The organism is Streptomyces sp. NPDC059788 (assembly GCF_042732265.1).
In the GTDB taxonomy this organism is placed as follows: domain Bacteria; phylum Actinomycetota; class Actinomycetes; order Streptomycetales; family Streptomycetaceae; genus Streptomyces.
Window position 1 is genome coordinate 1 of sequence record NZ_JBHWHY010000040.1, and the last position, 56,592, is coordinate 56,592.

General features: G+C 70.7%; 50 protein-coding genes (1 of these 50 only partly in view). 28 read left to right on the forward strand and 22 right to left on the reverse strand.

The window, feature by feature from the left end; genetic code table 11:
* Positions 1-183 precede the first annotated feature (183 nt).
* The 4 genes from ACFV57_RS30240 to ACFV57_RS30255 all read right to left on the reverse strand — a co-directional run bounded on the left by ACFV57_RS30240 (position 184) and on the right by ACFV57_RS30255 (position 3,927).
* The gene (locus ACFV57_RS30240; protein WP_385238712.1) at positions 184-777 is read right to left on the reverse strand and encodes a malonic semialdehyde reductase; all 594 of its coding nucleotides are present in this window, start codon (positions 775-777) and stop codon (positions 184-186) included.
* 154 nt (positions 778-931) lie between these two features.
* Positions 932-1,207, reverse strand: a complete 276-nt coding sequence (locus ACFV57_RS30245; protein ID WP_385238714.1) for an exodeoxyribonuclease VII small subunit — start codon at positions 1,205-1,207, stop codon at positions 932-934.
* A 10-nt stretch (positions 1,208-1,217) separates the two neighbouring features.
* A complete protein-coding gene (xseA, locus tag ACFV57_RS30250) occupies positions 1,218-2,459 on the reverse strand; it encodes an exodeoxyribonuclease VII large subunit (protein WP_385238716.1) in 1,242 nt (413 codons plus the stop codon).
* Between the two features lie 46 nt (positions 2,460-2,505).
* Positions 2,506-3,927 carry an APC family permease gene (locus ACFV57_RS30255; RefSeq protein ID WP_385238718.1) on the reverse strand — a complete coding sequence of 474 codons (1,422 nt, stop codon included), beginning with the start codon at positions 3,925-3,927 and terminating at the stop codon, positions 2,506-2,508.
* A gap of 356 nt (positions 3,928-4,283) precedes the next feature.
* Here ACFV57_RS30255 and ACFV57_RS30260 point away from each other — a divergent pair, with 356 nt between their 5' ends.
* Positions 4,284-5,327, forward strand: coding sequence for a 4-hydroxy-3-methylbut-2-enyl diphosphate reductase (locus tag ACFV57_RS30260; RefSeq protein WP_385238720.1), 1,044 nt, complete (start codon positions 4,284-4,286; stop codon positions 5,325-5,327).
* A gap of 90 nt (positions 5,328-5,417) precedes the next feature.
* On the forward strand, positions 5,418-6,347 hold the full coding sequence (gene ppgK / locus ACFV57_RS30265) for a polyphosphate--glucose phosphotransferase (protein ID WP_385238722.1): 930 nt from the start codon (positions 5,418-5,420) through the stop codon (positions 6,345-6,347).
* On the opposite strand, the gene ACFV57_RS30270 is transcribed toward ppgK, so the two are convergent.
* Positions 6,313-7,269 carry a DUF6542 domain-containing protein gene (locus ACFV57_RS30270; RefSeq protein ID WP_385238724.1) on the reverse strand — a complete coding sequence of 319 codons (957 nt, stop codon included), beginning with the start codon at positions 7,267-7,269 and terminating at the stop codon, positions 6,313-6,315. The two genes, ppgK and ACFV57_RS30270, sit on opposite strands and share 35 nt — an antisense overlap.
* Positions 7,270-7,568: 299 nt before the next feature.
* Between ACFV57_RS30270 and ychF the strand changes: the two genes are divergently transcribed.
* The gene (gene ychF / locus ACFV57_RS30275) at positions 7,569-8,657 is read left to right on the forward strand and encodes a redox-regulated ATPase YchF (RefSeq protein WP_385238726.1); all 1,089 of its coding nucleotides are present in this window, start codon (positions 7,569-7,571) and stop codon (positions 8,655-8,657) included.
* Positions 8,658-8,791: 134 nt separating this feature from the next.
* Here ychF and ACFV57_RS30280 read toward each other — a convergent pair whose 3' ends face one another.
* The 3 genes from ACFV57_RS30280 to ACFV57_RS30290 form a co-directional block, all read right to left on the reverse strand.
* The gene (locus tag ACFV57_RS30280; RefSeq protein ID WP_385238728.1) at positions 8,792-9,055 is read right to left on the reverse strand and encodes a type II toxin-antitoxin system RelE/ParE family toxin; all 264 of its coding nucleotides are present in this window, start codon (positions 9,053-9,055) and stop codon (positions 8,792-8,794) included.
* The gene (locus ACFV57_RS30285; protein ID WP_385238730.1) at positions 9,048-9,317 is read right to left on the reverse strand and encodes a type II toxin-antitoxin system Phd/YefM family antitoxin; all 270 of its coding nucleotides are present in this window, start codon (positions 9,315-9,317) and stop codon (positions 9,048-9,050) included. The genes ACFV57_RS30280 and ACFV57_RS30285 overlap by 8 nt, the downstream gene beginning before the upstream one ends.
* 233 nt (positions 9,318-9,550) lie before the next feature.
* On the reverse strand, positions 9,551-10,138 hold the full coding sequence (locus ACFV57_RS30290) for a Uma2 family endonuclease (protein WP_385238732.1): 588 nt from the start codon (positions 10,136-10,138) through the stop codon (positions 9,551-9,553).
* A 424-nt stretch (positions 10,139-10,562) separates the two neighbouring features.
* On the opposite strand from ACFV57_RS30290, the gene ACFV57_RS30295 reads away from it, so the two are divergent.
* Positions 10,563-10,775, forward strand: coding sequence for a hypothetical protein (locus ACFV57_RS30295; protein WP_385238734.1), 213 nt, complete (start codon positions 10,563-10,565; stop codon positions 10,773-10,775).
* Positions 10,776-10,777: 2 nt separating this feature from the next.
* Here the strand turns inward: ACFV57_RS30295 and ACFV57_RS30300 are convergent, their stop codons facing one another.
* Positions 10,778-11,500, reverse strand: a complete 723-nt coding sequence (locus ACFV57_RS30300) for a PIG-L deacetylase family protein (protein WP_385238886.1) — start codon at positions 11,498-11,500, stop codon at positions 10,778-10,780.
* 336 nt (positions 11,501-11,836) lie between these two features.
* Here ACFV57_RS30300 and ACFV57_RS30305 point away from each other — a divergent pair, with 336 nt between their 5' ends.
* The 6 genes from ACFV57_RS30305 to ACFV57_RS30330 all read left to right on the forward strand — a co-directional run bounded on the left by ACFV57_RS30305 (position 11,837) and on the right by ACFV57_RS30330 (position 19,823).
* Entirely contained in the window at positions 11,837-12,589 is a 753-nt protein-coding gene (locus tag ACFV57_RS30305; RefSeq protein ID WP_385238736.1) for a GntR family transcriptional regulator, read from the forward strand.
* Between the two features lie 669 nt (positions 12,590-13,258).
* Entirely contained in the window at positions 13,259-14,944 is a 1,686-nt protein-coding gene (locus ACFV57_RS30310) for an APC family permease (protein WP_385238737.1), read from the forward strand.
* Between the two features lie 380 nt (positions 14,945-15,324).
* Positions 15,325-15,504, forward strand: coding sequence for an SPOR domain-containing protein (locus tag ACFV57_RS30315; protein ID WP_385238739.1), 180 nt, complete (start codon positions 15,325-15,327; stop codon positions 15,502-15,504).
* Between the two features lie 38 nt (positions 15,505-15,542).
* On the forward strand, positions 15,543-15,956 hold the full coding sequence (locus ACFV57_RS30320; protein WP_385238741.1) for a (deoxy)nucleoside triphosphate pyrophosphohydrolase: 414 nt from the start codon (positions 15,543-15,545) through the stop codon (positions 15,954-15,956).
* Positions 15,957-16,335: 379 nt separating this feature from the next.
* Positions 16,336-16,794, forward strand: a complete 459-nt coding sequence (locus ACFV57_RS30325) for an ATP-binding protein (RefSeq protein WP_385238888.1) — start codon at positions 16,336-16,338, stop codon at positions 16,792-16,794.
* A gap of 278 nt (positions 16,795-17,072) precedes the next feature.
* On the forward strand, positions 17,073-19,823 hold the full coding sequence (locus ACFV57_RS30330) for a SpoIIE family protein phosphatase (RefSeq protein ID WP_385238890.1): 2,751 nt from the start codon (positions 17,073-17,075) through the stop codon (positions 19,821-19,823).
* Between the two features lie 106 nt (positions 19,824-19,929).
* Here the strand turns inward: ACFV57_RS30330 and ACFV57_RS30335 are convergent, their stop codons facing one another.
* The 4 genes from ACFV57_RS30335 to ACFV57_RS30350 all read right to left on the reverse strand — a co-directional run bounded on the left by ACFV57_RS30335 (position 19,930) and on the right by ACFV57_RS30350 (position 23,991).
* Positions 19,930-20,712, reverse strand: coding sequence for a succinate dehydrogenase/fumarate reductase iron-sulfur subunit (locus ACFV57_RS30335; RefSeq protein WP_385238743.1), 783 nt, complete (start codon positions 20,710-20,712; stop codon positions 19,930-19,932).
* The gene (locus tag ACFV57_RS30340) at positions 20,709-22,703 is read right to left on the reverse strand and encodes a fumarate reductase/succinate dehydrogenase flavoprotein subunit (protein WP_385238745.1); all 1,995 of its coding nucleotides are present in this window, start codon (positions 22,701-22,703) and stop codon (positions 20,709-20,711) included. Before ACFV57_RS30340 ends, ACFV57_RS30335 begins: the two co-directional genes overlap by 4 nt.
* Positions 22,704-22,718: 15 nt before the next feature.
* Complete coding sequence (locus ACFV57_RS30345) at positions 22,719-23,579, reverse strand: hypothetical protein (protein ID WP_385238747.1); 861 nt, start codon at positions 23,577-23,579, stop codon at positions 22,719-22,721.
* A gap of 76 nt (positions 23,580-23,655) precedes the next feature.
* Positions 23,656-23,991, reverse strand: a complete 336-nt coding sequence (locus tag ACFV57_RS30350) for a hypothetical protein (RefSeq protein ID WP_385238749.1) — start codon at positions 23,989-23,991, stop codon at positions 23,656-23,658.
* Between the two features lie 498 nt (positions 23,992-24,489).
* Between ACFV57_RS30350 and ACFV57_RS30355 the strand changes: the two genes are divergently transcribed.
* From ACFV57_RS30355 to ACFV57_RS30385, 7 genes are all read left to right on the forward strand, one after another.
* A complete protein-coding gene (locus ACFV57_RS30355; protein WP_385238751.1) occupies positions 24,490-26,907 on the forward strand; it encodes an ABC transporter family substrate-binding protein in 2,418 nt (805 codons plus the stop codon).
* Positions 26,908-27,217: 310 nt separating this feature from the next.
* The gene (gene typA / locus ACFV57_RS30360; protein ID WP_385238753.1) at positions 27,218-29,122 is read left to right on the forward strand and encodes a translational GTPase TypA; all 1,905 of its coding nucleotides are present in this window, start codon (positions 27,218-27,220) and stop codon (positions 29,120-29,122) included.
* A gap of 491 nt (positions 29,123-29,613) precedes the next feature.
* Positions 29,614-31,239: an ABC transporter substrate-binding protein gene (locus tag ACFV57_RS30365; RefSeq protein ID WP_385238755.1), complete on the forward strand. Its 1,626-nt coding sequence runs from the start codon at positions 29,614-29,616 to the stop codon at positions 31,237-31,239.
* A gap of 96 nt (positions 31,240-31,335) precedes the next feature.
* Complete coding sequence (locus ACFV57_RS30370) at positions 31,336-32,262, forward strand: ABC transporter permease (protein ID WP_385238757.1); 927 nt, start codon at positions 31,336-31,338, stop codon at positions 32,260-32,262.
* A complete protein-coding gene (locus ACFV57_RS30375; protein ID WP_385238759.1) occupies positions 32,255-33,244 on the forward strand; it encodes an ABC transporter permease in 990 nt (329 codons plus the stop codon). The genes ACFV57_RS30370 and ACFV57_RS30375 overlap by 8 nt, the downstream gene beginning before the upstream one ends.
* A gap of 11 nt (positions 33,245-33,255) precedes the next feature.
* A complete protein-coding gene (locus ACFV57_RS30380) occupies positions 33,256-34,293 on the forward strand; it encodes an ABC transporter ATP-binding protein (protein WP_385238761.1) in 1,038 nt (345 codons plus the stop codon).
* On the forward strand, positions 34,286-35,338 hold the full coding sequence (locus tag ACFV57_RS30385; protein WP_385238763.1) for an ABC transporter ATP-binding protein: 1,053 nt from the start codon (positions 34,286-34,288) through the stop codon (positions 35,336-35,338). The genes ACFV57_RS30380 and ACFV57_RS30385 overlap by 8 nt, the downstream gene beginning before the upstream one ends.
* A gap of 76 nt (positions 35,339-35,414) precedes the next feature.
* On the opposite strand, the gene ACFV57_RS30390 is transcribed toward ACFV57_RS30385, so the two are convergent.
* Complete coding sequence (locus tag ACFV57_RS30390) at positions 35,415-35,831, reverse strand: ATP-binding protein (RefSeq protein WP_385238765.1); 417 nt, start codon at positions 35,829-35,831, stop codon at positions 35,415-35,417.
* 134 nt (positions 35,832-35,965) lie between these two features.
* On the opposite strand from ACFV57_RS30390, the gene ACFV57_RS30395 reads away from it, so the two are divergent.
* From ACFV57_RS30395 to ACFV57_RS30405, 3 genes are all read left to right on the forward strand, one after another.
* Positions 35,966-36,829: a helix-turn-helix domain-containing protein gene (locus ACFV57_RS30395; RefSeq protein WP_385238767.1), complete on the forward strand. Its 864-nt coding sequence runs from the start codon at positions 35,966-35,968 to the stop codon at positions 36,827-36,829.
* Positions 36,830-36,839: 10 nt separating this feature from the next.
* Complete coding sequence (locus tag ACFV57_RS30400) at positions 36,840-37,040, forward strand: DUF397 domain-containing protein (protein WP_385238768.1); 201 nt, start codon at positions 36,840-36,842, stop codon at positions 37,038-37,040.
* 72 nt (positions 37,041-37,112) lie between these two features.
* Positions 37,113-37,766, forward strand: a complete 654-nt coding sequence (locus ACFV57_RS30405; protein ID WP_385238770.1) for a hypothetical protein — start codon at positions 37,113-37,115, stop codon at positions 37,764-37,766.
* Positions 37,767-37,835: 69 nt separating this feature from the next.
* Here the strand turns inward: ACFV57_RS30405 and ACFV57_RS30410 are convergent, their stop codons facing one another.
* Entirely contained in the window at positions 37,836-38,531 is a 696-nt protein-coding gene (locus ACFV57_RS30410; protein WP_385238772.1) for a DNA alkylation repair protein, read from the reverse strand.
* A gap of 250 nt (positions 38,532-38,781) precedes the next feature.
* On the opposite strand from ACFV57_RS30410, the gene ACFV57_RS30415 reads away from it, so the two are divergent.
* Genes ACFV57_RS30415 through ACFV57_RS30435 form a run of 5 tightly spaced genes read left to right on the forward strand, consistent with a single transcriptional unit; the run spans position 38,782 to position 44,453 of the window.
* On the forward strand, positions 38,782-40,404 hold the full coding sequence (locus ACFV57_RS30415; protein WP_385238774.1) for an ABC transporter substrate-binding protein: 1,623 nt from the start codon (positions 38,782-38,784) through the stop codon (positions 40,402-40,404).
* A gap of 18 nt (positions 40,405-40,422) precedes the next feature.
* The gene (locus ACFV57_RS30420; protein WP_385238776.1) at positions 40,423-41,346 is read left to right on the forward strand and encodes an ABC transporter permease; all 924 of its coding nucleotides are present in this window, start codon (positions 40,423-40,425) and stop codon (positions 41,344-41,346) included.
* Positions 41,339-42,346: an ABC transporter permease gene (locus ACFV57_RS30425; protein ID WP_385238778.1), complete on the forward strand. Its 1,008-nt coding sequence runs from the start codon at positions 41,339-41,341 to the stop codon at positions 42,344-42,346. The genes ACFV57_RS30420 and ACFV57_RS30425 overlap by 8 nt, the downstream gene beginning before the upstream one ends.
* Before the next feature lie 11 nt (positions 42,347-42,357).
* A complete protein-coding gene (locus tag ACFV57_RS30430) occupies positions 42,358-43,404 on the forward strand; it encodes an ABC transporter ATP-binding protein (protein ID WP_385238780.1) in 1,047 nt (348 codons plus the stop codon).
* A complete protein-coding gene (locus ACFV57_RS30435; RefSeq protein WP_385238782.1) occupies positions 43,401-44,453 on the forward strand; it encodes an ABC transporter ATP-binding protein in 1,053 nt (350 codons plus the stop codon). Before ACFV57_RS30430 ends, ACFV57_RS30435 begins: the two co-directional genes overlap by 4 nt.
* Positions 44,454-44,480: 27 nt before the next feature.
* On the opposite strand, the gene ACFV57_RS30440 is transcribed toward ACFV57_RS30435, so the two are convergent.
* The 6 genes from ACFV57_RS30440 to ACFV57_RS30465 form a co-directional block, all read right to left on the reverse strand.
* Positions 44,481-45,473: a phospholipase gene (locus ACFV57_RS30440; protein ID WP_385238784.1), complete on the reverse strand. Its 993-nt coding sequence runs from the start codon at positions 45,471-45,473 to the stop codon at positions 44,481-44,483.
* A 204-nt stretch (positions 45,474-45,677) separates the two neighbouring features.
* Positions 45,678-46,832: an ABC transporter ATP-binding protein gene (locus ACFV57_RS30445; protein ID WP_385238786.1), complete on the reverse strand. Its 1,155-nt coding sequence runs from the start codon at positions 46,830-46,832 to the stop codon at positions 45,678-45,680.
* A 174-nt stretch (positions 46,833-47,006) separates the two neighbouring features.
* Positions 47,007-48,068: an ABC transporter ATP-binding protein gene (locus ACFV57_RS30450; RefSeq protein WP_385238788.1), complete on the reverse strand. Its 1,062-nt coding sequence runs from the start codon at positions 48,066-48,068 to the stop codon at positions 47,007-47,009.
* 10 nt (positions 48,069-48,078) lie between these two features.
* On the reverse strand, positions 48,079-49,056 hold the full coding sequence (locus ACFV57_RS30455; RefSeq protein ID WP_385238790.1) for an ABC transporter permease: 978 nt from the start codon (positions 49,054-49,056) through the stop codon (positions 48,079-48,081).
* 129 nt (positions 49,057-49,185) lie between these two features.
* The gene (locus ACFV57_RS30460; protein ID WP_385238792.1) at positions 49,186-50,988 is read right to left on the reverse strand and encodes an ABC transporter substrate-binding protein; all 1,803 of its coding nucleotides are present in this window, start codon (positions 50,986-50,988) and stop codon (positions 49,186-49,188) included.
* 89 nt (positions 50,989-51,077) lie between these two features.
* Positions 51,078-52,109: an ABC transporter permease gene (locus ACFV57_RS30465; RefSeq protein WP_385238794.1), complete on the reverse strand. Its 1,032-nt coding sequence runs from the start codon at positions 52,107-52,109 to the stop codon at positions 51,078-51,080.
* Between the two features lie 447 nt (positions 52,110-52,556).
* Between ACFV57_RS30465 and ACFV57_RS30470 the strand changes: the two genes are divergently transcribed.
* A complete protein-coding gene (locus ACFV57_RS30470) occupies positions 52,557-53,543 on the forward strand; it encodes a hypothetical protein (RefSeq protein WP_385238796.1) in 987 nt (328 codons plus the stop codon).
* A 24-nt stretch (positions 53,544-53,567) separates the two neighbouring features.
* On the opposite strand, the gene ACFV57_RS30475 is transcribed toward ACFV57_RS30470, so the two are convergent.
* Positions 53,568-55,730 (reverse strand): prolyl oligopeptidase family serine peptidase, encoded by a 2,163-nt coding sequence (locus tag ACFV57_RS30475; protein ID WP_385238798.1) that lies wholly within the window; start codon positions 55,728-55,730, stop codon positions 53,568-53,570.
* Between the two features lie 233 nt (positions 55,731-55,963).
* Here ACFV57_RS30475 and ACFV57_RS30480 point away from each other — a divergent pair, with 233 nt between their 5' ends.
* Both ACFV57_RS30480 and mshB read left to right on the forward strand, forming a co-directional pair.
* Positions 55,964-56,158 carry a hypothetical protein gene (locus tag ACFV57_RS30480; RefSeq protein WP_030020272.1) on the forward strand — a complete coding sequence of 65 codons (195 nt, stop codon included), beginning with the start codon at positions 55,964-55,966 and terminating at the stop codon, positions 56,156-56,158.
* Positions 56,159-56,293: 135 nt separating this feature from the next.
* Positions 56,294-56,592, forward strand: the 5' portion of a protein-coding gene (mshB, locus tag ACFV57_RS30485) for an N-acetyl-1-D-myo-inositol-2-amino-2-deoxy-alpha-D-glucopyranoside deacetylase (RefSeq protein WP_385238800.1). The gene runs 640 nt beyond the window's last position; 299 of the gene's 939 nt are visible here — the first part of the coding sequence; its start codon is at positions 56,294-56,296; the stop codon falls past the right edge of the window.

Below are 56,592 nucleotides of genomic sequence, written 5' to 3' on the forward strand. Positions count from 1 at the left end.
CGACCGGCTGTTTATTTTAACACGCGCTGTTATCGAGCGGGCCGGCCCCCCCCCCCGTGTGGGGGGGGCCGGCCTCGCCGTATGCGGGGCAGGCTCAGACGGTGGTGACGGCCTCGTCGAAGCCGAGCCGCGGCGAGCGCGGGCTGTGTCTGTCCGGGGGCGACCCCCGGACCCCCGGCCGAATCAGACGGTGGTGACGGCCTCGTCGAAGCCCAGCCGCGGCGAGCGCGGGAAGAACGCGTCGGCGCCCGGCTTGCCGATGTTGATGACCATGAAGGCCTTCTGCTTGCCGTCGCCGAAGAACTCCTTGTCGATGCCGGTGAAGTCGAAGCCGGTCATCGGGCCGGCGGCCAGGCCGGCCGCGCGGATGCCGAGGATGAAGTAGCCCGCCTGCAGCGTCGCGTTCTGGGCACCGGCGACCTCACGGACGGCAAGCTCGGAGAAGTAGGCGTCCTTGATGCCCGGGGCGTGCGGGAACAGCGTCGGCAGCTTCTCGTGGAAGTCCAGGTCCGTGGAGAGGATCACGGTCAGCGGCGCGCTGAGCGTCTTCGGGCCGTTGGCGCCCATGGCGTGCTGGACCAGACGCTCGCGGGCGTCCTCGGAGCGGACCAGGGTGATGCGCAGCGGCGACTGGTTGAAGGCGGTCGGCGCGTACTTCACCAGGTCGTAGATGGCCTGAACCTGCTCGTCCGTCACCGGCTCGTCCGTGAACGAGTTGGCGGTCTGGGCCTCGCGGAAGAGGAGGTCCTGGGCGGCGGCGTCGAGCGCGAGAGACATGAGGGCACCTCGGGGGTCGGTGATTTTCCGTGTTCGCCCTCAACTGTAACCAAGATAGATTAAGTTTCAACTAATACCGGAGAATCGTGACCCGATTCACAAGAGGTGGTGCGTGTCGGTGTGGGCCGGAAGGCCCGGGCCCTCGCCTCGCGGCCTACTCGGCCGCGCCCTCTCCCTCGTCCGGCTGCTCCTGCGCCAGCGCCGCGTCCAGCCGCGCCCGCGCCCCGTCCAGCCAGCGGCGGCAGACCTTTGCCAGCTCCTCCCCGCGCTCCCAGAGCGCGAGGGACTCCTCCAGTGTCGTCCCGCCGGCCTCCAGGCTGCGGACGACCTCGATCAGCTCGTCCCGGGCCTGCTCGTACCCGAGCGCGGAGCCCTGCGCCGCGTCCGCCGCGCCGTCCGCCACCGTGTCGTCCGTCTTCGCCTTCGCCATGGCTCCCACCCTAATCCGGGGGTGTGACATCGGACCGTGAGCCGTTCCCCGCCACCCGTACCCGGAACTCGCCCTCGGCGACCCGGGCCCGCAGTTCGTCGTCCGGCGCGACCTCGCCGGGCGAGCGCACGGCCGAGCCGTCCGGCTTCTGGAGCACCGCGTAGCCACGCTCCAGGGTGGCCTTGGGGGAGAGGGCGACGACCCGCGCCAGCGTGTGCGACAGCTCCGAGTCGGCGCGGTCCAGCAGATGCCCCAGCGTGCGCCGGCCGCGCTCCAGCATGGCCGTGACCTGGTCCTCGCGCTCCTCGACCATCCGGTGGGGCCGCTCCATCGAGGGCCTGCTCAGCGCCGCCGCCAGGCCGCGCTCCTCGCGGTCCAGACAGCCGCCGACCGCCCGCAGCGCCCGCTCCCGCAGCTGCTGGATACGCGCGAACTCCTCGCCGACGTCCGGTACGACCTTCTTCGCCGCGTCCGTCGGCGTCGACGCGCGCAGGTCGGCGACCAGGTCCAGCAGCGGTGAGTCCGGTTCGTGGCCGATCGCGGAGACGACCGGCGTACGGGCCGCGCCCACGGCCCGGACCAGCTGCTCGTCGGAGAACGGCAGCAGGTCCTCGACGCTGCCGCCGCCGCGCGCCACGATGATCACGTCGACCTCGGACAGCGCGTCCAGCTCCTTGACCGCCTCGATCACCTGCGGCACCGCGTGCACCCCCTGCACCGGCACGTTGCGCACCTCGAAGCGGACCGCCGGCCAGCGCAGCCGGGCGTTCTCCAGGACGTCCCGCTCGGCGGCGCTGGCCCGGCCGCACACCAGGCCGATCAGCTGCGGCAGAAACGGCAGCCCGCGCTTGCGCTCCGCCCGGAACAGGCCCTCGGCGGCCAGCGACTTCTTCAGCTGCTCCAGCCGCGCCAGCAACTCGCCGACGCCCACCGGCTTGATCTCGGCGGCCCGCAGCGAGAGCTGGCCGCGCGGCGCGTACCACTCCGGTTTGGCGTGCACGACGACGCGCGCGCCCTCGCTGACCACGTCCGCGACCTTGTCGAAGACCTGGCGGTAGCACGTCACGCTCACCGAGATGTCGTACGACGGGTCGCGCAGCGTCAGGAAGACGACACCGGCGCCCGGCCGCCGGGACAGCTGCGTGATCTGCCCCTCGACCCAGACCGCTCCCAGCCGGTCGATCCACCCCCCGATGAGCCGCGACACCTCGCCGACGGGGATCGGCGCCTCCGCAGACGTCCTCACACTCATGCCACGAGCGTATAGCCCGGCACTGACAACGCCGGGCGGCCGCCGGTCAGGCTTCCTTCCCGTCCTTCCGGCGGCGCCCGTACTGCACCGCCAGCACCACCAGCCCCACCACCAGCCACGCCAGGCCGACGGTCTGCGCGGTTCCGGACGCCTCCACGACGACCGCGACCACCACCCCCAGGCCCAGCACCGGCACCAGCACATGCTTGACGACGCTCGGCCGCCCGGCCCGCTTGCGTACCCAGAACCAGCCGATCACCGAGGCGTGCAGCAGCCCGAAGGCGGTCAGCGCGCCCACGTTGACGATCGAGGACAGGTGGTCCAGACCGTCGTCGCGCCGCGCCGCCCACACCGCCGCGACCAGCGTCACCACCGCCGCGCCCAGCAGCGCCCGCCGCGGCACCCCGCTGCCCGCGTCGACCTTCGACATCGCGCCCGGCAGCCGCCGGTCCCGCGCCATCGCGAACAGCAGCCGCCCGGCCGCCGCCTGCCCGGCGAGCGCCGCGAACGCCGCCCCGATGGCCTTGCTCGCCGCCACCAGCTTCTGCAGCCACTCGCCGACGGCCGCGTGCGCCGTCGTATAGAAGGCATCGCCCTGCGTGCCGGGGTCCGCCGCCAGCTCGGCGGCCGACATCGGCGCGAGCAGCGCCGCCAGGTAGGTCTGCACGGCGAACAGCACCCCCGCCAGTACCAGGCAGGTCAGCACGGCCCGCGACACCCGCCCGGGGCTCCCCGTGGTCTCCTCGGCGAACGACGCGATCGCGTCGAACCCTAGGTACGACAGCACCGCGACCGACACCGCCGCCAGCACCGCGCTCGTCGAGAACGCGCCCTCCCCGGTCAGCGGCACCGACCAGCCGCGCCGCGCCCCGTCGGTGACCAGCACCCACACCGCCGCCACCACGAAGACCACCAGCACCGCGAGCTCCATCGCCAGCACCACGAAGCCGACCACCGCGGCCGTCCGTACCCCCAGGAGGTTCAGCAGCGTGGTGACGACCACCGCCAGCGCCGTCCACACCCACTGGTGCACGGACGGCACCAGCGCGTGCATGGCGATGCCGGAGAAGAGGTATGCCACCGCCGGGATCAGCAGGTAGTCGAGCATCGCCATCCACCCCGCGACGAAGCCCGCGCCGTCGCCGAGCCCGACCCGCGCGTAGGTGAACACCGATCCGGCCTGCGGGGCGACCCGCACCATCTGCGCGTAGGAGTACGCGGTGAAAGCCATCGCGACCGTCGCGACCACGTAGACGATGGTGATCGCACCGTGCGACTTCGCCTGGAGTGTGCCGAAGATCCCGACGGGCGCCATCGGGGCGATGAACAGCAGCCCGTAGACGACCAGGTCCCGGAAGGACAGCGTGCGCCGGAGCCCGCCGGCACCGGGCGCGACGGACGCGCCGTCCGCGGCGGTGGGGCCGGAGGAGGGCGGAGAAGGCGGGTTCGGCTCGGACGGTGCGCTCATCACGGTCACTCCAGCAGGGGGCGTACGGCCGACGATGATCGTCGGCTGTCTCCCAGCTTCGGGCAAGGCCGCGTCCCGGACGGGGTGACGCGCCAGGAGGGGGCGGCCGCCGTTCGGGGCGGGCGGCTCGCACGGTGCACACGGTGCGTACGGCGGCGCGTATGGCGCGCGGTGCGTATGGCGGGCATGGCGCGGACGGGCACGGCGCGCGGCGCGTACGGCGCTCCGACGGCGTACGCCCGTACCCGTATCCGTACCCATGAGCCCCGGCGCCCACACGGCCCGCGCGCCCCCGCGACCACCCGCACCCCACCACGCCCCGGCGGTAGCACAGACCTCGAACTCGGGCCCGTACGATGGATCGTATGACTGCTGCTACGCCCAGCCCGTCGCCCGCCGCCGCTCCGGACGGAGCCGCCACGCCGCGCGAGGACCGCCGCCGGGTCCTGCTGGCCGCGCCCCGTGGTTATTGCGCGGGCGTGGACCGTGCCGTGATCGCCGTCGAGAAGGCCTTGGAACAGTACGGCGCGCCCGTCTACGTGCGCCACGAGATCGTCCACAACAAGTACGTCGTCAAGACCCTGGAGAAGAAGGGCGCGATCTTCGTCGAGGAGACGGCGGAGGTGCCCGAGGGCAACATCGTCATCTTCTCCGCGCACGGCGTCGCCCCGGTCGTCCACGACGAGGCCAAGCAGGGCAAGCTGGCCACCATCGACGCCACCTGCCCGCTGGTCACCAAGGTCCACAAGGAAGCCGTCCGCTACGCCAAGGAGGACTTCGACATCCTCCTGATCGGCCACGAGGGCCACGAAGAGGTCATCGGCACCAGCGGCGAGGCCCCCGACCACATCACCCTCGTCGACGGCCCCGAGGACGTCGCGAACATCGAGGTCCGCGACCCGGACAAGGTCGTCTGGCTCTCCCAGACCACGCTGTCGGTCGACGAGACGATGGAGACGGTCGACGCGATCAAGGGCCGCTACCCCAACCTCCTCTCGCCGCCCAGCGACGACATCTGCTACGCCACGCAGAACCGCCAGATCGCCGTCAAGCAGATGGGCGCCGAGGCCGATCTCGTCATCGTCGTCGGCTCCAAGAACTCCTCGAACTCCGTCCGCCTCGTCGAGGTCGCCCTCGGCGCGGGTGCCGGCGCCGCCCACCTGGTCGACGGCGCGGAGGAGATCGACGAGAGCTGGCTGGAGGGCGTGACCACCGTCGGCCTGACCTCCGGCGCCTCCGTCCCCGAGGTCCTGGTGCACGGCGTACTGGACTGGCTGGCCCAGCGCGGGTACGAGGACGTCGAGACGGTCAAGGCCGCCGAGGAGTCCATCACCTTCTCCCTGCCCAAGGAACTCCGCCGCGACCTGCGCTCCGAGGCGAAGACCGCCGCCGAGGGCTGAGCCCGGAGCCGGGCCCGGACCTGAGCCCGAACCTGAGTCCGGGGGAAAAGCCGAGGGGTGAACCGGCCCGTCCCCGCCTAGCCTCTAGGCATGAAGGTCTTTGGTGTGGACATCGGCGGGTCGGGCATCAAGGGCGCTCCGGTGGACCTGGAGCGCGGTGACCTGGCGGACGAGCGGTACAAGGTACTGACCCCGCATCCGGCGACCCCGGATGCGGTCGCGGACTGCGTCAAGCAGGTCGTGGATCATTTCGGCTGGTCGGGGCCGGTCGGCGCGACGTTCCCCGGCGTGGTGACCGACGGCATCACCCGTACGGCGGCCAATGTCGACAAAGGATGGATCGACCGGAACGCGGCAGCGCTCCTGGCCGGCCGCCTCGGCGACGAGACCAGCGGCTGCCCGGTGACGGTCCTCAACGACGCCGACGCGGCGGGCCTGGCCGAGATGCACTTCGGCGCGGGCAAGGGCCGTACGGGCACGGTCGTGGTGCTCACCTTCGGCACCGGCATCGGCAGCGCCGTCTTCACCGACGGCAAACTGGTCCCCAACACCGAGCTGGGCCACCTGGAGCTGCACGGCCACGACGCCGAGAAGCGGGCGTCCACCAAGGCCAAGGACGACGAGGGTCTGAGCTGGCAGGACTGGGCGCACCGTGTGCAGAAGTACCTCGCCCACGTGGAGATGCTCTTCACACCCGGTCTGTTCGTGATCGGCGGCGGTGTCAGCCGCAAGGCGGCGAAGTTCCTGCCGCTGATCGAGGGGATCAGGGCGGAGATCGTGCCCGCCCAGCTGCAGAACAACGCGGGCATCGTGGGCGCCGCGATGGCCGCGCGGGCCGCGGGCCGGGACGGTCCACTGGCCCCGGCCGGCGCGGGCGCGACGGCGGGCCCCCTGGCCACCGCTCCCGACACCGAAAACGCCAACCGCACCGCCAACGCCACGGACACCGGCAATACCACCGGCACCGGCGATAACGGCGGTGCCGCTACGTCGCAGGTCGGCTGGCCGGCCGATCCCTGACCTGGCCCGCCCGCGGCCCCGCGGGCTGCCCGTGGCCGCGGCCACGGCCGGGATGGTGCGCTCCCTGACCCAGCCCCGGACGCTGCCCCGGGCCCGGCCCCTGCTCCCCGCGCCGCCGCCCGCGCTCACTGCCCGACGGCACCGCGCCCGGCGCCGGTCCAGCTGCCGGGCCCGTCGCCTTTCCCGCGCTGTTCACCGCGGCAGCCTGCCCCCGTGAAGGCGCCCGCCCCTGCGCGCGCGCCGCCTGCCGCCGCGCGTGCCGCTCGGCCTGCCGCCGCGCGATGGCCGCCGCCTTCCGTACGAGGACGATGAGCGCGCAGGCCAGCGTCCCCGCGTACAGCCAGCCCGCCTGCGTCGCCATCACCGAGAAAACCCCCATCAGCAGGCCGCCGAACCCGCCCGTGTTGTGGCTGATCGGCACGGTCCCCAGGGTGTACGCGATGGGCAGCGCGATCGGGGCCGTGACCAGGTCGTACGGCCGTACCCACAGGCCTGCGCACACACCCACCAGGACGAAGACGACCCCGTACGCCGTCGGCGCGGAGTCGAACAGCAGCCGGTCGAGGAAGGCGAAGAGGGAGAGGACGAGGGTGCCGAGCAGTCCGCAGCCCAGACCGGTGAGCCGGGGCGCGGGCAGCCGCGCGGCGGCCGCCGCCAGCGGAGCCAGCGGCCCGCGCCGGCGCGCACGGACCCGGTAGACGGTCGAACTCTCCTCACCGAACCCGTCCGCACCCGGACCGCGTGGGGAACCTGGGGCCCGCGGGGCTCCTGGGGTACCTGCCGCATTCAGGGCGTCCCGGACATCCGGAGCGTTCGGCGGCACGGCCTCCGCGGGGCGGGGGAGCCGTGCGTCCTGGCCCGCTGCCGGACGGCCGGTCCGGGGCGGACGGTGCTGGGGGCTGCGCGCTCTGTATTGCTCCACTCGGCCACGGTAGGCCGCTAAGTGGGATTAATCGGTTACAGGACACGCGTTTCGACTGACCTGACCGGACCATTCGGCGTACAAATCACCCCACGGCCGTAACGCAGCGTACGCATACCCGCTCCCGCGCCCCACGAATCCCCTTAGCAGCCCACCCTCCCCTGACCCCTTCCCCCTCCCCGTAGACTGGACGACCGGTCCACTGGCCCTGCGGGGTCGCTGGGCCTGCGGGTCCCATGGCCCTCAGGGGCCGATACCGTCGCCCAGTCCACTCGCATCCTCTCCGGGAAGTCGCCACCGTGTCGCTCACGATCGGAATCGTCGGTCTGCCGAATGTCGGCAAGTCGACCATGTTCAACGCCCTGACCAAGAACGACGTGCTGGCGGCCAACTACCCGTTCGCCACCATCGAGCCCAACGTCGGCGTCGTCGGCGTCCCCGACCCCCGCCTGGCCAAGCTGGCCGAGATCTTCGACTCCCAGAAGATCCTCCCGGCCACCGTCGACTTCGTCGACATCGCGGGCATCGTCCGCGGCGCCTCCGAGGGCGAGGGCCTGGGCAACAAGTTCCTCGCGAACATCCGCGAGTCCGACGCGATCTGCCAGGTCATCCGCGCCTTCAAGGACGAGAACGTCGTCCACGTCGACGGCAAGGTCTCGCCCAAGAACGACATCGAGACCATCAACACCGAGCTGATCCTCGCCGACCTCCAGACCATCGAGAAGGTCCTGCCGCGCCTCCAGAAGGAGTCGCGCATCAAGAAGGACGTCGCGCCGAAGGTCAAGGCGGTCGAGGAGGCGAAGGCGATCCTGGAGAAGGGCGACACCCTCTTCTCCGCAGGCATCGTCCAGGGCTCCGGCAACGAGGAACTCCTGCACGACCTGCACCTCCTCACCACCAAGCCCTTCCTCTACGTCTTCAACGTCGACGAGGACGAACTGACCGACGAGGACTTCAAGGCCGAACAGCGCGCCCTGGTCGCCCCCGCCGAGGCCATCTTCCTCAACGCCAAGCTGGAGGCCGACCTCGCCGAACTGGACGAGGACGAGGCCCTCGAACTCCTCCAGTCCGTCGGCCAGGAAGAACCCGGCCTCGCCACCCTCGCCCACGTGGGCTTCAACACCCTCGGCCTCCAGACCTACCTGACGGCCGGCCCCAAGGAAACCCGCGCCTGGACCATCAAAAAGGGCGCCACGGCCCCCGAGGCCGCCGGCGTCATCCACACCGACTTCCAAAAGGGCTTCATCAAGGCCGAGGTCATCTCCTTCGAAGACCTGCTCGAAACAGGCTCGGTCGCAGAGGCCCGCGCAGCGGGCAAGGCGCGCATGGAGGGGAAGGATTATGTGATGCAGGATGGGGATGTGGTGGAGTTCCGGTTCAACGTCTGAGCCGATGAAGTAGCGCCACGTTGCTGACCCGGCAAACCTGCTGGTCATAAGGGGTCGGGCTGTTGAGGGCCCGGCCCCTTCGCCGATCCCGTGCTGGATCGGTGCTGGATATTCTGACCTGACGTCAGAAACGCTCAGGCGTCGTAGACGGTGGAGCGATGTCCGACGTGTACCGCCCACACCACCAGCTCGCCGTTGTCGATCGTGTAGGTCACGCGGTAGTCACCCACCCGCAGGCGTCGGCGGTCGGGCTGGGAGACGAGGGCGGTGGTGTTGAACCCCAGCGGGTCGGCCTCCAGCTCGGTCAGCTTGGCCAGAATGCGGAGAGCCATGTCTCGCGGGACCTTGCGGAGTTCGGCCTGAGCCTCGGGACGGAAGACGGTGCGGTGCTCACTCACTGCGTTCCAGCGTCTCCCTCATGATGTCCTCGATCGGGATGCCGGGTGCAGGGTTGGCCATGCGCTCATCGATGATCCGGTTGATCTCGCGCTCTTCCCACTCCTGGTACTTGCGCAGCGTCTCGATGGAGACGACGGCGGCGACCTGCTTGCCGCGTCGGGTGATCACGGTGGGTACGTCGTCCCGGTCGGCTCGCTCGACGACCTCGGCCAGATGTGCCCGGACATCGCGGATGGACTCTATGGGCAGTGGCTGCGTCATGCGCTCAAGGGTACCAAGTGTCTCATGTGTACACAATGGCCGGTCTCTCGTAGGTGCTGGATATGCCGCCACCGTGCCGGATCTGTGCTGGACATGATTTCGGAAAGGTGCGTTTCCACAGGTGGCAGCGTTGTGACGGACGTTCCGGTTCAACGTCTGAGCCAAAAGCGCAGCGCTCCGCTTGCTGGGAAGGGGCCGGTTCCTTTGGGAGCCGGTCCCTTTTCGCGTGCTGTTCAGTGGCTGTTTCGGGGTGGTGGTGTGAGCTTGTCGAGGTCCAGGTTGATCTCGAAGGGGACCGGGCGCTTGAGGGTGCCGCGGAAGATTCCGGTGGGTGCGTAGATGCTGGTGGGGGTGTCGAATTCGTAGACGTGGACGACGGGTGCGCCGTCTTCGTCTTCGACGCGCCAGTAGTGCGGGATGCCGGCCTCCGCGTACTTACGGAGCTTTACTGTGCGATCGCGGTGGGCGGACTCGGGTGATACCGCCTCCACTACGAGCTTCACGTTTTCCGGGGCGTACCAAGTGCGGTTGGGGTCATAGGGCTGGTTTGTCAGCAAGAGATCCGGCTCGGGGCGGTTGCGGGCATCGAGGCGGATCGTCATCTCGCGCTCAACCTCGAAGCCGGCCGGCGCCTGCGCCATGAGCGTGGTGGTCAGGGCGGTGACGAGACGGCCATGCCAGGACCGCTGCGGCGACGTCATGAAGACGAGGGCTCCGTCGATCAGCTCGGTGTGGCGGGGCGCCTCGGGTAAGCGGTCCAGATCCTCCGCGAACCAGCCTTCCGCGCGTGGTGGGCGCATCCAGTCGGGGAGTGCGGTCATGCCCCAAGCGTATTGATTCCGGATGGCCGAGGTGTGGGGCTACGGCGTCCTGGATTCGGGCGGGCTCCGGGGCAGGGGCGGGGGGAGTGGGGGCGGCGTATGGGTATGTCCGAAGGGGCTGTCTTCAGGCGGGGTGGTCTTTGAGGAAAGTGGGCGGCCTGGCTGAGGGGGAATGTTGTGGTGAATGGTGGCGGGGGTGGTTTTGGGGGCGGTGAATTTGGATGGGCATGGGGTGGGGGGCGGCCCGAGCAGTATGTGGGGTTGGAGCGGGGGTATGTGGTGCGGTGGTTGGGGGAGGTGCGGGAGATTGCCTAGGCGGGCATGGAGCGGCCGTTGTCGGAAGGTGGGTTGGAGGGGTTCTTGGCGTATCACGCTTTGTGGCTGAGGAGTTGGGGATTGGGAGTGGGGTGTTGGAGGCGGGGGTGTGGCGGGGATTGATTTGTTTGCGCTCTATCGGCGGGTGCGGCGGCCGTTGTTGATCGCGCGGGCGTTGCGTCCGAATCCGCCGGTTCCCGGCCCGCCGTCGGCGGAGGTGGCGGGTGTGGACGCGACGCACGGGATGTTGCTGGAGCGGCCGGGGGAGATTGCCGATCTGGTGGCGGACTTCGCGGCGCGCGTGGGAGAGGACGGGCGCTGAGGTCAGCGGGGGTAGAGCTGGAAGAGGGTGGCGGGGGTGCCCTGGTACTGGGTGCCTGCTGTGCGGAACATGGGTTCCAGGAAGTTGCGGGCGTACGCGGCCGGGTCCTGGCCTGCGCATTCCAGGCCCGTGATGTACGCGCGGTGCTCGGCGAGGGAGGCGACTGCGCGGTCGATTCCGGGGCCGACCTCCTTGGCGTGTGTCGGGTACGGGGAGCCGGCCACCGCCACCCAGCGGACGCCGTTCCAGGGTGCGAGGCCGAGTTCGGTGGTCAGGTCGGGGAAGATCCAGCGGTTGCCCGCGTCGCCCGCCGCGTCGAGGGTGGCGCGGCCTACGACCCGGTGGTCCGGGGTGTTCCAGGCCACCCCGCCCCAGGTGTCGTGGTGGTTGAGGGTGATCAGCAGCTCCGGGCGGCACCGGCGGACGGCGGCCGACAGGTCGCGGCGCAGCGGCAGCCCGGCCTCGATGACGCCGTCGTGGTGGCGGTCCAGGAACTCGACCGTGTGTACGCCGACGGCGGCGGCGCTCGCCCGCTGCTCCGCCTCGCGGATCGCGGCGCACTCCTCGGGGCCGAGCCCGTCGATGCCTGCTTCGCCGCGTGTGACCAGGAGGTAGCTGACCTCGCGTCCGGCGTCGGTCCACTCGGCGACGGCGGCAGCGGCACCGTATTCGAGGTCGTCGGGGTGGGCGACGACGGCCAGGGCGCGCTGCCAGTCCTCCGGCATGGGGGAGAGGAGGGAAGCGGGGGCGGTGGTGGGGGCGGGAGCGCTGGTGTCGGTGGCGGTTTCGGTGCTGGTGGTGGGCGTGTGGGGCACGGTGGGCTCCTTCCCGTACCGCGCGGGGCGCCGGTCGCGCGTGCGACGTGTCGTACCGACTCTCGCACGGATGGTACGGCCGCGCCGGGCGGCCGGGAACGCGTGTCCGCAAGAGGTCAACTTCCATGATCGGCAGGCCGGTTGAGCTGGGCTTCATCACATCGAGTGAATTACTGGCCCAGGCTTGCGGTCAACAACGCGCGGTTGCCACGCTGTTGCTGACTGTCAAGCTGTTGGGAGGGGCATGTGCCTTTCGGTGAGCAGCCCGCGTACCTCCGCGTCGCCGGCGACCTGCGCCAGAAGATCGTCGAAGGTGTGCTGCCCCCGCACACCCGCCTCCCCTCCCAGGCCCGCATCCGAGAGGAGTACGGGGTCTCCGACACGGTCGCCCTGGAGGCCCGCAAGGTCCTGATGGCCGAGGGCCTGGTCGAGGGCCGCTCCGGGTCGGGGACGTATGTGCGCGAGCAGCCCGTCCCGCGCCGTATCGCCCGCGCCGGCTACCGCACCGGCGTCGGCGCCACACCCTTCCGGCAGGAGCAGGCCGACGAGCGGGTCAAGGGCACCTGGGAGTCCAGCAGCGAGCGGGAGGAGGCCAACCCAACCGTCGCGTCGCGGCTGCGCATCCAGGTCGGCGACCGGGTGATGCGGACGCGCTACCTCTTCCGCGCGGAGGGTGAGCCGTCCATGCTCTCGACGTCCTGGGAGCCGCTGGACATCACGGGGCGTACGCCGGTGATGCTGCCCGAGGAGGGGCCGCTGGCCGGGCGCGGGGTGGTCGAGCGGATGGCGGCCATCGACGTGATCGTGGACAACGTGGTCGAGGAGGTCGGCGCGCGCCCCGGGCTGGCGGAGGAGGCCATGGCGCTGGGCGGTGTGCCGGGGCATGCGGTGCTGGTCATCTCGCGTACGTATTTCGCGGGCGGCCGCCCGGTGGAGACGGCCGACGTGGTGACGCTCGCCGACCGCCACCGGGTGGCGTATCACCTGCCGGTGCATTAGCCCCGAGTGGGGCCTTTGTGGCGCCGAGCTGCACAGCAAGGCCCCGCACCCTCGTGGGGAGAGGGGGATGGGGAGGGGCCGCGAGGTGAGGTGAAGGGGAGAGGTGGGGTGAGGCAGGGCCGCGTGTATCGGGGGTGCGTATATAGGGGTGGAGGGCGGGTGCCGGGGCGGGGTGAGGGCGGGTGTGCGGAAGCGGGTGAAGCGTGGCTGCGAATTGGCAGCTGCGCATAGCGGCTGCTGTGGAGAGGTGCAGAAGGAAAGGGAGAGGCGCAGTAGGCGGAGAGGTGAAGCAAGGGGCGGGGAGGGGTGGAGAAGGGCGGAGCGGGATGGGGAGGTGACGGTCGGTGACCCCGTTGTTCCCGCGTGTCCCGGTTGCCGCTGAAGTGGCCCCTTTCCCCTCCTCGTAATGGCCGAAACCCGTCCCCGACAAGCAATTTCAGCGCCGCTCGATTCAAGATCGCACGTTGTGTACTGACGCGTAACCCGGCAGTAGCCACCCCCTAAGTTCTGGTATGTCGGGATTTGGGAGGCCAATTGGCGTGTTGGAAACCTCACACACCTTCAGCCAGACCCGAGTTTTGACCCCGCTTGGGAATCCGATCTTCCAATTCGCTCTTACGATGGCGAAGTTTGTGCACGGCACGGGGGAAGATCAGGAGACCAAGCACGTTGAGCACGACGCAGACCCAGAGCGCGGAGCAGGGCTCCCACTCGAATTACCGACGGTCCCTCGGGACCATTGCCCTGACCGCCACGGGTCTTGGGTCGATCATCGGCTCCGGCTGGCTCTTCGGGGCCGAGCGGGCCGCCGCCATCGCCGGTCCGGCCGCCATCCTCGCCTGGGTCATCGGCGCGGCCGTCGCGCTCACGATCGCCCTGACCTACACCGAGCTCGGCTCGATGTTCCCCAAGGCGGGCGGCATGGTCCGCTACGGCCAGTACTCGCACGGCTCGCTCGCCGGCTACCTCGCGGCCTGGGCCAACTGGATCGCGATCGTCTCCGTCATACCCGGGGAGGCCACCGCCTCCGTCCAGTACATGAGCTCCTGGGACTTCGGGTGGGCCAAGGCGCTCTACGACGGCAAGGAGCTGACCGGCAGCGGTGTCGCGCTGGCCAGCCTTCTGCTGATCTTCTACTTCTTCCTGAACTGGTTCGCGATCTCGCTCTTCGCGAAGACCAACACCGCGATCACGGTCTTCAAGGTCGTCGTCCCGATCATGACCGCGAGCGCCCTGATGCTGGCGCACTTCGACACCAGCAACATCAAGGACCACGGCGGCTTCACGCCGAACGGCTGGAGCGCGGTCTTCACCGCCGTCGCCGTCTCCGGCATCGTCTGGGCCTACAACGGCTTCCAGTCGCCGCTGAACATGGCCGGCGAGGCCCGTAACCCGGGCAAGTCGCTGCCCAAGGCCGTCATCTACTCGATCCTGATCGCGCTCGTCATCTACGTCGCGCTCCAGGTCGCCTTCCTGATGGCCGTCCCCGGCGGCAAGCTGGAGTCCGCCGGCGGCTGGGCCCACCTCGGCTACAACTCGCCGCTCGCCGACCTCGCCATCGCCTGGGGCCTGAACTGGCTGGCGCTGCTGCTGTACGCGGACGCCTTCGTCTCCCCGTCCGGCACCGGCATGATCTACGCCGCCACCACCTCGCGCATGATCCACGGCGTGCAGGAGAACGGCCACCTGCCCAAGATCTTCGGACGGGTCGACAAGAAGACCGGTGTGCCGCGTCCGGCGCTGGTGCTCAACCTCTTCATCGCCTTCCTCTTCCTCGCGGTGTTCCGCGGCTGGGGCTCGCTCGCCGAGATCGTCTCGGTGGCGACCGTGATCTCGTACATCACCGGGCCGGTCGCGGTGATGTCGCTGCGCCGTCTGTCGCCCGACCTCAAGCGGCCGGTCAAGCTGCGCGCGATGCCGTACATCGCGCCCGTTGCGATGGTCTTCGGTTCGCTGGTCCTGTACTGGGGCCGCTGGCCGCTCACCGGCAAGGTCATCCTGATCATGGCGGTCGGTCTGCCGGTCTGGGCCTGGTACGAGCTGCGCAAGCCGTGGGCCGAGCTGAAGCCGCACCTGAAGGCGGGCGCCTGGATGGTGGCGTACCTGCTGGTCATGGCGTGCGTCTCGTACATGGGCGGCGAGGAGTTCGGCGGCAAGGGCTACCTGCCGCGGGGCTGGGACATCCTCGTCGTCGCCGTGATCGGCCTCGTCTTCTACGTGTGGGGCGTACGCAGCTCCTGGCGCAACCCGTCGCTGATCGAGGCCGAGGCGGAGTCGCTGGCCGCGGCCGAGGCCGAGGAGCGGGCCGCGGAGGGTGCCGGGGCCGGCGCCAAGTGCGAGGCGGGCAAGGCGTAGGTCTCTTCGCGGGGGACGTGAGCCCCTTCGCAAACGGAAGTCGACGGGCGCCGTCGGTGGCAGAAGCCGCCGGCGGCGCCCGTTCGCGTGCCGCGGGGCCGTACGCGGGCCCGTTCGCGCGCGGCGGGGTGGTCGCACGAGGTCCGTGCGCGTGGGGCGAGGCGGCCGGACGAGGCCTGTGTGGGGATGTGACAGGGCGGTCGCGCCGGGCCCGTACGCCCTTCGCGCGTTGTTCGATGGCCGGTTCGGTATCTCTTTGTGCAAATCCGTATCCGGTGCGTGAAGGTCGGGCGTAGGCTCGGGCATATGCGGAATGCGGTTTCGGCATCAGGACGGAAGGGGCGCGCGACGGCGCGCTGGACGGCGGACGGAGGGGCGCAATGACCGACGGTGGCGCGGTGCTGCCCTGGCTCGTCATTCGTCAGGACGAGGGCGGCAACCGTTATCGCGTCGGCCGCTACGCCACCCGCGCGGAAGCGGAGCAGGTGGCCGACCGGCTGGACACCCGCAGGCACGGGCAGCTGTATGTGGTGGAGCGGGTGGGGCACGTCACCACCTGAGAGGAAGGGGCGGCGGCGGGGGACGTAGGCTGCCGCGCATGACGGATGTGCGCGTGGTGGTGGGCGGAGCGGTGCTCGACGGGGGAAGGCTGCTGGCCGCGCGGCGCAGTGCTCCCGTCGCGCTGGCCGGGCGCTGGGAGCTGCCCGGCGGCAAGGTGGAGCCGGGCGAGACCCCCGAGGAGGCGCTCGCGCGCGAACTGCGCGAGGAGCTGGGTATCGAGGCCGAGCCGGTGGAGCGGATTCCGGGGGAGTGGGCGCTGCGCCCGGGGCTGGTCCTGTGGGTGTGGACGGTCCGGCTGGTGTCCGGCGAGCCCCGGCCCCTCCAGGACCACGACGCGCTGCGCTGGCTGGCGCCGGGCCAGGAGGGTGAGGTCGACTGGCTGGACCAGGACCGCCCGGCGGTCGAAGAGGCGATGCGCCGTCTCGGAACCATGTACGCGTCCGGCGGCTGAGCGCGCCACCGGCTCCCGCTGCGGCCCTGGCCACCCGCTGTGCCCCCAGCCGCCCGCTGCGCCCCCGGCCACCGACCGCCGGGGCGCGCGGGCGCCCGCGTGCGCCCGCGCGCCCCGGTCGTCCCAGCGGCTCGGCGTTCCCCCGTACGGGCAGATCATCGGATCGGGCGGGTCCCTCGTACGGGGCTGCCGCCACGACGGCGGCGTGCCGAAGAGCCCCGCGGCACACGAGGCGTACGCGCCACGGCACCGCCCGCATCAGTACGCCGTTTGTGCCACAGTGCGCCGTTGAGGGAGATATTGATGCACTGATACCGGGTATGTGCTGTTTACCCCCTCACCACGGACAATCCTGAGGGTGTTCGCATCGGGCTGGGAAGTGATCGGCGTGAGCGACAGCGCAGCGGCAGGGGTCCCCGAATCCGCGCCCTACGCGCCCCGGCGCGGCGTGATCTCCGGCTCTCCCATCGCCGAATGGAGCTTCCCGGCCGAGCCCGGGTCCGCCCGCACCGCCCGTGCCGTGGCCCGCGAAACCCTCCAGGACTGGGGGCTGGACTCCGCGGCCGACCTGGCGGTCCTGCTGGTCAGCGAGCTGGTGACCAATTCGCTGCGCTATGCCAGCGGCCCCATCGGCCTGCGTATCGTCCTCATGAGCGGGGGCGATCTGCTCGTCGAGGTGTCGGACCCGGTGCCCGATCCGCCGCGTGAGCGCGCCGCGACGCCCGAGGACGAAGGGGGCCGGGGGCTGCAGCTGGTGGCGTGCACGTCACGGCGCTGGGGCACCCGGCACGGCAGGACAGGTAAAACAGTGTGGTTCGAGCTGTCTGTGGCGGGTTAGGAGTCTGGTGGCGGCCTGATCGTTGCCGTTTCATTGACATTCTGTGGACGGCCTGCGATCGAGACTGTGCTGTGATCGTGAAGACCGTGTTCCGGATAGCCGCGGTGCTGGATACTCGGCTCGTCCGGTCCGGGCACGATGAGCTGGAGGGGACGGGGCTCGTGAGCGAGAAGTCATCTGGCGGGGCAGGACCCGCGCAGCCTGCCGGACCGGGCGGTACGGACGGTCCGGCGCGGCCGTCGGGCCCGTCGGGAGCCGAAGGCCCGGAAGGCCCGCCGATATGGCAGAGCAGCCCGCCCGGCTCCATCTACGACTACCTCCGCGTCGCCTCCTTCTCCCTCGGTCCCGACGGGCGCATCGACCGGTGGAGCGAGCGCGCCGCCGAGATGCTCGGCATCCCCGCCAGGGACGCGGTCGGCAAGGACCCGGTGGCCGCCTTCGTCCCGGACGAGCTGCACGAACAGGCCCACCGCACGGTCTCGCGCATCCTGGACGGCCGGGAGTGGACCGGCCTGGTCCCCTACCGCAACCGCGGGGCGGACGGGGACACCGGTGACGGCCGGCTCGCGGAGATCTACGTGATGCCGTCCGAGACGGCCGAGGGGGAGCGGGCCGCGGTCTGTCTCGTCGTCGACGTCCGCGCGCTGCGCGGCATCGAGACCGACCTGGCTGCCGCTCAGGCCGTTTTCGGCCAATCTCCCATGGGCTTCCTGCTCTTCGACACGGACCTGCGCATCCGGCGCGTCAACGAGCGTTTCGCGACCGTCTTCGGCGGCCCCGCGGCCAAGTACCGGGGCGCCGCGGCGCACGACTTCCTGCCGCGTCCGGAGGCGGAGCGGCTGCAGGCGGCGCTGCGGCGGGTGCTGGAGACGGGCGAGCCGGTCGGTGAGATGCAGCTCGTCGGCACGGCCCCCGCGGCCACGCCGACCGCGCCCCCTGCCCCCTCGTCGACCACGTTCCCCGCGCCCGCGCCGTACGCGACAGGGCAGTCCCCGGCCGCCCCCTGCGTGCCCGCCCCCGCGGCGCCCGAAGCGACCGTCTTCTCCGGTACGGCGTCCCCTTCCGCGCCGACCGGTGAGGCCGACCGCCGCCGCTGGTCGGTGTCCCTGTACCGCCTGCACGGCGCCAGCGGCCGTCCCATCGGGGTGGCCGCGCTGGCCGCCGACGTGACGGGCCGCCGACGGGCCGAGCGGGAGGCCGCCAGCGCCCGCCGCAACCTGGCCCTGCTCAACGAGGCGGGCGCCCGCATCGGCAACTCCCTCGACCTGGAGACCACCGCCCGCACGCTGCTCGACGTGGCCGTACCGCAGTTCTGCGACCTGGCCTCCGTGGACCTCTACCAGGGCCTGCTGGCCGGTGACGAGGCGCCGCCGGGCATGGCCGACGGCAGCGCGGAGCTGCGCCGGGTGGCCTTCTCCAGCGCCGTGTCCGACGCGCCGCTGGCCACCTCGACCACCGGCCTGCCCGAGGGCGAGGCCGGTCCGGTCGAGGTCGGCGCCGTGCACCGCTACCCGTTCAACTCCCCGTGCGCGGGCGCGCTGCGTACGGCGCAGGCGCAGATCATCCCCGGCCGGGAGAACGAGGACCGGGCCGAGCTGGGCGTGGTGGTGCAGTCGACGCTCGCCGTGCCGATGGTCGCCCGCGACACGGTGGTCGGGCTGGTGCAGTTCTCCCGTACGAAGGGCAGCGAGCCGTTCGGCGAACGGGACACCGCCCTCGCCGTCGACCTCGCCGCGCGCGCCGCGGTCTGCATCGACAACGCCCGGCTGTACCGCCGCGAGCACGAACGCGCCCTGATCCTCCAGCGCAGCCTGCTGCCCCCGGGCGACCCCGAGGCGGCCGGCCTGGACATCGCCTGCCGTTACCTGCCGGGCACCACCGCCACCGAGGTCGGCGGCGACTGGTTCGACGTGATCGAGCTGCCCGGCCACCGCACCGCGCTGGTCGTCGGGGACGTGATGGGGCGCGGGCTGCGCGCCGCCGTCGCGATGGGCGAGCTGCGGACGGCCGTACGGACCCTGTCGCTGCTGGACATGGAACCGGCCGAGGTGCTCTCGGCGCTCGACGAGATCGCGCGCGGGCTCGGCGCGACCGGCGGCGGCGCTCGTACGACCGCGCGCGCCCCCCGCAGCCGGTCCGCGGCCCCCACCGGCGGGCAGGCCTCGGCGCAGGCGCCGCGCTCCGGCTCCGGCACCGCCGATCTCTCCGAGGTCTACCTCGCCACCTGCGTCTACGCCGTGTACGACCCGGTCACCCGGCGCTGTACCTTCGCCAACGCCGGGCACCTGCCGCCCGTCCTGGTCGAGGAGGGCGAGGACGCCCTGCTGCTGGACGTGCCCCCCGGTATGCCATTGGGCGTCGGCGGCGAGCCGTTCGAGGAGACCGAGGTCGAACTGCCCGACGGCGCGCTGCTCGCCCTCTACACGGACGGGCTGGTCGAATCCCGCGACCACCCCCTGGACGAGGGCCTGCGCGCCTTCAAGACGGCCCTGTCGGAGGCCGGGCGCCCACTGGAGGACGTCTGCGACCACGTGCTCAACGCGCTGGACACCCGGCACGGCGAGGACGACATCGCGCTGCTCATGGCCCGTGTGCACGGCCTGCCGAAGGACTCCGTCGGCGACTGGAACCTGGCCCCGGAGGCCCGCTCGGTGTCCCGCGCCCGCGAACTGGCCCGCGACCAGCTCACGGACTGGGGTCTGGAGGCCCTGGTCGACACGACCGAGCTGCTCGTCAGCGAGCTGGTCACCAACGCGCTGCGGCACGGCCACGGCGAGATCCGGCTGCGCCTGCTGCTGGACCGGACCCTGGTGTGCGAGGTGTGGGACGCGGACCTGGCGCAGCCCCGCCGCCGCCGGGCCCGGGACACCGACGAGGGCGGCCGCGGCCTCCAGCTCGTCGGCCTCCTCAGCGCCGGCTGGGGCAGCCGCCGCACGCCCCGCGGCAAGACCGTCTGGTTCGAACTGCCCCTGCCCGACGGCGAGACCGCTCTCCCCGACCCGGCGGACGCCCTGCTCAGCCTGTTCTGAACCCACCGCACCCATGTGGTCACCGGCACCCACGTGGTGACGACGACCCGCGCGGCGCGCGGTGACCGCGCCGCCCGCCGCGCCCGTACCCGTACCCCCGCTCAGCTCATTCCTTCCGCCGCCGGATCTTGTTCCCCAGCCACACCAGCGGGTCGTACTTGCGGTCGGCCGACCGTTCCTTGAGCGGGATCAGGGCGTTGTCCGTGATGCGGATGTGCTCGGGGCAGACCTCGGTGCAGCACTTGGTGATGTTGCAGTGGCCGAGGCCGTGGTTCTCCTGGGCGGTGCGTTTGCGGTCGAGGCCGGTTTCCGGGGCGGCGTCCAGCGGGTGCATGTCGAGTTCCGCGACGCGCATGAGGAAGCGGGGGCCCGCGAAGGCGGTCTTGTTCTCCTCGTGGTCACGGACGACGTGGCAGGTGTCCTGGCACAGGAAGCACTCGATGCACTTGCGGAACTCCTGGGAGCGGCCCACGTCCTCCTGCATCATCCGGTACTCGCCCGGCTCCAGGTCCGGCGGCGGTACGAAGCTGGGGATCTCCCGGGCCTTGGCGTAGTTGAAGGAGACGTCCGTGACCAGGTCGCGGACGACCGGGAAGGCACGCATCGGGGTGACCGTGACCGTCTCCTCGCGCTCGAAGACGGACATCCGGGTCATGCACATCAGGCGGGGCCGGCCGTTGATCTCCGCGCTGCACGAGCCGCACTTGCCCGCCTTGCAGTTCCAGCGCACCGCGAGGTCGGGGGCCTGGGTGGCCTGGAGGCGGTGGATGATGTCCAGGACCACCTCGCCCTCGTTGACCTCGACGCGGAAGTCCTCCAGGCCGCCGCCGTCCGCGTCGCCCCGCCAGATCCTGAAGTGCGCCTTGTAGGCGTCGGACTGCGCGCTCACCGGCCCGCCCCCTCGTCGTCCGCTGTTCCGGTGGCGGGTGCCGCCGGGCCGGTGTCCGCCGTCAGTTCGGCGTCCGTCAGATACTTCGCCAGCTCGTCCCGCTCGAAGAGGTCCAGCAGGTCGGGCCGGATGGGCGGGGTCTCGTGCCGGGTCAGGCGGATCTGGCCGTCGGCCGGGTCCCGCGGGGGGAGGTCCGCGCCGTTGCCGGCCAGTTCGCAGACCAGGTTGACCCGGCGCCAGCGCCGGTCCATCTCCGGGTAGTCGTCGCGGGTGTGCCCGCCGCGGGATTCCGTGCGCTCCAGCGCCGCGCGGGCCACGCACTCGCTGACCAGCAGCATGTTGCGCAGGTCGATGGCCAGGTGCCAGCCGGGGTTGTACTGCCGGTGCCCCTCGACACCGGCCCGGCGGGCCCGTACCCGCAGGTCGGCCAGGCGCTCCAGGGCCTCCTCCATCTCGCCCTGTTTGCGGATGATGCCGACCAGGTCGTTCATCGACTGCTGGAGTTCCTGGTGGAGGGTGTACGGGTTCTCCGCGGGGCGCCCCGCGTGGTGCGCGTCGGGCCCCTCGGCGCTGAACGGGCGCAGCGCCTCGGCCTCCGCCGCGTCGAGCTGGAGCGGGTCGGCGGCGGGCCGTACGGAGCGCGAGCGCGCGTACTCGGCGGCGTACAGGCCCGCCCGGCGGCCGAAGACCAGCAGGTCGGACAGGGAGTTGCCGCCGAGCCGGTTGGAGCCGTGCATCCCGCCGGCCACCTCGCCGGCGGCGAACAGGCCGGGCACGCCGGTGGCCGCCGCCGTGTCCGGGTCGACGCCGACGCCGCCCATCACGTAGTGGCAGGTGGGCCCGACCTCCATCGGTTCGGCGGTGATGTCCACGTCCGCCAGCTCCTTGAACTGGTGGTGCATGGACGGCAGCCGCCGCCGGATGACCTCGGCGGGCATGCGGGTGGACACGTCGAGGAAGACGCCGCCGTGCGGGGAGCCGCGGCCCGCCTTGACCTCGGCGTTGATGGCGCGCGCGACCTCGTCGCGGGGCAGCAGCTCGGGCGGGCGGCGGTTGTGGTCGGGGTCGTCGTACCAGCGGTCGCCCTCGGCCTCGGACTGCGCGTACTTCTCCTTGAAGACGTCCGGGATGTAGTCGAACATGAAGCGCTTGCCGTCGCTGTTGCGCAGCACCCCGCCGTCGCCGCGTACGGACTCGGTGACGAGGATGCCCTTGACGGACGGCGGCCAGACCATGCCGGTCGGGTGGAACTGGACGAACTCCATGTTGATCAGCGGTGCCCCGGCGAGCAGCGCGAGCGCATGCCCGTCGCCGGTGTACTCCCAGGAGTTGGACGTCACCTTGAAGGACTTGCCGATGCCGCCGGTGGCCAGCACGACGGACGGTGCCTGGAGGACGAAGAAGCGGCCCGACTCGCGCTCGTAGCAGAACGTGCCGGCCACCCGGTCCTCGTCCTTGAGGATGCGGGTGACGGTGCACTCCTGGAACACCTTCAAGCGCGCGTCGTAGCTGCCCAGTTCGCGTTCGTCCGCCTGCTGGAGCGCGACGATCTTCTGCTGGAGGGTGCGGATCAGCTCCAGGCCCGTACGGTCGCCGACGTGCGCCAGGCGTGGGTACTCGTGGCCGCCGAAGTTGCGCTGTGAGATGCGGCCGTCCGGCGTGCGGTCGAAGAGCGCGCCCCAGGTCTCCAGCTCCCAGACCCGCTGCGGCGCCTCGCGGGCGTGCAGCTCGGCCATCCGCCAGTGGTTGAGGAACTTGCCGCCGCGCATGGTGTCGCGGAAGTGGACCTGCCAGTTGTCGCCCTCGTTGACGTTGCCCATGCTGGCGGCGATGCCGCCCTCGGCCATCACCGTGTGGGCCTTGCCGAACAGCGACTTGCAGATCACGGCCGTACGCATGCCCTGCTCTCGGGCCTCGATGGCGGCGCGCAGCCCGGCGCCGCCCGCGCCCACCACGACCACGTCCCACTCCTGCCGGTCCAGCTGGGTCATCACAAGGCACCCTTCCTAGAAGAAGCGCGGGTCGTCGAAGGCCCCGGTGGCGAGCAGGAAGACGTAGAAGTCGGCGGCGGCCACGCTGATCAGGGAGGCCCAGGCGAGGGCCGCGTGCCGTGCGTTGAGCTTGCCGACCCAGCCCCACAGGCGGTAGCGCACCGGGTGCTTGGAGAAGTGCCGCAGCCGGCCGCCGATGATGTGCCGGCAGGAGTGGCAGGAGAGGGTGTACGCCCAGATCAGGGTGATGTTGACGAGGAAGACGAGGGTGCCGAGGCCCATGTGGCCCCAGTCGTAGTGCGCGTCGCGGAAGGTGAGCACGGTGTCGTAGGTGAGGATGCCCGCGACGACCACCGCGAAGTAGAAGAAGTAGCGGTGGATGTTCTGGAGGATCAGCGGGAAGCGGGTCTCGCCGGTGTACTTCTTGTGCGGCTCGGCGACCGCGCAGGCCGGCGGGGAGGCCCAGAAGCCCCGGTAGTACGCCTTGCGGTAGTAGTAGCAGGTCAGCCGGAAACCCAGCGGGAAGATCAGGATCAGCAGGGCGGGGGACAGGCCCCACCAGCTGCCGATCACGTCCCAGTTGGGGCCGCCGCGCATGGGGTGGCAGTTCTCCGCCAGGCACGGCGAGTAGAACGGCGAGACGTACGGCGCGGCGTAGTAGTCCGCGTTCGCGAACGCCCGCCACGTCGAGTACACGACGAAGGCGAACAGGCCCGCCGCCGTCGTGGCCGGGTACAGCCACCAGCGGTCGGTGCGCAGGTGGCGGGCGGGGATCGCGGCGCGCGAAGGGGCGTGGACGCCGGTGCCGGGCGGGCCGGCCGCGCCCTTCGCGCCGCTTGCGTCGGTATGCGGTTGGGGTTCGGTGCCAGTGGCCAACGTCGGTCTCCGTAGACGGCTGTCCTGGGGGTGGGACGGGTGGCGCTCGGTGGCGGTACGGGTACGGGCAGGCGGTCTACGGCGCCCGGCGATCGCGCGCGCCGAGCCCCTCGTCCTCCGCGTCGGTCCACAGGGCGGTGTCGTACGGCGCGTCCGGGATGGTCACCATCTCGGGGGCGGGTACCGGGGTGCGCACGGGGCGCTTGCCCAGGCCGTACGCGCCGGGCCGCCCGCCGGACACGTCCGCGGTGCCGTCCCGCAGCAGTTGCAGGCTCTCGCGCAGATGGTCCGTGTCGCTGCGCACCCGGCGGATGTCCAGGCCGCCGCCGACCCGCTCCTCCAGTCGCCCGACCGACCGTTCAAGGTCGTCCAGACTGCGCTGAACTGCTGTCAGATCGTCCTGCAGGGACATGACTTGCCCTCACCTCCACGGGATGGTCGGCGCCCGTGCCGCCGCGTGCGGGACCGGCCCGCACGCAGCGGCGTGCGCCTGCGAGTGTCGCGCGTCACAGTCGCGATTGGGAAGAGATCTGCAGTGATTGCGGAACCGGACCGGCATGTTTCGGCGGGTGTGCGCTGTCGGGCCGTACCGACAGGCGTGCTTTTGTACGGCTGTGCGTACGCCCGCGGACGCGAACCCGTACGCTCTCCCGTCCCGCGTCCGAACGGGCGGCGTCCGCCCGGGACCGCGCCCGCCCGCCGTCCGGCGCCGTCCGCCGGAAGCGGAACGGTTGGGCCGGGCGGGTGGCCTTCACGGCGGCGGCCGACGTGTCGCCCGCTTCCGCGGCGGCCGGTCGCCTTCAGTGGTGGAGCCATAGATGTGATGAGCCGCAAAGTCGGCCGAACGTGATCCGTGGCCCCGCGGCCCGCCGCGGCGGCACGGCGCGGGCGAGCCCCGGAGGTAACCGTGATGACCCACCCCGTCAGCTCAGGCGGCGCGGCCGGCCGCAGGCGCCGGCGCGCCGCGCTCCTCGCTGCCGGAGTGCTGCTGCCCCTGCCGGTGCTGACCGGCTGCGGCGGGGGCGACGATGGCGCGCAGGCCGTCCCCGGCGCCCAGGACATCGTCGTCACCGCCCGCGACCGGGTGCGCCAGGGCGGCACGCTGCGCTGGGCGGTGGACGCCGTGCCCGGCACGCTGAACGCCTTCCAGGCGCGCGCGGACGCGGCCACGCGGCGCGTCACCGACGCCGTACTGCCCCGGCTGTTCACCCTGGACCGGAGCGGCCGGCCGCAGCGCAACCCGGACTACCTCGACGCCGCCGACATCACCGACCGCGAGCCCCGGCAGACCGTCGTCTACAAGATCAACCCGAAGGCGCGGTGGAGCGACGGGCGGGCCGTCGGCCCGGAGGACTTCGTGGCGCAGTGGAACGCGCTGCGCGGCAAGGACAACGCGTACTGGAGCGCGCGCAACGCCGGGTACGACCGGATCGACAAGGTCGAGCAGGGCGGCAGCGCGCACGAGGTCAAGGTCACCTTCGCCAAGCCGTACGCCGACTGGAGGTCGCTGTTCACACCGCTGTACCCGAAGAGCGTGATGGGCGACGCGCGGGCCTTCAACGACGGCGCCCGCGAACAGCTCAAGGCGGTGGCCGGGCCGTTCCGGGTGCAGGAGCGCGACGCGGACGAGGGGACCCTCACCCTCGTACGCAACCCGAAGTGGTGGGGCGCGCCGGCCAAGCTGGACAAGGTGGTGCTGACGGCACTGCCGCGCGACAAGCGGGCCGCGGCGCTGACCGCCGGGACGGTCGACCTGGCCGAGGTGGACCCGGCCGACGCCCAGAGGGTCGCCGCGGCGCGCAAGCCGAAGCCGTCCGGGCCGGCGAGTGCGGGGTCCCCTGGCGCGGGCTCGCCGGGCGGCGGATCTCCGAGCGCGGGCTCGCCGGGCGCCGGATCGCCCAGCGCCGGCGTGCCGGGCGGGGAGTCGGCGGCCGGGCGCGTCGAGGACGCCGAGCACGAGGCCGGGCACTCCCCGGGCCCGCGCGGCGACGACGCGCCGCCGCGCAACGCGTCCGCCGCCGAACGGGACGCCCTGCGCCGCTACACCGTCCGCAAGGCCCTCGAACCCGCCTACACACAGCTCGCCCTCAACGGCAGCGTCACCCCGCTCGACGACGAGCGGGTGCGCCGCGCGGTGGCCCGCGCCATCGACCGGCAGAAGCTGGCCGACACCGTGCTCAAGCCGCTCGGCCTGCCGAACCGGCCGCTGGGCAGCCATCTGCTGATGGCGGGCCAGCCCGGGTACACGGACCACAGCGGCGCCCTCGGCGGGCCGGACACCTCGGCCGCGAAGGCGATGCTGGCGGACGCGGGCTGGCGGGCGCCGGGCGGCTCCGCCGGGCAGGAGAAGAAGCCCGGCCAGGAACCGGAGAAGAAGGTGGACGCCGACCGGGGCGGCGCCGCCGACGACAAGGCGGGCGACGCGGCCCGCGCGGACTCCGTGCCGACCACACCGCTGTCCTCGGCCGGTGTGCGCTCCGCCGACCTCCTGCGGTCCGCCCTGCTGCGGCAGAGCGCCTTCTTCTACAAGGACGCGGCGGCCAACCGGCGTACGACGGCCGAGGGCGACACGACGGGCCCGGCGTACGCGGACTACCGGCGCTACGAGATGCTCGCGGCCGACGCGCTGAGCGCCGCCGAGATGATCGAGGTGGCCCCGGCACCCGGCGGCCGGGGCACCGGCGCCGAGCAGGCGCGCCGGGGCGCGGCGGCCGACGGCAAACCGGTCGAGGGCGGTCTCGCCGCCCCGGGTGACCTCTTCCAGGCCGACCCGGCCGCCCACGGGCCCGTACCGGCCCTCAAGAAGGACGGCAAGCCGCTCGCCCTGCGCTTCGTGCTCCCCGACGGACCCGGGTCCGAGCGCCTGCGGACGGTGGCCGACCGGATCTCCCGGATGCTCGCCCGGATCGGCGTGCAGACCGTCGTTCAGAAGGTGCCCGACAAGAGCTACTTCGAGGACCACATCGCGGCCGGCGACTACGACCTGGCGCTCTACACCTGGCCCGCCTCCGCCTATCCGGCCACCGACGGCCGCCCGATCTACGCCAAGCCGCAGCCCGCGGCCGACGGCAGCCTCACCGTCGAGCAGAACTACACCCGGGTCGGCACCGACCACATCGACCAGCTCTTCGACCAGGCGGCGGCCGAGCTGGACGAGGACGCCTCCCGTGAGCTGGTCGAGCGCGCCGACGCCCGGATCTGGGCGGCGGCCGGGTCCGTACCGCTCTACCAGCGCCCGGAGGTCGTCGCGGCGAGGAACAACCTGGTCAACGCCGGCGCCTTCGGCTTCGCGACCCCGCGCTTCCAGGACATCGGCTACAAGAAGTGACGGACCGGGCGTAGCGGACAGCTCTCAGGGCCGGCCGGGGCGGACCCACTGCCCGGCCGGCCCTTGCGCGGCCGCCGTCCGGCTCGGTTACGCAGGGGTGGCACCCGGGCGAAGCACAGGTGGGTCCCCGGCGTACAGTAGCCGTTCGAAAACGGATCACCGCAGGTCAGAGCCGGTTCGTATGCCCTGGCGCTGCCGATGCGGCGGCAGCCCCGTACCATGGGGTGAGGCCGTGGCGTCTTCATGCCCGGCAGGCACACGTACCGGACCGTACGTGCAGCCATCCACGATCCGGGAGAAGCGCCGCAGTATGCCCACGCGCCACGACATTCGTAACGTCGCCATCGTCGCTCACGTCGACCACGGCAAGACCACGCTGGTCGACGCCATGCTCAAGCAGGCCGGCTCCTTCGCCGCGCACGCAGCCGAGTCCCTCGACGACCGCATGATGGACTCGAACGACCTGGAGCGTGAGAAGGGCATCACGATCCTGGCCAAGAACACGGCGGTGAAGTACCACCCCAAGGATGGCGGCGACGTCATCACCATCAACATCATCGACACCCCCGGCCACGCCGACTTCGGTGGCGAGGTCGAGCGCGGCCTGTCGATGGTGGACGCGGTCGTGCTCCTCGTGGACGCCTCCGAGGGCCCGCTGCCGCAGACCCGCTTCGTGCTGCGCAAGGCGCTGGACGCGAAGATGCCGGTCATCCTGTGCATCAACAAGACGGACCGCCCGGACTCCCGGATCGCCGAGGTCATCGACGAGACCTACGACCTGTTCCTGGACCTGGACGCGGACGAGGACCAGATCGAGTTCCCGATCGTCTACGCCTGCGCCCGTGACGGTGTCGCCTCGCTGACCAAGCCGGAGGACGGCACGGTCCCGCAGGACAGCACCAACCTGGAGCCGTTCTTCACCACCCTGCTGGACGCCGTCCCGGCCCCCGAGTACGACGAGTCGGCGCCGCTGCAGGCCCACGTCACCAACCTCGACGCGGACAACTTCCTCGGCCGTATCGCGCTGCTCCGGGTCGAGCAGGGCGAGCTGCGCAAGGGCCAGACCGTCGCGTGGATGAAGCGCGACGGATCGGTCCAGAGCGTGCGCATCACCGAGCTGATGATGACCGAGGCGCTCACCCGCAAGCCGGCCGAGGTCGCGGGCCCCGGCGACATCTGCGCCGTCGCGGGCATCCCCGACATCATGATCGGCGAGACGCTGGCCGACCCGGAGAACCCGGTCGCGCTGCCGCTGATCACCGTCGACGAGCCGGCGATCTCGATGACCATCGGTACGAACACCTCGCCGCTGGTCGGCCGTGGCGGCACCGGCAAGGGCGCGGACGCCAAGGCCGCGACCAAGGACCGCAAGGTCACCGCCCGCCAGGTCAAGGACCGTCTGGACCGCGAGCTGATCGGTAACGTCTCGCTGCGCGTGCTCGACACCGAGCGCCCCGACGCCTGGGAGGTGCAGGGCCGCGGTGAGCTGGCGCTGGCCATCCTGGTCGAGCAGATGCGCCGCGAGGGCTTCGAGATGACCATCGGCAAGCCGCAGGTGGTCACCAAGGAGGTCGACGGCAAGACCTTCGAGCCGGTCGAGCGCATGACGATCGACGTGCCCGAGGAGCACATGGGCGCCGTCACGCAGCTCATGGGTGTCCGCAAGGGCCGGATGGACAACATGTCCAACCACGGCTCCGGCTGGGTCCGCATGGAGTTCGTCGTCCCGTCCCGCGGCCTGATCGGCTTCCGTACGGAGTTCCTGACCAACACCCGCGGCACCGGCATCGCGCACTCCATCCACGAGGGCCACGAGCCCTGGTTCGGCACCCTGACGACCCGCAACAACGGTTCGCTGGTCGCCGACCGGGCCGGCGCGGTCACCGCCTTCGCGATGACCAACCTCCAGGAGCGCGGCGTGCTGTTCACCGACCCCGGCACCGAGGTGTACGAGGGCATGATCGTCGGCGAGAACTCGCGCTCCGACGACATGGACGTGAACATCACCAAGGAGAAGAAGCTCACCAACATGCGCTCCTCCTCGGCCGACTCCTTCGAGGCGATCGTGCCGCCGCGCAAGCTCTCCCTGGAGCAGTCGCTGGAGTTCTGCCGCGACGACGAGTGCGTCGAGGTCACCCCGGAGGCGGTCCGTATCCGCAAGGTCGTCCTCGACCAGAAGGAGCGCGGCCGTACCGCCTCGCGCGCCAAGCGCTGACCCGGACGCGTCGCCGGGAAACCACGCTGGGTAATTCCCGGCGGACGGCCGGCGATTACGCTCCGCGAGCGCCCCACCGGATTTTCCATCCGGTGGGGCGCTTTCCGTTTACCGGCTCCGCGCTCCCGCTAGCGCATTCATGTTTCCCGTGTCAACGGGATTCCGATTGCGATCCGGCCATGATGAGTCCGAATTACGGACGAAGATCACGATGTGGTGCGTCGACAGTCCGTTTCGTTACCGTCTGGATGGTTTGGTTTGTCCGGATTCCGAACTCTAGGAAAACGGATGTGACCAAACCGAGACCCCTTACACGTGGTTTATGGGGCGAAGGTGACTGAGACTGGGGTGCATTGAGCTCGGGTCAATGGGTCACGCGCTGTGGGGAGCGCCGACTCACGAGCAGCAGGGGCTGGTCGCTGGCTGTCAGGGGTGTCAGCTGCGGGCAGCTCCTTTCCATGAAGTGAATGGACTCATGAGGAGGCAGTCCCATGCGCGGTGCCAAGAGCGCCACCTGGGTCGCAGGTGCGATTGTCGTGGCGATGACCGCCACGGCGTGCGGCGGCGGCAGTGGTAGTGGCAACAACGCGGCCGTTGACCCCAACGGCACATACACCTACTACAGCACCGAGCCGCAGCACGAGCTGATCCCGACCAACAGCAACGAGGTCGGCGGCGGCTACATCATCAAGAACCTCTTCCGAGGTCTGGTGGACTTCGACGCCAACGGCAAGCTGCGTTACCAGAACGCCGAGAGCGTCGAGTCCACGGACAACCAGCACTTCACGGTGAAGCTGAAGAAGGGCTGGAAGTTCCACAACGGCGAGCCGGTGACGGCCTCCTCGTTCGTGGACGCCTGGAACTGGGGTGCCAACGCCAAGAACGCCCAGCTGAACTCCTCCTGGTTCGAGTTCATCAAGGGCTACGAGGACGTCCACCCGAAGGAGGGCGACCCGGAGACCGACAAGATGTCGGGCCTGAAGGTCGTCAACGACAACGAGTTCACCATCGAGCTGTCGAAGCCGGTCTCCACCTTCAAGGAGCGGCTCTTCTACGACGCCTTCTTCCCGCTGCCCAAGGCCTTCTTCAAGGACCCCAAGGGCTTCGGCGAGCACCCCATCGGCAACGGCCCGTACCAGCAGGACGGGAACTGGGAGCACAAGGTCCAGTTCAAGACGAAGAAGTACGCCGACTACAAGGGCGCGGACAAGCCCAAGAACGGCGGCGTGATCTTCAAGTTCTACAACACGGACGACAGCGCCTACAACGACCTGGTCTCCGACAAGGTCGACATCATGTACAAGGTCCCGAACTCGGCGACCAGCAAGTTCAAGAGCGACCTCGGTGAGCGCGCGGTCAACGAGCCGTACGGCGGCCAGACCACCATCGCCTTCCCCATGTACGACAAGGAGTGGGGCAAGCCCGAGAAGGCCAAGGTCCGCCAGGGCCTGTCCATGGCGATCGACCGCCAGACGATCGTCAAGACCGTGCTGAAGGACGCCTACGACGCGGCCGACGGCTGGGTGCCCTCGGTCGTCGAGGGCTACAAGAAGGACGCCTGCGGCGAGTTCTGCAAGTTCAACCCGACCAAGGCCAAGCAGCTGATCAAGGAAGGCGGTGGCGTCCCCGGCAACAAGATGACCATCACCTTCAACAACGACGGCGGCCACCGGGACTGGGCCGAGGCGGTCTGCAACGACATCAAGCAGAACACCGGCGTGAACTGCGCCGCCCAGCCGCGCCCGACCTTCCAGCAGGTCCGTAACGAGATCACCGGCAAGAAGATGGACAGCGCCTTCCGTATGGCGTGGGTCCAGGACTTCCCGAACATCTCCAACTTCATCTCCGAGCAGTACCGCACCGGTGCCGGCGCGAACGACATGGGCTTCTCCGACCCCGAGCTGGACAAGCTGATGGACCAGGCCAACAGCGCCAAGACCATCGAGGAGTCGAACAAGCTCTACGCCCAGGCCGAGACCAAGCTGACGGAGAAGATGCCCTCCATCCCGCTGTTCTTCGACCACACCCTCGGCGGTTACTCGAACAACGTGCAGAACGTGAAGTTCGACACCTACCGCCAGGCGATCTGGACCGACGTCGAGGTCAAGAAGAAGTAACCGGGACGCTGCATGTGACGCAGGCCCAGTAGCCGCCCGCCCCCACTTACCCCCGGGGCGAGGCGGCCACTGGGCCCGTCAGCGACAGGAGGAACCATGGGGCGTTATGTCGCGAGGCGACTGCTCCAGATGATCCCGGTTTTCATCGGGACCACTCTGCTCATTTTCCTGATGGTGTATTCGCTGCCGGGCGACCCCATCAAGGCGCTTTTCGGTGACAAGGCCGCCGACCCGGCCACCGTCGCCAGACTTCGGCACCAGTTCGGGCTGGACCAGCCCATGCTGACCCAGTACTGGAACTACCTGACCGGTCTGTTCAAGGGGGACTTCGGGCAGAGCTTCACCGGCCGCCCGGTCGCCGACCTGATCGGCGAAGCCTTCCCGGTGACCATCCGGCTGGCGCTCTACGCCTTCGCCATCGAGGTCGTCATCGGTGTCGCGCTCGGCATGCTCACCGGCCTCAAGCGCGGCAAGTTCATCGACCAGCTGGTCCTGGTGCTCACCCTCGTCGTGATCTCGGTCCCGGTGTTCGTGCTCGGCTTCCTCGCCCAGTTCTTCCTGGGCCTGAAGTGGCAGCTGATCACACCGACGGTTCAGGACTCCATGAACCTGGGGCAGCTGACCGTACCGGCGATCGTGCTCGGCGCCCTGTCGCTCGCGTACGTCACCCGGCTCACCCGTACCACCGTCGCGGAGAACCTGCGCGCCGACTACATGCGCACCGCGCTCGCCAAGGGCCTGCCCAAGAGCCGGCGCCTGGGCGTGCACCTGATGCGCAACTCCCTGATCCCCGTGGTCACCTTCCTCGGCACCGACCTCGGCATGCTGATGGGCGGCGCCATCGTCACCGAGGGCATCTTCAACGTCCAGGGCATCGGCAACACGCTGTACCGGGCGATCCAGACCAGTGAAGGCCCCACCGTGGTCGGCATCGTGACGGTGCTCGTCCTCATCTACCTCGTGAGCAGCCTGGTCGTGGACCTGCTGTACGCCGTTCTGGACCCGAGGATCCGCTATGCCTGAGAAGACAACTGTGAACCCCGGCAGCGTCGCGGGACCGGGCACCACCGGCGACACCGTGGACCTCGCGGCGCCCGGCGTCGGCGCCGCCGCTGCCGACGCGGCCGGCGGCGGCCCCAACAAGCCCCGCAGCCTCGGCCAGGACGCGTGGCGCGAGCTGCGCGTGCGGCCGATGTTCTGGATCGCCGGCGTCCTGCTCGTCCTGCTGATCGTCATGGCGATCGTGCCGTCGCTCTTCACGGGCGCCGACCCCGACCACGCCGACCTGCGCAACCACTACCTCGGCGAGCCCCAGTGGTCGCACCTGTTCCAGGTGGACTGGTTCGGCTACAACAAGCAGGGCCAGAGCGTATGGGCCCGTACGGTGTACGGCGCCCGCGCCTCGATCATCGTCGGCGTCTGTGTGACCTTCGCGGTCACCGTCTTCGGCGGTCTGCTCGGCATGCTCGCCGGCTACTTCGGCGGCTGGGCCGACGCCCTCCTGTCGCGCATCACCGACGTGTTCTTCGGCATCCCGCTGCTGCTCGGCGCGCTCGTACTCCTCCAGGCGTTCACCAACCGCACCGTGTGGACCGTGACCCTGGGCCTGTCCGTCTTCGGCTGGATGCAGCTCGCCCGCGTCATGCGCGGCGCGGTCATCACCCAGAAGCAGTCGGACTTCGTGACGGCCGCCAAGGCGCTCGGCGCCGGCCACAGCCGCATCCTGTTCAAGCACATCCTGCCGAACGCCATCGGGCCGGTCATCGTCGTCGCCACCATCGCGCTGGCCGGCTACATCTCCGCCGAGGCCACCCTGTCCTACCTGGGCATCGGCCTCCAGCCGCCGGCCATCTCCTGGGGCGTGGACATCTCCGCGGCCAAGGACGTGCTGCGCGACGCCCCGCACGTACTGCTCATCCCCTCGGCGTTCCTGAGCATCACCGTGCTGGCGTTCATCCTCCTCGGCGACGCGGTGCGCGACGCCCTCGACCCCAAGCTGCGCTGAGGGAGGCGTACGTGACCACCATCTCCAAGACCGCGGACGTTCCCGCGGCACAGTCGGACGACAAGGACAGCGGTCCGCTGCTCGACGTCCGTGACCTGCATGTCGAGTTCCACACCCGGGACGGCGTCGTCAAGGCCGTCAACGGCGTCAACTACAACGTCAGCGCGGGCGAGACGCTCGCCGTGCTCGGCGAGTCCGGCTCCGGCAAGTCCGTCACGGCGCAGGCCGTGATGGGCATCCTGGACATGCCCCCGGCGAAGATCCCGCAGGGCCAGATCCTCTTCCGCGGCCAGGACATGCTGACGATGTCCCCCGAGGAGCGCCGCCGTATCCGCGGCGCGAAGATCGCCATGATCTTCCAGGACGCGCTGTCGTCGCTGAATCCGGTGCTCACCGTCGGCTACCAGCTCGGCGAGATGTTCCGGGTCCACCAGGGCCTGTCCAAGAAGGACGCCAAGGCCAAGGCCGTCGAGCTGATGGACCGGGTCAAGATCCCGGCCGCCGCGGCCCGCGTCTCGGACTATCCGCACCAGTTCTCCGGCGGTATGCGCCAGCGCATCATGATCGCCATGGCGCTGGCCCTGGAGCCGGACCTGATCATCGCCGACGAGCCGACGACGGCCCTGGACGTGACGGTCCAGGCGCAGGTCATGGACCTGCTCGCGGACCTCCAGCGCGAGTACAACATGGGCCTGATCCTGATCACCCACGACCTGGGTGTGGTCGCGGACGTCGCCGACAAGATCGCGGTGATGTACGCGGGCCGGATCGTCGAGCACGCACCCGTACACGAGCTGTACGCGAACCCCGCGCACCCCTACACGCGCGGCCTGCTCGACTCCATCCCGCGCCTGGACCAGAAGGGCCAGGAGCTGTACGCGATCAAGGGCCTGCCGCCCAACCTGCTGAACATCCCGACGGGTTGCGCGTTCAACCCGCGCTGCCCCAAGGCGCAGGACATCTGCCGCACGGAGGCGCCGCCGCTGCACAGCGTCGCCGACGGCCGCGGCAGCGCGTGCCACTTCTGGGAGGAGACGATCAATGGCTGAGCCGAAGAAGGAAGCGCGGCGCGAGCCCATCCTCGAAGTCCGCGACCTGGTCAAGCACTTCCCGCTCACCCAGGGCATCCTGTTCAAGAAGCAGGTCGGCGCGGTCAAGGCCGTCGACGGCATCTCCTTCTCCCTGTACGAGGGCGAGACCCTCGGCATCGTCGGCGAGTCCGGCTGTGGCAAGTCCACCGTCGCCAAGCTGCTGATGAACCTGGAGCGGGCGACGTCCGGCGAGGTCTTCTACAAGGGCGAGGACATCTCCAAGCTGTCCGGGCGCGCGCTGAAGGCCGTGCGCCGCAACATCCAGATGGTCTTCCAGGACCCGTACACCTCGCTCAACCCGCGGATGACGGTCGGCGACATCATCGGCGAGCCCTTCGACATCCACCCGGAGGTGGCGCCGAAGGGCGACCGGCGCCGCAAGGTGCAGGACCTGCTGGACGTGGTCGGTCTCAACCCCGAGTACATCAACCGCTATCCGCACCAGTTCTCGGGCGGCCAGCGCCAGCGCATCGGCATCGCCCGCGGCCTGGCGCTCAACCCCGAGATCATCATCTGCGACGAGCCGGTCTCGGCGCTGGACGTGTCCGTCCAGGCGCAGGTCATCAACCTGATGGAGAAGCTCCAGGACGAGTTCAACCTCTCCTACCTCTTCATCGCGCACGACCTGTCGATCGTCCGGCACATCTCGGACCGGGTCGGGGTCATGTACCTCGGCAAGATGGCGGAGATCGGCTCCGACGAGCAGATCTACGACCACCCGACCCACCCGTACACCCAGGCCCTGCTCTCCGCCGTCCCCGTACCGGACCCGGAGGCCCGTGCCGGCCGTGAGCGGATCATCCTCTCCGGCGACGTGCCGTCCCCGGCCAACCCGCCGTCGGGCTGCCGCTTCCGCACCCGCTGCTGGAAGGCCCAGGACAAGTGCGCCGAGGAGGTGCCGCTGCTCGCCGTGCCGGAGCGCTTCGCCGCCACCGGCAGCCTGGCGGCGCACGAGTCGGCCTGCCACTTCGCGGAGGAGAAGGACGTGGTCGGCGCGGCCTGAGCGGCCCCGTACGCGCGTACGCGGGGGCGCCCGGAGCATGCTGCTCCGGGCGCCCCCGCCGCCGTTTCGCCAGCCGTCACCCGCGCACGCCCCGGGCCCCCTCTCCTTTGGGCACCACGGTGAACCACACCGCCTTCCCGTTCGGACAGTCCCGCACCCCCCAGCTGTCGGCGCAGGCGTCCACGATCCCGAGCCCCCGCCCGAACTCCTCGTCGACCTCGGCCTTCTGCTGCTCCGGCACGCCCGGCCCGGTGTCCCACACGGCGATCGTCAGATCGAACGGCGACCGGTCCACGCTCACATACGCGTCGGTCTTCGCGTACTGGTACGAGTTGGTCACCAGCTCCGACACCATCAGCTCCGCCGTCTCCACCAGGCAGCTCAGCCCGGCCCCGTGCAGGATGTGCCGCAGCGCGGCTCTGACGACACCGACCGCCCGCGGGTCGTGCGGAATGAACAAGCCGTAGGACCAGGTCTCGCTGGGCGTGCTCATGAGGCAGCCTCCAGGTGAGTGCAGTCTGTGACTGGCGACACACACAAGGTAGCGACTGGGGTTGTCTATTCACAACCACATGGCGGGGATGCTGAGTTGCGAAATACTGCTCGCGTGCACCGAGGGAGGGACCGATGGGACTGCGAGCCAACCCGACGTACCGTCAGCGACGCTTCGGGGCGGAGGTCCGCAAGCTGCGCGAGCGCGCGAGGCTCTCGGTGGGCGAGAGTGCCGCCGTGATGGGAATGCACCAATCGCACATCAGCAACGTCGAGAACGGGCGTACGAGCCTGTCCGCCGAGCGGCTGCGCAAACTCGCCGACGCGGTGGGGGACATCGACACCGCATACGTCGAGGCGCTGACCGACCTCGGACAGCAGAGCGGAAAGGGGTGGTGGAGCCTGTACCGCAACAGCGTCCGGGGACCGCTGCTCGACTTCGCCGAGCTGGAGGCGGGAGCCGAGTCCATCACCTGCTACGAGCCGATGTTCGTCCCCGGCCTGCTCCAGACGAGGGCGTACGCGGCGGCCGTGCACCGTGGCGGATACGTCGAGGTGTCCCGCAGCGCGGAGGCGTCCGCGGTGGATTTCCGGCTGGCGAGGCAGCGGGTGCTCTCCGGGGAACGGGCGCCGAGGTTCCACGCCGTCATCCATGAAGCCGCGCTGCGGGCGTCGTTCGGCGGCCGGGCGCTCATGCGCGATCAGCTGCTGCTCCTGCTCGAAGCCGCCCGCCTGCCGAACGTGACGGTCCAGGTGCTGCCGTTCGAAGGACCGGTGGCCTTCGGTACGGCCTTCACGGTGCTGACGCCGTCCGTCCGCGCACTGTCGACGGTGGTCGTCACCCACGTCGAGAACTCCCTCTACCTGGGCGAAGTTGACGCGATCAACCGGTATGCGCACACGTTCGATAGGCTGACGGAGGTCGCGCTCGGTCCCGAAGCGCCGCGTTCGAAGGACTCGGTCAGACTCATCGAGCGACTCCTGTACCCCCTGCTCTAGGAAGGTGCACATGTCCCGGTCCGATTGGCAGAAGTCCAGCTTCAGCGAAGGCCACACGGAGAACTGCGTCGAGGTGGCCGCCGGACCCGGCGGGACCCGGCGGGTGCGGGAGAGCGCCGGGCCCGGGACGGTGCTGGGAGTGTCCGTACGCGCGCTGGCCGGGCTGGTGCGGACGGTGAAGGCGGGGGCGCTCGACCGGGCGGCCGGATGATCCACGGGCGGGGCCGGAGCGGCCGGCGCAGACTGGAGGCGTAGGCACGTTCCACCGGGTGGGGTGAGGCCGATGCGCCGCCATGGCATCACGACGTCCGCCGCCGTCCTCGCGGCGGCCGCGGCCGCGCTGGCGGGCTGCGGGTCCTCCGGCGAGGGCCGCCCGGACCGTACGGGGACCACGGTCACCAGTACGCGCACGGTCACCGGGGAGCCGACGCCCTCCGCCGGCGGGACGGCTACGGAAGGCTCCGGCACCACCACCGCACGGGACGCCGCCTCCGTCGTCCAGGACTTCTACGCGGCCGTCAACGCCCGCGACTTCCGTCGCGCCTGGGACCTCGGAGGCAAGAACCTGGGCGGTTCGTACTCCTCCTTCGCCGCGGGCTTCGCCGATACCGTCCGCGACACCGTGCACGTCGTCGGTGTGAGCGGCGACGTGGTGACGGTGACACTGGAGGCCGCACAGCGGGACGGGTCGGTGCGGACCTTCGCCGGTACGTACACGGTCCGGGACGGGGGCATCGTCGCCGCGGACATCCGGGCGGTGGCGGGGCCTACGCCGAGTGACGGGGGCGGGCGTTCCCCGCGTCCCGGGCCGTCGACGGGCGGGCCCGACTTCGACTGCAGCGATCTCCACGGCCCGACCAAGGTCGGGCCCGACGATCCGCACCATCTCGACCGGGACGGCGACGGGACCGGCTGCGAGTCGGACGAGGGCCGGTGAGCCGCAGTCCACGCCCCGTGGCCGGGTGAGCGTCGCGGCGGCCGGTCGGGCCGCCGCCCGGTCCGTCGGTCAGGCCTTCGTCCCGTCGTCCCGGCGGCGCACCATCTCGGTGATCCAGGTGGGCGCGAACGGGGACGTGCAGCCCGGGGAGGTCGGGTAGTCCTTGAGGACTTCGAGGCGCTCACCGATGTCGATGGCGCGGGCGCGGTGCCCGGCGTGTGCGATGCCGATCTGGGCCAGGCAGTGGTTCATCGCCCACTGCAGGCGGTCGGGGGCGTCCTTCATCCGCGCTTCGATGGTGTCGAGCAGCCCCGTGAGATCGAGGCCCGCCGGCTTCTTCGCCACACGTTCGGCGGTCAGCGTCCAGCCGGCACTCGCGACCACCGGGTCGGGGTCGGCGGTCCAGGCCACGCGCAGCTCCTCGGCGTGCGGGCTCTTCTTCACCACGTTGCTCACGAGCCAGTCGTGCACCTTGGGGGTGCGCGCCTGTCGCAGCATGGCGTCCAGCTCGTCCCGGCCGAACGCCTTCGGGCGGCAGATCAGGATCGCCAGCAGTTTCGCCGCGCTGTCGTCCGTCTCCCAGAGCTCGCGCGCGAGGTCCGGCCGCGTCTTCAGGCGCTTCGCGAGCGCGCGCAGCTTGCCGAGGTTCACGGCGTGGTCGTCACCGTGCCTCGCGTTCACTTCGCGTGTCTTCGGGTCCGCGAGTCCGTCCAGCTCGGCCGTCACCTCGGCCACCGTCGGCCCGGTCCGCGTCGTCTCGGCCACCTGGGCCTCCTGCTCCTCGCGTGCGAAGAGCCAGCCTACGACGTGGGTCCGGCCGCTCGACGGCGTCGGCCGGGCGGCGCCGCCCGATCGGCCCCGCCCGTCCGGGCCGCCGACCGGCGAAGATCGCTCGTACGGGGGGTTCTGTCCCGTGTTGCGGCTGAGTGACGGGTTCTGAGGGGTTTGAGGTGTCAGGTTGGGGTCGGCAGGACGGGTGGGGTGTCCCGGGTCGCGGTGTTGAGGAGGCAGGGCGTTGCGCGGAGGCTTGCGCGCCGGGTCGGCGTTCTTCGTGGCCGCCGCGGTCGCCGTGGCGGCTGCCGGGTGCGGCGGGGGCGGGCAGGACCCCAGCGTCGTACGGGCGTCCTGGGGCGACCCGCAGAACCCGGTGGAGCCGGCCAACACCACCGACGTACAGGGCGGCAAGGTGCTCGACCTGGCCTTCCGGGGGCTCAAGCGGTACAACCCGCGGACGGCTGTGGCGGAGAACATGGTCGCGGAGTCGGTCGAGTCGCCGGACGCGCGGAACTTCACCGTGAAGCTGAAGCCGGGGTGGACGTTCAGCAATGGCGAGAAGGTGACCGCCCGTTCTTTCGTGGACGCCTGGAATTACGGGGCCCTGGTCACCAACCGGCAGCAGGGCGCGCCGTTCTTCAGTTACGTCGAGGGATATGAGCAGGTGCATCCCGAGGAGGCGGGGGCGAAGCCGACCGCGAAGACGATGCGGGGGCTGCGGGTACGGGACGAGCTGACGTTCACGGTCCGGCTGAACCAGAAATTCGGGCTGTGGCCGGACATGCTCGGCTACAACGCCTTCATGCCGCTGCCCCGGCTGTTCTTCACCGATCACGACGCGTGGCTGGCGAAACCGGTCGGCAACGGGCCGTACGCCGTGCAGTCGTATGCCAAGGGCGGGATCATGCGCCTGCGGACCTGGAAGAACTATCCCGGTCCGGACCGGGCGAAGAACGGCGGGGTCGATCTCCAGGTCTATACGGACAACGACACCGCCTACACCGATCTGATGGCCGGGAATCTCGATCTGGTCGACGACGTCCCGGCTCCGCAGCTGAAGCATGTGCAAAAGGATCTGGGCGGCCGGTACATCAACCAGCCCGCCGGGATCATCCAGACGCTGTCGTTCCCGATGTACGACGGGAAGTGGTCGAAGCCGGGGGTGGAGAAGGTACGGCGGGGGATTTCCATGGCCGTCAACCGGCCCGCGATCACCCGGCAGATCTTCCGGGGGACGCGCACGCCCGCCACCGACTGGACCGCGATGGCCCTGGGGGAGCACGGCGGCTACCAGGCGGGGCTCTGCGGCGCCGCGTGCACCTACGATCCGGCCGCGGCCCGGAAGCTGGTGGCCGAGGGGGGCGGAATTCCCGGCGGCTCGATGAAGGTGACGTACAACGCGGACACCGGATCGCACAAATTGTGGGTGGACGCCCTGTGCAACAGCGTCAACAAGGCGCTGGGCCGGCACGTGTGCGACGGCAGCCCGATGGGGACTTTCGCCGACTACCGCACCAAGGTCACCAACAAGAAGATGAGCGGCCCGTACCGCGCCGGCTGGCAGATGGACTATCCGCTGATCCAGACCTTCCTGCAGAGCCAGTACTTCACCGGCGCCTCGTCCAACGACTCCGGCTGGAGCAACAAGGAATTCGACCGGCTGGTGAGCCGGGCGAACGCCCAGAGCGACCAGCGGCAGGTCAATGACACCTACCACCAGGCCGAGCGGCTGCTCGCGCGGGAAATGCCGGCGATTCCGCTCTGGTACCAGAACGGCAGCGGCGGCTACGCGGACCGGGTCGGGCACGTCGCCCTGAACCCCTTCAGCGTCCCGGTGTACGAGCAGATCACGATCAGGGACTGAGGGGACGGGCGGGCGGCCATGGGGCGTTATGTGATCCGGCGGCTGTTGCAGATGGTGCCGGTCTTCATCGGTGCCACCTTCCTGATTTTCGTGATGGTGTACGCGCTCGGCGATCCGGTCGCCGCCCTTTCCGGCGACCGCGCGCCCGACCCCGCGACCGCCGCGCAGATCCGCCGCGAACTCCATTTGGACCGGCCGCTGTGGCAGCAGTACCTGCATTACATGGGGCAGATCTTCAGCGGTGACTTCGGCACCACCTTCGACGGGCAGCCGGTCCTGGACAAGATGGGCACCGCCTTCCCCGTCACCCTGCGGCTGACCGCCGTCGCCATCGTCGCGGAGATCGTCGTCGGCGTGACGCTCGGCGTGCTCAGCGGGCTGCGGCGGGGCCGGCTGCTGGACTCCGGGGTGCTGGTGCTCACGCTGGTCGTGGTGTCCGTACCGACGTTCGTCAGCGGCTACGTCCTCCAGTACCTGCTGGGCGTGAAGTGGGCGTGGGTGAGCCCGGCCGTCGCGCTGGGCGCGCCCCTGGACGAACTGCTGCTGCCGGGCTGTGTGCTGGCGCTGGTGTCGCTGGCGTACGTCACCCGGCTCACCCGCACGTCGATCGCGGAGAACGCCCGCGCCGACTATGTCCGTACGGCCGTCGCCAAGGGGCTGCCCCGGCGGCGGATCGTCGTGCGGCACCTGCTGCGCAACTCACTGATCCCGGTGGTCACCTTCATCGGCGCCGACGTCGGCACCCTGATGGGCGGCGCGGTGGTCACCGAACGGATCTTCAATGTGCACGGCGTCGGCTACGAGCTGTACCAGGGCATCGTCCGCCAGAACTCCCCGACCGTCGTCGGCTTCGTGACCGTCCTGGTCATCGTCTTCCTGCTGGCGACCCTGATCGTCGACCTCCTGTACGCCGTGCTCGACCCGAGGATCCGCTATGCCTGACCCCGCGCACGAGCGCCCGGAGCCGTTCCAGTCGACGGGCGGCAAGGCGTCGCTGCCCGCCGCCGAGGCGGAGTCGGTGGGCGCGCTGGCCGCGACACCGGAGGTGCCGGGCGCCCCGGGATCACCCCAGGGGACGGGGGCGCAGCCCGTCGGCCGGGCCCGCAGCCTGTGGTCGGACGCCTGGCACGACCTGCGCCGCAACCCGGTCTTCATCGTCTCCGGCCTGCTGATCCTCTTCTTCCTGCTGGTCGCCGTCCGGCCGTCCCTGCTGACCGGCACCGACCCGCTGGACTGCGACATCACCATGTCGCAGGAGGGCGCGCGAAGCGGCCACCCGTTCGGCTTCGACACCCAGGGCTGCGACGTGTTCGCGCGGACGGTGTACGGGGCGCGCGCCTCCGTGACGGTCGGCGTCTGCGCCACGGCCGGGGCGGCCCTCCTCGGCGGTGTGCTGGGCGGCCTCGCCGGGTTCTTCGGCGGCTGGTGGGACGCGCTGCTCTCCCGTGTCGCGGACATGTTCTTCGCCATCCCGATGCTGCTGGGCGGCCTGGTCTTCCTGTCCGTCGTGCCGTCCGGTTCGGTGTGGCCGGTCGTCGGGTTCATCGTGCTGCTGGGCTGGCCGCAGCTCGCGCGCATCGCCCGCGGCTCCGTACTGACCGTCAAACAGGCCGACTTCGTCCAGGCCGCGCGGGCCCTGGGAGCCGGGAACACCCGCCTGCTGCTGCGGCATCTGGCGCCCAACGCGGTCGCGCCGGTGATCGTCGTGGCGACCATCGCGCTGGGCACGTACATCGCGCTGGAGGCGACGCTGTCCTACCTGGGCGTCGGGCTGAAGCCGCCGACCGTCTCCTGGGGCATCGACATCTCCGAGGCGTCCAAGCAGATCCGCAACGCGCCGCACATGCTGCTGTGGCCCGCGGGCGCGCTCAGCCTGACCGTACTGGCGTTCATCATGCTCGGCGACGCGGTCCGCGACGCCCTCGACCCCAAGTTGCGCTGAGGAGACGGTGGATGACGGCTGAGGGGACGCGGGGGGCCACGGCCTCCGGCGCCGGGGCGGACGGCGGCACGCTGCTGGACGTGCGCGGCCTGAAGGTGGAGTTCCGTACGCGGGACGGCGTCGCGCACGCGGTCAACGGGGTCAGCTACCAGGTCGCGGCGGGCGAGACGCTGGCAGTGCTGGGCGAGTCGGGCTCGGGCAAGTCGGTGACCGCGCAGGCCGTGCTGGGCATCCTGGACACGCCGCCCGGCCGCATCACGGGCGGCGAGATCCTCTTCCACGGGCGCGACCTGCTGCGGATGGGCGCCGAGGAGCGGCGCAGAATCCGCGGCACCGAACTGGCGATGATCTTCCAGGACGCGCTGTCGGCGCTCAATCCGGTGCTGAGCGTGGGAGCGCAGCTCGGGGAGATGTTCGAGGTGCACCGGGGCGCGTCCCGCAAGGAGGCGCGCGCCCGCGCCGCCGAGCTGATGGACCGGGTGCGCATCCCGGCCGCCAGGAGCCGGGTGGGCGACTATCCGCACCAGTTCTCCGGCGGGATGCGCCAGCGCATCATGATCGCGATGGCGCTGGCCCTGGAGCCGGACCTGATCATCGCCGACGAGCCGACGACGGCCCTGGACGTGACGGTCCAGGCGCAGGTCATGGATCTGCTCGCGGAGCTGCGCAGGGAGTACGCCATGGGCCTCGTCCTGATCACCCACGACCTGGGCGTGGTCGCCGACGTCGCCGACCGGATCGCGGTGATGTACGCGGGCCGCATCGTCGAGACCGCCCCCGTCCACGACCTCTACCGGGCGCCCGCCCACCCGTACACCCGCGGCCTGCTCGACTCCATCCCGCGCCTGGACCACAAGGGCCGCGAACTGTACGCGATCAAGGGCCTGCCGCCCGGCCTGACCGCGATCCCGCCGGGCTGCCCCTTCCACCCGCGCTGCCCCAGGGCGCGGGACGTCTGCCGCACGGACCGGCCGCCGCTCTACGACGTGGCACCGGGCCGGGCCAGCGCGTGCCACTTCTGGGAGGAGACCATCGGTGAGCAAGGAGGCGGCCGGTGAGCGCTGAGGCGGACGCCCGCGCAGGGGAGCCGGTCCTCGACGTACGGGACCTGGCCAAGCACTATCCGCTGACGCGCGGCGTCGTGCTGCGCAAGCAGGTCGGCTCGGTCAAGGCGGTGGACACCGTCTCGTTCGTGCTGCGCAAGGGGGAGACGCTCGGCATCGTCGGGGAGTCCGGGTGCGGCAAGTCGACGGTCGCCAAGCTGCTGGTCGGGCTGGAGAAGCCGACGGGCGGGCGGATTCTGTACCGGGGCGAGGACATCACCAGGCTGTCGGGGCGCGCGCTGAAGGCCGTGCGCCGCAACATCCAGATGGTCTTCCAGGACCCGTACACCTCGCTCAACCCGCGGATGACGGTCGGCGACATCATCGGCGAGCCGTACGAGATCCACCCGGAGGTGGCGCCGAAGGGCGACCGGCGCCGCAAGGTGCGGGACCTGCTGGACGTGGTCGGTCTCAACCCCGAGTACATCAACCGCTATCCGCACCAGTTCTCCGGCGGCCAGCGCCAGCGCATCGGCATCGCGCGCGGCCTGGCGCTGCGCCCGGAGGTGATCGTGGCGGACGAGCCGGTCTCGGCCCTGGACGTGTCCGTCCAGGCGCAGGTCGTCAACCTCCTGGAGCGCCTCCAGGACGAGTTCGACCTGTCGTACGTCTTCATCGCGCACGATCTGTCCGTCGTGCGGCACATCTCCGACCGCGTCGCGGTGATGTACCTCGGCCGCTTCGCCGAGACCGGGACGGAGCAGGAGATCTACGGCCACCCGACGCACCCGTACACCCAGGCCCTGCTGTCCGCCGTGCCCGTACCGGACCCCCGGGCACGCGCCCGGCGCGACCGCATCCTGCTGTCCGGCGACGTGCCCTCACCGGCCGATCCGCCGTCCGGCTGCCGCTTCCGTACGCGCTGCTGGAAGGCGCGGGAGCGCTGCGCGCTGGAGGTGCCGGCGCTGGCCGTGCCGGAGGGGTTCGAGGACGTGACGGGGCCCGCCCGGCACGACTCGGCGTGCCACTTCGCGGCGGAACGGCGGGTCGTGCCGGGAGGCTGACGGGCTGTCCCGCTCCGGGGGCCGGTTTCAGCTGCCGAACGGAACGTCGCTGTTCGTGGCCATCCGCCGCTCGTCCGGATGCCGGGCGACGTAGCCCGTGACGGTGGACAGCGCCGCCTTGGCGGAAGTGCCGCTGCCGCAGCCGCCGCGCCACTTGGACGTGCCGTCCGGGTAGCAGGCGGCCCGCAGCCCGTAGATGAGGCTGTCGGCGTCGGCGCCGCCGGCCGCGTACGGTGCCAGCAGCTTGTCGACGTGCTTCCCGTCGCCCTTCCCGACCGTCCAGCCGGACGTCAGACCGAGCTCCCCGCGGTCCCGTTCCCGCGATCCGGCCCGGAGTTCGGAGACGATGTTGCGGGAATTGAGCGAGATGCTGAAGAGCCCCTTGTCCATCACCCGCTGCTTCTTGGGAACGGTCGGGCCGTGGGTCGCGAACGTCTTCGCCACGTCCCCGGAACTGCCGCTGAGCGCGATCCCTTCGAGCGGGCGCAGGCCGGACACCACGTCCTTCCAGCCGGGCCCTCCCTCGGTGCCGTAGAACCCGTAGAGGACCCGTACGCCCTGCTTCTCGACGGTGCGGCGGGCCAAGTCGCGCAGTGCCGCCATCGAGCAGTGCCGCCACTTCGCGTCGTCGCCGCGGCAGTAGTCCGGGTTCTTGACGTCGAGCCACACGAAGCTGACGGTCCTGCCCTCGGCGCGCCGCTGGGCGATGCGCTCCAGCATGGCCTGCATCGGGTCACCGGCGCTGGTGGGGGTGCCGTCGTGGTCCGCCCACCAGCCCTTCTTCCAGGCGGTGGCGTCGATCTCGACGGCGTTGGCCCCGTCCCGCAGCGCGGCGTCCACGCCGTCGGCGGTCAGCACGCGGTGGGCGATGGCGTAGGTGGGCCGCTGCGCGTCCTGGCGGGGGCCGGTGGCGGCGTCGGCCGGTGCGCTCGTACAGATGAGCGTCAGAACTCCGGCGGCGGCCAGGACAGGGACGCGGGCGCGTGTCCGGGCCGGAAAGCGGTGAGCCATGGTCTGCATAGATCCTCTTGTGGATTTGTCGCCTCCTCGGCTTCGCCCGTCCGGAGAACGGCGCACGGTGGTGCCGTCGCGATGTCCGCCCACGGGGAAAGCCGGAAGCAGGCGCCGCGTCCCGGTGCCGGTCCGCGTGCCCGCTCCGGTTCCCGCCTGCCCCGGAAGTCCGGTCCGACACCGGTGGAAGCCGCGGCGGGGAATCCGGCCCGTTCAGGAATCCCCGTGGGCCGCCTCGGGCCCGGGTGCCGCGTCCTCGATCGCCGCCAGTGCCGGGTCCAGCACGATGTCGGTGTCCCGCGCCGCCGTCGTGGGCTCCTCCGGGAAGTGGCAGGCCGTCAGGTGCCCGGCCGCGTTGCCGCTGATCCGCACCAGCGGCGGCTCCTCGGCGGCGCACTTGTCGCGCGCCTTCCAGCAGCGCGTACGGAACCGGCAGCCCGACGGCGGATCGATCGGCGAGGGCACGTCGCCGGCCAGCCGGATGCGTTCTCGGTCGTCCGCCTCGTCCTGCGCGTCCAGCAGCCGGGCCTCGGGGACGGCGGAGAGCAGCGCGTGGGTGTACGGGTGGCGCGGCCGGTGGTAGATCGAGTCCCGGTCGCCGACCTCGACGATCTTGCCGAGGTACATCACCGCGACGCGCTGGCTGAAGTGCCGCACGATCGCCAGGTCGTGCGCGATGAACAGGAACGCGATGTCCAGCTCGCGCTGCAACTCCTGGAGCAGGTTGACGACCTGGGCCTGGATGGAGACGTCCAGCGCCGAGACCGGCTCGTCCGCGACGATCAGCTTCGGCTCCAGGGCGAGCGCGCGGGCGACGCCGATGCGCTGGCGCTGGCCGCCGGAGAACTCGTGCGGGAAGCGGTTGTAGTGCTCGGGGTTGAGACCGACGATCTCCAGGAGTTCGCGGACCCGGTGCTCCCGGCCGCCCTCCGGGTCGATGCCGTTGATCTCCATCGGCCCGCCGATGATGGTGCCGACCGTCTGCCGCGGGTTCAGCGACGAGTACGGGTCCTGGAAGATCATCTGGATCTCGGAGCGGACCGGCGCCAGCTCCTTGCGCCCGGCGTGGGTGATGTCCCGGCCCCGGTACGTGATCGAACCGCCGGTCGGCTCCAGCAGCCGGGTCAGCAGCCGCCCGGTGGTGGACTTGCCGCAGCCGGACTCGCCGACCAGGCCGAAGGTCTCACCGCTGTACACGGTCAGGTCGATGCCGTCGACCGCCTGTACCGCGCCGATCCGGCGTTTGAACGGGAACCCGGCCATGATCGGGAAGTGTTTGGTCAGGCCCTCGGCGCTCAGCAGCACATCGCCGGGCCCGCCGGCGGCCGGACGGGGAGCGGGCACGATGACGTCTTCGGGTGTGCTCATGGGTTCGCTCCTAGGTCGTGTCTTTTGGATCAGCCTGGATCAGCCCGCGGCGTCTGGTGCGGTGCATCGCAAGGCGGAGCATTGCCCTCGGACTGGGTGTCCGTGGGTGATGCGACAACGCCGCGAGGGGCCGTGCCAGGCGCCGCGGGCCCAGGGTGATCCGAAAGACACGGCCTAGCCCAGCCGGGGCTTGATCTGTTCGGTGAACAGGGTGTGTTTCTGCTCGGCGTCCAGGTGGCAGGCCGCGGCCCGGCCCGGGGCCAGCGCCGGGCGTTCGTCCTGGCAGCGGGTGCCGCCGACCTCGGGGACGAAGCCGCAGCGCGGGTGGAAGGGGCAGCCCGACGGCGGCGAGAGCAGGCTCGGCGGCGCGCCGGGGATCGGTGTCAGCGGCTCCTCCACGCTCGCCGACAGCCGCGGCATCGAGCCCAGCAGGCCCCAGGTGTACGGGTGCCGCGGCTCCGTGAGGATCTCCTTGACGGTGCCGCGCTCGACGGCCCGCCCGGCGTACATCACCAGCAGTTCGTCGGCGGTGTTGGCGACCACGCCCAGGTCGTGGGTGATCAGGATGATCGCCGAGCCGAACTCCTGCTGGAGGTCCTTGAGCAGGTCCAGGATCTGCGCCTGTACGGTCACGTCCAGCGCGGTCGTCGGCTCGTCGGCGATCAGCAGGGACGGGTTGCACACCAGTGCCATCGCGATCATGGCACGCTGTCGCATCCCGCCGGAGAACTGGTGCGGATAGTCGTCCACCCGCAGCGTCGGCTGCGGGATGCCCACCTTGTCGAGCATCTCGACCGCGCGCCTGCGGCCCTCGCGCTTGCTCGCGCCGGTGTGCTTGACGAACGGCTCGGCGATCTGGCGGCCCACCGTGTAGTACGGCGACAGCGACGTCAGCGGGTCCTGGAAGATCATCGCCATCTTGTTGCCGCGCAGCTTCTCCAGGTCCTTCTCGCGGGCGCCGGTCAGCTCGTGGCCGTCGAGCACGATCTCACCGGTGATGGTCGTGTAGTTGGGGCTGTGCAGGCCCAGGATGGCGAGGTTGGTCACCGACTTGCCGGAGCCGGACTCGCCGACGATGCCGAGGGTGCGGCCGCGCTCCAGGTCGAAGGAGAGGTCGTCGACCGCCTTGACGACGCCGTCCTCGGTGGCGAACCGCACGTACAGGTCGCGGACGGACAGGAACGGGCCGGAGGCGGCCGGGACCGGCGCGTCCGCGGGCCGGGTGAGTGTGGACACGGGGTCTCTCCTAGGACAGCCGCACGCGCGGGTCGATGAACGCGTAGCAGGCGTCCACCACGATGTTGAACAGGATGATGAAGGTCGCGGCGAACAGCATCACGCCCATGGTCATGGGCAGGTCGGTGTTCTGCACCGACTTCACGGCCAGGGTGCCCAGGCCCGGCAGTGCGAAGGTGTATTCGGTGATCATCGCGCCGCCGAAGAGGGAGCCGAGATCGATGCCGAAAATGGTGACGATGGGAATGAGCGAGCCGCGCCAGGCATAGCGGAAGAAGACCGCACGGGACGCCATTCCCTTCGCCCGCGCGGTCCGTACATGGTCCTCCTGAAGCTGCTCGATCATCGACGAGCGGGCCATACGCGTGTACTGCGCGGTGAAGATGACGGACAGCACGCACCACGGAATGATCAGCCCCAGGAACCAGCCCAGCGGGTCCTCGGTGATCGGCACGTATTTCGGCTGACCGAACCAGCCGAGGTTGTAGACCAGCAGCGCGAGCACGATCGGCCCGATGAAATAGATCTGCATCGAGGAGAGCACCAGCGAGGACGAGCTGAAAATCTTGTCGATGAGCCGGCCCTGCTTCCAGGCGGCGATCATTCCCGTACCGACACCCACGGTCAGGAACACCGCGGCGGCGCCGATCGTCAGCGAGATGGTGGTGGGGAACCGGTCCACGATCGTGGCCCAGACGGGGTCGCCGTTGGCGAACGAATAGCCGAAGCAGGGGGCCGGGCAGGGCCCCTGCGCGAAATCCCGTCCGGTCACGATGCCGGACATGAATTCCCAGTACTGGACCGGTACGGGCTTGTCGAGTCCGAGATTCTTGTGGATCACTGCGATGGCGTCGGGCGTGCAGTTCTTTCCGCAGGCCAGCAGCGCGGGATCCCGGGGGGCGGCGAAGAAGAGGAAGAACGTGAACGCGCTGATGATCAGCAGGATCACGATCGCGCCGAGGGACCGGCGGAAGAGGAAACGCAGCATGGCAGTCGCAGCTCTCGTGGGCAGCCGGAAGGTCGGGGGTGCGCCGGGCCGGTGTGCCCGCCCGGGGCGGCGGGCACACCGGGCGCGGGCGGCGCACGGCGCGAGGTCGGCGCCGGGGCGCCGGCGTCGCTACTTCTTCACGTACATCTTGGTCGGGTCGACGGAGCTGATGATGTCGTTGTTGACGACCCCGCCGACCTTGGACCCGTGCAGCTGGACCTGCTTGTAGTAGAAGGTCGGCAGCTGCGGCAGGTCCTCCTTGAGAATCCGCTCGCCGAGCGCGAACCAGTCGTGCGCGGCCTGCTTCTGGTCGGTCATCTGGGAGATCCGGTCGATCTCCTTGTTGACCGCGGGGTTGTTGTAGTGCGAGTAGTTCGGCGCGTTGTCCTGGATCTGCCGGCCGTCGTAGACCGGCGGGATCACGGTCAGCGAGCTGGGCCAGTCGGCGCCCCAGGCGGACGGGTAGATGTCGAACTGGTTGTCGACCTTGCCGATGATGTCGTAGTACGTGTCCGACGGCAGGTCCTTGTTCTGCACGTTGAAGCCGGCCTTGCGCAGGTTGTCGGCGACCGCGACCGAGTACTTCTGCGGCTCGGGCGCGTTGGTGTACGCGAAGGTCAGCTTCATGCCGACCTTGCCGGCCTCCTTGAGCAGCTGCTTGGCCTTCTCCACGTCGCCCATCGGCTTCTTCAGCTTGCCGTACGGGTCGATGTCCTTGTGGCCGGTGAGCGTCGGGCTGATGTAGCTGCCCGCCAGCTCGCCGCCGCCCGGCGTGCCGAACGCGTCCAGGATGGCCTGGATGGGGATCGCGTAGGCGATGGCCTCGCGGACCTTCTTGTCCTTCAGGCGCTTCATGTTGAAGTTGATGGCGCCGACGTAGGGCTGGTAGCCGGAGGTGGAGCGCTTCTTGACGTCCGGCTCGCCGGCCACCTGCTGGAGGCTGGCCGCGTCGACCTGGTTGTTGAAGCTGACGGCCGTCTTGTTGTCGGCGCTGTCGGACATCAGCCGCTGCGTCGAGTCGGGGTAGGAGACGCCGAACTGGATGTCGAACCGGTCGACGTACTGGTGGCGGGTGATGTCCGTCTTCGGGTCCCAGTTGGGGTTGCGGACCAGTGACATGCCCTTGCCGGACTTGAACGACCCCGGCTGGATCTTGTACGGCCCGGAGCAGACCGGGTTCTTGTCGTACCGCTCCCTGGTGTCGCCCTTCTCCGGCACGACCGCGTAGCCGGCCATGGCCAGCGCGTACGGGAGGTCGCCGACCGGCTTCTTGAAGTGGAAGCGCACGGTGCTCTCGTCCGGGGTCTCCAGCACGCTGTCGGGCAGGTGCTTGCCGCCGTACGGGCCGCCCGGCAGCAGCTTGCGGTACTCGTTGCCCTCCGCGTCGGCCAGCCAGCGCTGCACGTACGTCGGGCCGTTGGAGATGAAGTTCGCGAAGGTCCGCTCGAAGGTGTGCCGGATGTCCTTGGAGGTGATCGGCGAGCCGTTCTCGAACTTCAGGCCCTTCTTCAGGGTGTACGTCCAGGTGCGGCCGCCGTCGGTGGACTTGCCGCTGTCCGTCGCCAGGTCGCCGACGACCGTGTACTTGCCGCTGTTGTCCAGGTGGTACGAGGTCAGACGGCGGAAGATCAGCGTGGAGAGGGTGCCCTCGTCGCTGACGTAGATCTGCGCCGGGTCCAGGTGGTCGTAGGTGTCGCGCTGGTAGACCTTGAGGGTGCCGCCGGAGGTCGCCCCGGGCACCGCCTCGGCCGGTCCCGTGGACGCCTTGGCGTCGCCGAAGGCGATCTGGGCGCGCTGGCTCTCGGCCTTCTCGCGCCCCTGGTCGTCCTCCGCCCCCTTGCCGGCCCCGCTGCTGCAGGCGGTCAGGACCAGCGCCCCCGCGGACAGCGCCACGACCGTGGCGCGTGCTCTGTGCGTACGGACTGTCTTCATGGTGGTGGATGCACCTGCCTGTCGTAGTTCCGTGGCCGCTGCCTGACGTGTGCGGTGCTGGGGTGGCAGCACCCCCCGTGGAACACGGTTCACCGGGCGCGTTTCGGGTCGAAGGCGTCCCGGACGGAATCCCCGAGGAGGTTGAACGCGACGATGAAGACCACCATCGCGATGCCGGGGAAGAACAAGTACGTGATGTCGTTGCGGTAGTACTCGGCGGCGTTGGCGAACATCCGCCCCCAGTCGGGGGTGGGCTCGACCAGGCCGACGCCGAGGAAGGACAGGCCCGCGATCGAGGTGACGAAGTTGGGGAGCATGTACGTCGTCTGCACCAGGATCGGCGTCATGACGTTCGGCAGCAGCTCGCGCCGGATGATGCGCGCCGGGGAGGCGCCGCTGACCTTGGCGGCGTCGACGAACTCCCGCTCGCGCAGGGACAGGACGGTGCCGCGCAGCAGCCGGGCCAGGCTCATCCAGCCCAGGAACCACAGCACCAGGATCAGGATGAGACAGCGCATCCAGGTCGCCATCGCGTCCTCGGGAGCCACGAAGATCGCGCCGACCACGGGGACGAACGCGACGAAGAAGAGCTGGTTGGGAAAGGCCATCAGCAGGTCGATGATCCGGCCGATGAAGTAGTCGACCCGGCCGCCGAAGTATCCGGCGGCCACTCCCATGACGATTGCCGTGAGTACCGATACGAGAGTGATGGCGACCGAGAGGTAAAGGGTGGTCCGGATGCCGTAGACGAGTTGCATGAACACGTCACGGCCGAGGGTGGGTTCGATTCCGAACCAGAATTCCGAGGAGATGCCTCCGTTCGGCTCCGCGGGATATCCGTTCACCAGCAGGCCCGGAATGATCTGCCCGTACCGGGTGTACGGATCTTTGCCGTACAGCTTGGAGATCAGGGGCGCGAGCAGACCGATCAAGAAGAACGCGAGAACGACGCATCCGCTGATCACCCCGGTCCGGTCGCGCTTGAACCTGATCCACATCAATTGGCCGGGGGAACGGCCGACCAGTTCCCCGCCCTTACGGTCCTTGACTTTCCGCGACCCCTCGGGTCCGAGTCCGGAGGGATCGGTCTGCGTTACCGCGGTCTGGGACGGACTGGTCATCGCGAAGTTCCCCCGCACCGAGTTCACTTGCAACTGGAAGCGGAGCTGATTCGCACCGCTGGTTGAGCGGACTTTGGCAAGTGATTTATGGCCCAGTCAAGAGGACGGTGAACGCTCGACCGGGCGGTGTCCGCTTCTTGAGCGAAGATTGCGCAGATTGACGCCACGGCGTGCTTGACAGGGGTGCGCGGTGCGCGGCATGGGCGACATTTCGCTCCCAACATCCGTAACGCGGCGGCAACTTGACTGTCGTCACGCCGATATACGGACGCGCCATCCTCGACAGCGTACGGCCGTGCGGGTGCCGTGACCCGGCCGGGGCGGACTTGTGACCGCCCCGGCCGGAGGTCCTACCGGACCGCCAACTTCCGTCTGCGCCACTACTGTTGTCCCCGTGCGGCGAGTGGAGTAGACCTGTCCGTGCGGGGGCAGGGGGTGGGCCACGTCATGGGGCGGAGAAGGGCTCGCGCGCCCGGCGCCGGAGGGCTCGGCGCACTGCTGTGCCTGCTGCTCGCGCTGCCGGGCGCCGGATGGATCGCCCGCGACCTCGCGATGGCCGAACGCCCGCCGGACGTGTGGTGGCTGTGGGCGGGCGAGACGGTACGACCGGAAGGCTCGGCGGTCTGGGTGACCACCCTGCTGGACCCGGTGCTGGGGCTCTGCTGCCTCTTCGCGGCGGTGGCGGTGCTGCGCCGCTCGCCGTCCGCCGCGGGTGCGCCGGCGGCGGTGGCCGGTGCGACGCTGCTGTTACGGGCGCCCCTGCTGCGGAGCCTCGGCGCGGACGGGGCGCTCGGGGCGGAGCCGGACGTCAGGTTGTGGGCGCTGATCACCACCGGTGCCGTGCTCGTGGTGAGCGTGCTCCTGCTGGCGGCCGAGTCGGCCGGACGCGGCGGCGTGGCCCGCCCGGCCGTCCGCCTGCGCCGCGCGCCCGCGGTGGTGTCCGCCCTGGCGCTGGGCGGCGCGGGGCTGGCGCTGGCGGCCTGGCAGTCCGACCGTGCACGGGGAATGGGGTGGGGTGCCTATTGGAGTGGTGTCACCGGTGGCGGCGAGGCGTACCGCTCGCTGCTGCAACCTCCGGCCGACTGGTACCTGCTGTCCCTCGTGCTGCTGGCACTCGTGTCGGCCGTCAGGGCAGCCCAACGCTCCCATTCCGCGAGACCGTTGGGGCTGGTGACCGCCACTCTGCTGCTGGCGCACGGAGCGGCGGCACTGGCGGCCGGACAGCACGCGGGGCTGCTCGGCCGCTTCCCCGACCTGGCCGTACGCAGTCAACTCGACCTCGCCACGGCGGCGTTCACCGCCATGGCCGGTCTCGCGGCGCTGCCGGCGCTGGTCCGCCCGGGGAGCGGCGCGACGACCGGCCCGGTGGGCGTGCGGCTGCCACCGGGCTACGCGCCCCCGCCCCCGCCCTCGAAGCTCCCGCCGAACTGGTGACGCCGCCCGCCCGGCCCGCCGGCCTCAGTCCACCCCCAGCGCCCGCTTGAGGAAGTCGACTTGCAGCAGCAGGAGGTTCTCGGCGACCTGCTCCTGCGGCGTCATGTGCGTGACGCCCGACAGCGGCAGCACCTCGTGCGGACGGCCCGCCGCCAGCAGGGCCGAGGAGAGCCGCAGGGAGTGCGCCACCACCACGTTGTCGTCCGCCAGGCCGTGCACGATCATCATCGGCCGGTGCGGCTCCGCGGCGCCCACCAGGCCCTCGTCGCAGACCAGCGAGTTGGCGGCGTAGACGGCCGGGTCCTCGTCCGGGTGCCCCAGATACCGTTCCGTGTAGTGGGTGTCGTACAGCCGCTGGTCGGTGACCGGGGCGCCGACGACCGCGGCGTGGAAGACGTCCGGGCGGCGCAGCGCCGCCAGCCCGGCCAGATAGCCGCCGAACGACCAGCCCCGGATCGCCACCCGGCCCAGATCCAGCGGGAAGCGGCCGGCGAGCCCGTGCAGCGCGTCGACCTGGTCCTGGAGGACCACCGCGGCCAGGTCCCGGTACACGGCCTTCTCCCAGTCGGGGGAGCGGCCCGGGGTGCCCCGCCCGTCGGCGGCGATCACCGCGAAGCCCTGGTCGGCGAACCACTGCGCCGTCAGATGGGCGTTGTGCGCGGCCAGCACCCGCTGCGCGTGCGGACCGCCGTACGGGTCCATGAGGACCGGCAGCGGCCCGTCGCCCTCCTGGTAGCCGGTCGGCAGCACCACCGCGCAGGGAATTTGCCGCTCACCGGAGAGCACGAGCCGCGGGCTGGTGGCGAGCACCGGCACCTCGGCGTACGAGCCGACCGCGGCCAGCCAGGTCTCGCCGCCGTCCGCCTCCAGGCGCACCACCTCCGTCTGCGCGCCCGGCCGCTCCAGGCAGGCGTGCGAGAGCACCGTGACGGCCCCGCCGCGCACCGCGGAGGAGACCGACGGATACGGGCGCCGCCCGACCCGCTCCCAGCCGCCCTGGTCGCCGCTGCCTCGGTACCAGGCGCGGTAGACGCCGATGTCGTGCAGATCCTCGGCGCTCGCGGAGAACAGCACGTCGTCCTCGCCGATGTCCAGGACGGCGCGTACGTGCAGCGGGGCCGCGGTCAGCGCCCGGTCGCCGACGAACAGCCGGCGCGCGCCGCCCTCGTCCACGACGCGCACCAGTCGCCCGTCCGGCGTCCAGGCGGGCGCCCCGGCGGCCAGTTCGACCCAGCGCGGGTCCTCGTCGGCGTGCACGGTGCTGGTCGCGCCGGTCTTCGTGTCGACGGTCAGATACCGCTGGGCGCGCTGGTCGCGGCTCTGGACGAGCAGGAGCGGCGGGCCCGCCGCCGACCAGTGCACCCGCGTCAGATACGGGTAGCGCTCGTGGTCCCACGTCACGTCCGTGCGTGAGCCGTCCAGGCCGAGCAGGGCCAGGCCTACGGAGGCGTTGGGGGTGCCGGCCGCCGGGTAGGCGACCTTCGCGGGCTCGCGGTCCGGGTGCGCGGGATCGGCGATCCACCAGCGGCGCACGGGGGAGTCGTCGACGCGCGCGGCCAGGACGCGGTCGCTGTCCGGCGACCACCAGAAGCCGCGGTAGCGGCCCATCTCCTCGGCCGCGACGAACTCCGCGAGGCCCCAGGTGACGTCCGGGCCGTCCGGCTCGGCGAGGGAGCGGTCGCCCGCCTCGCCGTCCTCCCGGCCCGCGCCGTCCGCCGGTACGACCCGCAGCCGGCCCCGCGACACGTACGCGACGTGCCGCCCGTCGGGCGACGGCCGGGGGTCCACCACCGGCCCCGGCACGGACAGTTCACGGGCCGTGCCGGCGCGCAGCTCGGCGGTGAACAGGCGGCCCGAGAGGGTGAAGGCGGCGAGCTCCAGCGCCGCGTCCACGGCGTAACCCACCACACCGGACGACCCCTCGCGCGTACGTTCGCGGCGCGCCCGCTCCTCGGGGGACAGCTCCTCGTCCGCGCCGGCGAGCAGCGCCACCGGGTCGGCGACGGTGTACTCCCGCCCCTCGTCAAGATCCAGCACCCACAGCAGATTCGCTCGATCGGTGCCCGTACGGGAGCGGAGGAAGGCGACGCGCGAGCCGTCCGGCGCGACCGCGAAGCCGCGCGGCGCGCCCAGCGAGAAGCGCTGGGTGCGGGCGTGTTGCCGGGGGAAGGAGAGCTGTCCGGTCATGCGGACGAGCCTACGGGGCCGCGCGCCGGGCGGGGCCGCACTCGCGATGATCGCGTGCGCCCCCGTTCTGCTCCCGTGCACCGACATATGCGCGAGCGTGGAAAGTTATGATCCCCTCCGCGGAGTGGGTATGGGAGTGGAGCGTGACATCCCCGTGCCCGCGAGGCCGTCAGCCGGCGGCCCCGCGCCGTCCCAACGCTATTCGGACCGTGCGTACTTGGAGGTGAGCCGCCGTGGCACTAACGATTTCGGCGGTGGTGCTGCTGGCGATCATCGTCTTCCTGCTCGTCAAGAAGTCCGGGCTGAAAACGGGGCATGCGCTGGTGTGCATGCTGCTCGGCTTCTATCTGGCCAGTTCGTCGATCGGTCCGACCATCAAGCAGCTGACGACCAACGTCGCGGGAATGCTCGGCGGCATCAAGTTCTAGACACCCTCGCGCACGGCGCCGGCCGCCGGCCAGGGCCCGTGCGCGGACGGTGGGCGAAGCCCCTGGCCGGGGGACGGGCCGGGCGGGCCGGATCGGGATGCAGGGTCCTGGCCGCCCGGCTCGTACGCTGTCTCCATGACCGACCTCCCCGCCCGCCGGCTGCTGCTCGTCCACGCGCACCCGGACGACGAGTCCATCAACAATGGCGCCACGATGGCCAGGTACGCGGACGAGGGAGCCCTGGTCACGCTCGTGACCTGCACCCGGGGCGAGGAGGGCGAGGTCATCCCGCCGGACCTGGCCCATCTGGCGCCGGACCGCGACGACGCCCTGGGCCCGTACCGCGTCGGTGAGCTGGCCGCCGCCATGCGGGAGCTCGGCGTCGGCGACCACCGTTTCCTGGGCGGCGCGGGCCGCTACCGGGACTCCGGGAT

Bases quoted from the DNA above. Each gene is read 5' to 3' on its own strand.
- ACFV57_RS30260 (WP_385238720.1), top strand. From the start codon at position 4,284: ATGGATCGTATGACTGCTGCTACGCCCAGCCCGTCGCCCGCCGCCGCT.
- ACFV57_RS30470 (WP_385238796.1), top strand. From the start codon at position 52,557: ATGGGGCGGAGAAGGGCTCGCGCGCCCGGCGCCGGAGGGCTCGGCGCA.
- ACFV57_RS30240 (WP_385238712.1), bottom strand. From the start codon at position 777: ATGTCTCTCGCGCTCGACGCCGCCGCCCAGGACCTCCTCTTCCGCGAG.
- ACFV57_RS30455 (WP_385238790.1), bottom strand. From the start codon at position 49,056: ATGCTGCGTTTCCTCTTCCGCCGGTCCCTCGGCGCGATCGTGATCCTG.
- ACFV57_RS30285 (WP_385238730.1), bottom strand. From the start codon at position 9,317: ATGACGCAGCCACTGCCCATAGAGTCCATCCGCGATGTCCGGGCACAT.
- xseA (WP_385238716.1), bottom strand. From the start codon at position 2,459: ATGAGTGTGAGGACGTCTGCGGAGGCGCCGATCCCCGTCGGCGAGGTG.
- ACFV57_RS30370 (WP_385238757.1), top strand. From the start codon at position 31,336: ATGGGGCGTTATGTCGCGAGGCGACTGCTCCAGATGATCCCGGTTTTC.
- ACFV57_RS30355 (WP_385238751.1), top strand. From the start codon at position 24,490: ATGACCCACCCCGTCAGCTCAGGCGGCGCGGCCGGCCGCAGGCGCCGG.
- ACFV57_RS30290 (WP_385238732.1), bottom strand. From the start codon at position 10,138: ATGACCGCACTCCCCGACTGGATGCGCCCACCACGCGCGGAAGGCTGG.
- typA (WP_385238753.1), top strand. From the start codon at position 27,218: ATGCCCACGCGCCACGACATTCGTAACGTCGCCATCGTCGCTCACGTC.
- ACFV57_RS30440 (WP_385238784.1), bottom strand. From the start codon at position 45,473: ATGCAGACCATGGCTCACCGCTTTCCGGCCCGGACACGCGCCCGCGTC.
- ACFV57_RS30430 (WP_385238780.1), top strand. From the start codon at position 42,358: ATGACGGCTGAGGGGACGCGGGGGGCCACGGCCTCCGGCGCCGGGGCG.
- ACFV57_RS30245 (WP_385238714.1), bottom strand. From the start codon at position 1,207: ATGGCGAAGGCGAAGACGGACGACACGGTGGCGGACGGCGCGGCGGAC.
- ACFV57_RS30365 (WP_385238755.1), top strand. From the start codon at position 29,614: ATGCGCGGTGCCAAGAGCGCCACCTGGGTCGCAGGTGCGATTGTCGTG.
- ACFV57_RS30405 (WP_385238770.1), top strand. From the start codon at position 37,113: ATGCGCCGCCATGGCATCACGACGTCCGCCGCCGTCCTCGCGGCGGCC.
- ACFV57_RS30255 (WP_385238718.1), bottom strand. From the start codon at position 3,927: ATGAGCGCACCGTCCGAGCCGAACCCGCCTTCTCCGCCCTCCTCCGGC.
- ACFV57_RS30400 (WP_385238768.1), top strand. From the start codon at position 36,840: ATGTCCCGGTCCGATTGGCAGAAGTCCAGCTTCAGCGAAGGCCACACG.
- ACFV57_RS30320 (WP_385238741.1), top strand. From the start codon at position 15,543: ATGACGGATGTGCGCGTGGTGGTGGGCGGAGCGGTGCTCGACGGGGGA.
- ACFV57_RS30460 (WP_385238792.1), bottom strand. From the start codon at position 50,988: ATGAAGACAGTCCGTACGCACAGAGCACGCGCCACGGTCGTGGCGCTG.
- ACFV57_RS30395 (WP_385238767.1), top strand. From the start codon at position 35,966: ATGGGACTGCGAGCCAACCCGACGTACCGTCAGCGACGCTTCGGGGCG.
- ACFV57_RS30465 (WP_385238794.1), bottom strand. From the start codon at position 52,109: ATGACCAGTCCGTCCCAGACCGCGGTAACGCAGACCGATCCCTCCGGA.
- ACFV57_RS30420 (WP_385238776.1), top strand. From the start codon at position 40,423: ATGGGGCGTTATGTGATCCGGCGGCTGTTGCAGATGGTGCCGGTCTTC.
- ACFV57_RS30445 (WP_385238786.1), bottom strand. From the start codon at position 46,832: ATGAGCACACCCGAAGACGTCATCGTGCCCGCTCCCCGTCCGGCCGCC.
- ppgK (WP_385238722.1), top strand. From the start codon at position 5,418: ATGAAGGTCTTTGGTGTGGACATCGGCGGGTCGGGCATCAAGGGCGCT.
- ACFV57_RS30385 (WP_385238763.1), top strand. From the start codon at position 34,286: ATGGCTGAGCCGAAGAAGGAAGCGCGGCGCGAGCCCATCCTCGAAGTC.
- ACFV57_RS30300 (WP_385238886.1), bottom strand. From the start codon at position 11,500: ATGCCGGAGGACTGGCAGCGCGCCCTGGCCGTCGTCGCCCACCCCGAC.
- ACFV57_RS30350 (WP_385238749.1), bottom strand. From the start codon at position 23,991: ATGTCCCTGCAGGACGATCTGACAGCAGTTCAGCGCAGTCTGGACGAC.
- ACFV57_RS30375 (WP_385238759.1), top strand. From the start codon at position 32,255: ATGCCTGAGAAGACAACTGTGAACCCCGGCAGCGTCGCGGGACCGGGC.
- ACFV57_RS30390 (WP_385238765.1), bottom strand. From the start codon at position 35,831: ATGAGCACGCCCAGCGAGACCTGGTCCTACGGCTTGTTCATTCCGCAC.
- ACFV57_RS30425 (WP_385238778.1), top strand. From the start codon at position 41,339: ATGCCTGACCCCGCGCACGAGCGCCCGGAGCCGTTCCAGTCGACGGGC.
- ACFV57_RS30340 (WP_385238745.1), bottom strand. From the start codon at position 22,703: ATGACCCAGCTGGACCGGCAGGAGTGGGACGTGGTCGTGGTGGGCGCG.
- ACFV57_RS30475 (WP_385238798.1), bottom strand. From the start codon at position 55,730: ATGACCGGACAGCTCTCCTTCCCCCGGCAACACGCCCGCACCCAGCGC.
- ACFV57_RS30315 (WP_385238739.1), top strand. From the start codon at position 15,325: ATGACCGACGGTGGCGCGGTGCTGCCCTGGCTCGTCATTCGTCAGGAC.